General features: G+C 69.9%; 48 protein-coding genes and 4 pseudogenes (1 of these 52 running past the window's edge). 29 read left to right on the forward strand and 23 right to left on the reverse strand.

Annotation, left to right across the window (positions count from 1 at the left end; all coding sequences use genetic code 11):
* Positions 1–64: 64 nt before the first annotated feature.
* Positions 65–1,234 carry an anhydro-N-acetylmuramic acid kinase gene (locus SNA_RS18440; protein ID WP_030063673.1) on the reverse strand — a complete coding sequence of 390 codons (1,170 nt, stop codon included), beginning with the start codon at positions 1,232–1,234 and terminating at the stop codon, positions 65–67.
* A 659-nt stretch (positions 1,235–1,893) separates the two neighbouring features.
* Here SNA_RS18440 and SNA_RS18445 point away from each other — a divergent pair.
* The 5 genes from SNA_RS18445 to SNA_RS18465 all read left to right on the forward strand — a co-directional run bounded on the left by SNA_RS18445 (position 1,894) and on the right by SNA_RS18465 (position 7,954).
* Positions 1,894–3,060 (forward strand): methyltransferase domain-containing protein, encoded by a 1,167-nt coding sequence (locus SNA_RS18445; protein WP_241779720.1) that lies wholly within the window; start codon positions 1,894–1,896, stop codon positions 3,058–3,060.
* A gap of 315 nt (positions 3,061–3,375) precedes the next feature.
* Positions 3,376–4,731: a phage tail sheath family protein gene (locus SNA_RS18450; protein ID WP_051877105.1), complete on the forward strand. Its 1,356-nt coding sequence runs from the start codon at positions 3,376–3,378 to the stop codon at positions 4,729–4,731.
* A 719-nt stretch (positions 4,732–5,450) separates the two neighbouring features.
* Complete coding sequence (locus tag SNA_RS18455; RefSeq protein ID WP_044365912.1) at positions 5,451–6,818, forward strand: MBL fold metallo-hydrolase; 1,368 nt, start codon at positions 5,451–5,453, stop codon at positions 6,816–6,818.
* Between the two features lie 30 nt (positions 6,819–6,848).
* Entirely contained in the window at positions 6,849–7,208 is a 360-nt protein-coding gene (locus SNA_RS18460; RefSeq protein WP_030063669.1) for a rhodanese-like domain-containing protein, read from the forward strand.
* A complete protein-coding gene (locus SNA_RS18465) occupies positions 7,205–7,954 on the forward strand; it encodes a sulfite exporter TauE/SafE family protein (protein WP_030063668.1) in 750 nt (249 codons plus the stop codon). Before SNA_RS18460 ends, SNA_RS18465 begins: the two co-directional genes overlap by 4 nt.
* 8 nt (positions 7,955–7,962) lie before the next feature.
* Here SNA_RS18465 and SNA_RS18470 read toward each other — a convergent pair whose 3' ends face one another.
* The gene (locus tag SNA_RS18470; protein ID WP_030063667.1) at positions 7,963–8,241 is read right to left on the reverse strand and encodes a metal-sensitive transcriptional regulator; all 279 of its coding nucleotides are present in this window, start codon (positions 8,239–8,241) and stop codon (positions 7,963–7,965) included.
* Positions 8,242–8,325: 84 nt separating this feature from the next.
* Between SNA_RS18470 and SNA_RS18475 the strand changes: the two genes are divergently transcribed.
* Entirely contained in the window at positions 8,326–8,892 is a 567-nt protein-coding gene (locus SNA_RS18475; protein WP_030063665.1) for a rhodanese-like domain-containing protein, read from the forward strand.
* Positions 8,893–9,446: 554 nt separating this feature from the next.
* Entirely contained in the window at positions 9,447–10,037 is a 591-nt protein-coding gene (locus SNA_RS18480) for a snapalysin family zinc-dependent metalloprotease (protein WP_030063664.1), read from the forward strand.
* Positions 10,038–10,383: 346 nt separating this feature from the next.
* On the opposite strand, the gene SNA_RS18485 is transcribed toward SNA_RS18480, so the two are convergent.
* The 4 genes from SNA_RS18485 to SNA_RS18500 all read right to left on the reverse strand — a co-directional run bounded on the left by SNA_RS18485 (position 10,384) and on the right by SNA_RS18500 (position 14,024).
* A complete protein-coding gene (locus SNA_RS18485) occupies positions 10,384–10,875 on the reverse strand; it encodes a peptidylprolyl isomerase (RefSeq protein ID WP_030063662.1) in 492 nt (163 codons plus the stop codon).
* 177 nt (positions 10,876–11,052) lie between these two features.
* Positions 11,053–11,727: a response regulator transcription factor gene (locus tag SNA_RS18490; RefSeq protein WP_241779721.1), complete on the reverse strand. Its 675-nt coding sequence runs from the start codon at positions 11,725–11,727 to the stop codon at positions 11,053–11,055.
* Positions 11,724–12,890, reverse strand: a complete 1,167-nt coding sequence (locus SNA_RS18495) for a sensor histidine kinase (protein ID WP_044365959.1) — start codon at positions 12,888–12,890, stop codon at positions 11,724–11,726. The genes SNA_RS18490 and SNA_RS18495 overlap by 4 nt, the downstream gene beginning before the upstream one ends.
* A gap of 558 nt (positions 12,891–13,448) precedes the next feature.
* The gene (locus tag SNA_RS18500; protein WP_030063658.1) at positions 13,449–14,024 is read right to left on the reverse strand and encodes a TetR/AcrR family transcriptional regulator; all 576 of its coding nucleotides are present in this window, start codon (positions 14,022–14,024) and stop codon (positions 13,449–13,451) included.
* A 217-nt stretch (positions 14,025–14,241) separates the two neighbouring features.
* Between SNA_RS18500 and SNA_RS18505 the strand changes: the two genes are divergently transcribed.
* Positions 14,242–15,411 carry an FAD-dependent oxidoreductase gene (locus SNA_RS18505; protein WP_030063657.1) on the forward strand — a complete coding sequence of 390 codons (1,170 nt, stop codon included), beginning with the start codon at positions 14,242–14,244 and terminating at the stop codon, positions 15,409–15,411.
* A gap of 117 nt (positions 15,412–15,528) precedes the next feature.
* Here SNA_RS18505 and SNA_RS39785 read toward each other — a convergent pair.
* Positions 15,529–15,693 (reverse strand): annotated as a pseudogene (locus tag SNA_RS39785) (SDR family oxidoreductase); the annotation flags it as partial.
* Between the two features lie 5 nt (positions 15,694–15,698).
* Here SNA_RS39785 and SNA_RS18510 point away from each other — a divergent pair.
* The 3 genes from SNA_RS18510 (at position 15,699) to SNA_RS18520 (ending at position 21,967) form a co-directional block, all read left to right on the forward strand.
* On the forward strand, positions 15,699–16,550 hold the full coding sequence (locus SNA_RS18510) for a helix-turn-helix transcriptional regulator (protein ID WP_044365913.1): 852 nt from the start codon (positions 15,699–15,701) through the stop codon (positions 16,548–16,550).
* 237 nt (positions 16,551–16,787) lie between these two features.
* The gene (locus SNA_RS18515; RefSeq protein WP_030063655.1) at positions 16,788–17,474 is read left to right on the forward strand and encodes a M24 family metallopeptidase; all 687 of its coding nucleotides are present in this window, start codon (positions 16,788–16,790) and stop codon (positions 17,472–17,474) included.
* 224 nt (positions 17,475–17,698) lie between these two features.
* Positions 17,699–21,967: a bifunctional nitrate reductase/sulfite reductase flavoprotein subunit alpha gene (locus tag SNA_RS18520; protein WP_044365914.1), complete on the forward strand. Its 4,269-nt coding sequence runs from the start codon at positions 17,699–17,701 to the stop codon at positions 21,965–21,967.
* Between the two features lie 314 nt (positions 21,968–22,281).
* On the opposite strand, the gene SNA_RS18525 is transcribed toward SNA_RS18520, so the two are convergent.
* The 7 genes from SNA_RS18525 to SNA_RS18555 form a co-directional block, all read right to left on the reverse strand.
* The gene (locus SNA_RS18525) at positions 22,282–26,082 is read right to left on the reverse strand and encodes an amino acid adenylation domain-containing protein (RefSeq protein ID WP_044365915.1); all 3,801 of its coding nucleotides are present in this window, start codon (positions 26,080–26,082) and stop codon (positions 22,282–22,284) included.
* Positions 26,083–26,117: 35 nt separating this feature from the next.
* Positions 26,118–27,053, reverse strand: a complete 936-nt coding sequence (locus SNA_RS18530; RefSeq protein ID WP_044365916.1) for an EamA family transporter — start codon at positions 27,051–27,053, stop codon at positions 26,118–26,120.
* A 349-nt stretch (positions 27,054–27,402) separates the two neighbouring features.
* Positions 27,403–27,966: a hypothetical protein gene (locus SNA_RS18535; protein ID WP_030072825.1), complete on the reverse strand. Its 564-nt coding sequence runs from the start codon at positions 27,964–27,966 to the stop codon at positions 27,403–27,405.
* A 208-nt stretch (positions 27,967–28,174) separates the two neighbouring features.
* A complete protein-coding gene (locus tag SNA_RS18540; protein ID WP_030072827.1) occupies positions 28,175–29,242 on the reverse strand; it encodes a hypothetical protein in 1,068 nt (355 codons plus the stop codon).
* Between the two features lie 112 nt (positions 29,243–29,354).
* Positions 29,355–29,885: a GNAT family N-acetyltransferase gene (locus SNA_RS18545; protein ID WP_030072829.1), complete on the reverse strand. Its 531-nt coding sequence runs from the start codon at positions 29,883–29,885 to the stop codon at positions 29,355–29,357.
* A gap of 78 nt (positions 29,886–29,963) precedes the next feature.
* Positions 29,964–30,611: a hypothetical protein gene (locus tag SNA_RS18550; RefSeq protein ID WP_157879976.1), complete on the reverse strand. Its 648-nt coding sequence runs from the start codon at positions 30,609–30,611 to the stop codon at positions 29,964–29,966.
* A 101-nt stretch (positions 30,612–30,712) separates the two neighbouring features.
* The gene (locus SNA_RS18555) at positions 30,713–31,378 is read right to left on the reverse strand and encodes a TetR/AcrR family transcriptional regulator (RefSeq protein ID WP_030072833.1); all 666 of its coding nucleotides are present in this window, start codon (positions 31,376–31,378) and stop codon (positions 30,713–30,715) included.
* A 192-nt stretch (positions 31,379–31,570) separates the two neighbouring features.
* Here SNA_RS18555 and SNA_RS45020 point away from each other — a divergent pair, with 192 nt between their 5' ends.
* From SNA_RS45020 to SNA_RS42465, 6 genes are all read left to right on the forward strand, one after another.
* Complete coding sequence (locus SNA_RS45020) at positions 31,571–32,005, forward strand: 4Fe-4S domain-containing protein (RefSeq protein WP_078969987.1); 435 nt, start codon at positions 31,571–31,573, stop codon at positions 32,003–32,005.
* Positions 32,002–33,468 carry an NAD(P)/FAD-dependent oxidoreductase gene (locus tag SNA_RS18565; protein ID WP_241779722.1) on the forward strand — a complete coding sequence of 489 codons (1,467 nt, stop codon included), beginning with the start codon at positions 32,002–32,004 and terminating at the stop codon, positions 33,466–33,468. The genes SNA_RS45020 and SNA_RS18565 overlap by 4 nt, the downstream gene beginning before the upstream one ends.
* Before the next feature lie 25 nt (positions 33,469–33,493).
* On the forward strand, positions 33,494–34,717 hold the full coding sequence (locus SNA_RS18570; RefSeq protein ID WP_078969988.1) for a cytochrome P450: 1,224 nt from the start codon (positions 33,494–33,496) through the stop codon (positions 34,715–34,717).
* A 318-nt stretch (positions 34,718–35,035) separates the two neighbouring features.
* Positions 35,036–35,692, forward strand: a complete 657-nt coding sequence (locus SNA_RS18575) for a GOLPH3/VPS74 family protein (RefSeq protein ID WP_030063215.1) — start codon at positions 35,036–35,038, stop codon at positions 35,690–35,692.
* Between the two features lie 77 nt (positions 35,693–35,769).
* The gene (locus SNA_RS18580; protein ID WP_030063214.1) at positions 35,770–36,147 is read left to right on the forward strand and encodes a hypothetical protein; all 378 of its coding nucleotides are present in this window, start codon (positions 35,770–35,772) and stop codon (positions 36,145–36,147) included.
* Between the two features lie 260 nt (positions 36,148–36,407).
* Positions 36,408–36,572 (forward strand): hypothetical protein, encoded by a 165-nt coding sequence (locus SNA_RS42465; protein ID WP_157879977.1) that lies wholly within the window; start codon positions 36,408–36,410, stop codon positions 36,570–36,572.
* A 356-nt stretch (positions 36,573–36,928) separates the two neighbouring features.
* Here the strand turns inward: SNA_RS42465 and SNA_RS18585 are convergent, their stop codons facing one another.
* The 5 genes and pseudogenes from SNA_RS18585 to eno form a co-directional block, all read right to left on the reverse strand.
* Positions 36,929–37,561: a 2'-5' RNA ligase family protein gene (locus SNA_RS18585; protein ID WP_044365917.1), complete on the reverse strand. Its 633-nt coding sequence runs from the start codon at positions 37,559–37,561 to the stop codon at positions 36,929–36,931.
* A gap of 76 nt (positions 37,562–37,637) precedes the next feature.
* Positions 37,638–38,261, reverse strand: a complete 624-nt coding sequence (locus tag SNA_RS18590) for a HutD/Ves family protein (protein ID WP_037788442.1) — start codon at positions 38,259–38,261, stop codon at positions 37,638–37,640.
* Positions 38,262–38,294: 33 nt separating this feature from the next.
* Positions 38,295–38,405, reverse strand: coding sequence for a hypothetical protein (locus SNA_RS45220; RefSeq protein WP_420823493.1), 111 nt, complete (start codon positions 38,403–38,405; stop codon positions 38,295–38,297).
* A gap of 55 nt (positions 38,406–38,460) precedes the next feature.
* Positions 38,461–38,624, reverse strand: a pseudogene (locus tag SNA_RS43920) (imidazolonepropionase); the annotation flags it as partial.
* A 240-nt stretch (positions 38,625–38,864) separates the two neighbouring features.
* Positions 38,865–40,075: pseudogene (eno, locus tag SNA_RS18600) on the reverse strand (phosphopyruvate hydratase); the annotation flags it as partial.
* A 163-nt stretch (positions 40,076–40,238) separates the two neighbouring features.
* Between eno and SNA_RS18605 the strand changes: the two are divergent.
* From SNA_RS18605 to SNA_RS45225, 4 genes and pseudogenes are all read left to right on the forward strand, one after another.
* Complete coding sequence (locus tag SNA_RS18605) at positions 40,239–40,622, forward strand: BlaI/MecI/CopY family transcriptional regulator (protein WP_030063209.1); 384 nt, start codon at positions 40,239–40,241, stop codon at positions 40,620–40,622.
* Between the two features lie 451 nt (positions 40,623–41,073).
* The gene (locus SNA_RS18610) at positions 41,074–42,027 is read left to right on the forward strand and encodes a hypothetical protein (RefSeq protein ID WP_157879978.1); all 954 of its coding nucleotides are present in this window, start codon (positions 41,074–41,076) and stop codon (positions 42,025–42,027) included.
* A 514-nt stretch (positions 42,028–42,541) separates the two neighbouring features.
* Positions 42,542–43,849, forward strand: a complete 1,308-nt coding sequence (locus tag SNA_RS18615) for an MFS transporter (RefSeq protein ID WP_044365963.1) — start codon at positions 42,542–42,544, stop codon at positions 43,847–43,849.
* Positions 43,828–44,330 (forward strand): annotated as a pseudogene (locus SNA_RS45225) (protein kinase family protein); the annotation flags it as partial. The gene SNA_RS18615 and the pseudogene SNA_RS45225, both read left to right, overlap by 22 nt.
* Before the next feature lie 214 nt (positions 44,331–44,544).
* Here SNA_RS45225 and SNA_RS18625 read toward each other — a convergent pair.
* Positions 44,545–45,519 carry an amidohydrolase family protein gene (locus SNA_RS18625; protein WP_030063206.1) on the reverse strand — a complete coding sequence of 325 codons (975 nt, stop codon included), beginning with the start codon at positions 45,517–45,519 and terminating at the stop codon, positions 44,545–44,547.
* Between the two features lie 185 nt (positions 45,520–45,704).
* Positions 45,705–46,421, reverse strand: coding sequence for an SDR family NAD(P)-dependent oxidoreductase (locus SNA_RS18630; RefSeq protein WP_030063205.1), 717 nt, complete (start codon positions 46,419–46,421; stop codon positions 45,705–45,707).
* A 242-nt stretch (positions 46,422–46,663) separates the two neighbouring features.
* On the opposite strand from SNA_RS18630, the gene SNA_RS18635 reads away from it, so the two are divergent.
* The 6 genes from SNA_RS18635 (at position 46,664) to SNA_RS18655 (ending at position 52,307) form a co-directional block, all read left to right on the forward strand.
* Positions 46,664–47,716 (forward strand): Lrp/AsnC family transcriptional regulator, encoded by a 1,053-nt coding sequence (locus SNA_RS18635; protein ID WP_030063204.1) that lies wholly within the window; start codon positions 46,664–46,666, stop codon positions 47,714–47,716.
* 456 nt (positions 47,717–48,172) lie between these two features.
* Complete coding sequence (locus SNA_RS18640) at positions 48,173–48,982, forward strand: SDR family NAD(P)-dependent oxidoreductase (RefSeq protein ID WP_044365918.1); 810 nt, start codon at positions 48,173–48,175, stop codon at positions 48,980–48,982.
* 83 nt (positions 48,983–49,065) lie between these two features.
* The gene (locus tag SNA_RS45430; RefSeq protein ID WP_476718248.1) at positions 49,066–49,173 is read left to right on the forward strand and encodes a hypothetical protein; all 108 of its coding nucleotides are present in this window, start codon (positions 49,066–49,068) and stop codon (positions 49,171–49,173) included.
* Positions 49,174–49,238: 65 nt separating this feature from the next.
* Entirely contained in the window at positions 49,239–50,018 is a 780-nt protein-coding gene (locus SNA_RS18645) for a GNAT family N-acetyltransferase (protein ID WP_030063202.1), read from the forward strand.
* Between the two features lie 26 nt (positions 50,019–50,044).
* A complete protein-coding gene (locus SNA_RS18650; RefSeq protein ID WP_030063201.1) occupies positions 50,045–50,428 on the forward strand; it encodes a hypothetical protein in 384 nt (127 codons plus the stop codon).
* Between the two features lie 310 nt (positions 50,429–50,738).
* A complete protein-coding gene (locus tag SNA_RS18655; protein WP_030063200.1) occupies positions 50,739–52,307 on the forward strand; it encodes a Na+/H+ antiporter in 1,569 nt (522 codons plus the stop codon).
* A 40-nt stretch (positions 52,308–52,347) separates the two neighbouring features.
* Here the strand turns inward: SNA_RS18655 and SNA_RS39800 are convergent, their stop codons facing one another.
* Both SNA_RS39800 and SNA_RS18660 read right to left on the reverse strand, forming a co-directional pair.
* Positions 52,348–52,437 (reverse strand): hypothetical protein, encoded by a 90-nt coding sequence (locus SNA_RS39800; protein WP_037788435.1) that lies wholly within the window; start codon positions 52,435–52,437, stop codon positions 52,348–52,350.
* A gap of 122 nt (positions 52,438–52,559) precedes the next feature.
* Entirely contained in the window at positions 52,560–55,160 is a 2,601-nt protein-coding gene (locus SNA_RS18660; protein ID WP_044365965.1) for an ATP-binding protein, read from the reverse strand.
* A gap of 434 nt (positions 55,161–55,594) precedes the next feature.
* Between SNA_RS18660 and SNA_RS18665 the strand changes: the two genes are divergently transcribed.
* Positions 55,595–56,125 carry a universal stress protein gene (locus tag SNA_RS18665; RefSeq protein WP_030063196.1) on the forward strand — a complete coding sequence of 177 codons (531 nt, stop codon included), beginning with the start codon at positions 55,595–55,597 and terminating at the stop codon, positions 56,123–56,125.
* Positions 56,126–56,420: 295 nt separating this feature from the next.
* Positions 56,421–57,671 carry the beginning of a sensor histidine kinase gene (locus SNA_RS18670; protein ID WP_030063195.1) on the forward strand. The gene runs 1,296 nt beyond the window's last position, so only the first 1,251 of its 2,547 coding nucleotides appear in the window; its start codon is at positions 56,421–56,423; its stop codon lies beyond the right edge, outside the window.

A 57,671-nucleotide genomic window follows, 5' to 3' on the forward strand; every position in this document is an offset into this window, starting at 1 on the left:
CAGCAGGCGCACTCAGGTCAGCCAGCACCAAAACAGACCGCGCCCACTGCCGCCGGCGGCATGCTCACACCACGATCCGCAGCCCCCGCGGGGGCCGAGGCGCTGGTTGCGGCAGCCGAAGCGGGAAGCGGCCCGGTGTAATACTCCCCAGGAGGGCGGCATGACGGGCACCCGTACCGGAGGGAAGAGCACCGGGAAGCCCATGGAACGTCAGAAACCCCAGGACGGTGAAGGCCAAGGCTTCCTTGGCCTCGGAGGGCAGCCCGAGATCGTCACTGGGACGCAGCGGCACATCAGGGAGTTCCTCGGTGATCATCTCCATGAGCGTGCGATTGCGTGTCCCGCCGCCGGAGACGACGAGCTCGGTGACGCGGTGGGCGCGGCAGGCGTCGGCGACGGTGACGGCGGTCAGGCGGGTCAGGGTGGCCAATACGTCATCGGTGTCGAGTCCCCGCGCCCTTACCAGCACATGCTGCAGGTAAGGGAGATGGAAGTGTTCCTTGCCGGTGCTCTTGGGGGCGGGCCTGCGGTAGTACGGGTCGGACAGGAGCAGGCGGAGCAGGCCGGCGTCGGGCCGCCCGGCGCCAGCCCGGCGTCCGTCCACGTCGTACTGTTCCGCACCGCCGGTGAAGTGCCGAACGGCGGTGTCCAAGAGGGCGTTGCCGGGGCCGATGTCGAAGGCCAGAGGTGCGGTGCCGGGAGCGACGACGGTGATGTTGGCGATGCCCCCGAGGTTGAGAGCAGCCGGCGTACCGGGAAGCACACCCAACAGCAGAGTATCCGTCATACTGACCAGCGGGGCACCCTGTCCGCCGGCGGCGACGTCTTTGCTGCGCAGATCGGAGATGACGGGGAGTCCGGTTCGCTGGGCGATCCAGGCGGGCTGGCCGAGTTGGAGTGTGCCCTGGACAGTGCCGTTCTCGACCCAGTGGTAGAGGGTCTGACCGTGTGAGACCACAAGGTCGGCGGCATCGGCGCACAGCTCGCTCAGGGCGCGTTCGGCTGCGGTGGCGAAGGTCTGTCCGATGCCCGTGTCCAGGGCGCACATGGTCCGCGCGGTCGTGGTGGCCGGGGGCAGGGCGGCGGCGATGAGGTTGCGCAGATCGTCCGGGTAGGGGACGGAGAGATGTCCAAGCGGCCGCAGACGCAGGGTGTCGCCGTCGAGGGTGAGGTCTGCGGCGGCGGCCTCGACCGCGTCGTAGGAGGTGCCGGACATCAGGCCGATCACGCGCAGGAAGCCATCCGGCACATCCGCTGCGCGGCCGGGGTGGGATGGAGGCATGTATCTCCTTCCTGAGACTGACTGCCGACACTGGAGCAGGCCAGCAAACTCTAATGTTTTCTTCGTGCTCCCCGGAGGACTGACGTGCCGGCCTACGAGGCAACGCCCCGCTTCAGCGCTTCATCGCCTCACCCCCGAACAGCACCGCTCCTTCCGCTGCGTCGTCATACGCACCTCGCACTCTGCGAACACGCTCCGGTTTTGCGGCAGGCAGGTGGATCACCGCGTTTCCTTCCGCCCTTCCGCCCTTCCGCCCTACCGGCCCGGCGGCCAGGGCCTGTCCGCAGAGCCCGGTGACCGTCCGTCCTGATGGCGGGCGTGAGAGGCGCACCATCAGGACGAGGTGGCGCGCCTCGGGCGGGGCCTGGCCGTGGGGGACGGAGGGGAGCGTCCCGCCCGAGGCGGCCACGAGCCGCTGCGGACGCCAGGACCGCGACCGGCCGCCAGCCCTCGCGCCACGCCTCCGTGCTCCGATAACGTCACTCACGCAGCCATGCCCAACTACCCGGAGTATGCATGGACATGAAACACCGCTCTCCGATCGGGGACGACGGACAACAGCCTGGCCGACCCATCCCGCCGCCCGAGCCGCAGCCGAAGCCCGACCAGAAGTGACCCTGGCGAGCAGCGCCCCGGAATCCGCCGGGACAGAACGGCTCCTGGCCGAGCTCACCACGCAGCTCGGCCGCCCCGTACCCGCAGAATGGGCCGCAGCCCTTCGCCATGTACCGCGGCACCGCTTCCTGCCCGACCGGATCTGGCTACGTGACGGCCACGGCGGATACGCCCCCTGCGACCGCAGCACCGACCCGGCCCAGTGGTGGGAAGCCGCGTACAGCGACGCCCCGCTCGTCACCCAACTCCACGTGGAGGACGACGGCTACCAGCAACCCACGTCGTCGGCTTCCGCGCCGAGCACCGTCGTCCGCATGCTCGAAGCAGCGCAGATCTCCGACGGCCACCACGTCCTCGAGATCGGCACCGGCACCGGCTACCACGCCGCGCTCCTCGCCCACCGCCTCGGCGATACCCGCGTCACGTCCATCGAGGTCGACGAGAGCATCGCGAACCGGGCACGCGCCAACCTCAGGGCCGGCGGACAGCAGCCGACCGTCATCACCGGCGACGGCGCCCACGGCCACCCGGCCGGCGCACCCTACGACCGCGCCATCGCCACCTGCTCCGTCCGAGCCATCCCGCCGGCCTGGATCCAGCAGACCCGGCCGGGGGCGCGCATCGTCACGCCCTGGAGCACCGCCTGGATCACCTACGGCACCCTCACTCTCGCCCGAGCCCGAGACGACACCGTGAGCGGCCGATTCGCCCCCTACGGCGCCTACATGGTCATGCACGGCCAACGCCCCGACGTCGAACTCGAACGTGATCTCCTGCACGACGGGCAGGTCCCCGACCGCTCGACCACACTCCTGTCGCCTTGGGACGTTGCCGGCCACAACCTCGACGCCCAGTTCGCCATCGGTATCCGCGTGCCCGACATCTGGCACTCCTGGGACGCCGACACAGCCGAGGCCCACACCCGGCTCTGGCTCGCCGATGACCGCGCCACGTCATGGGCCGCCGTCGACTATGACGGCAAGCAGACGGAACGGTTCCGGGTGTCCCAGCACGGGCCGCGAAATCTCTGGGACGAAGTCGAAACAGCCCACGCACAGTGGGACCAGGCCGGTCGACCCGCCATCGAGCGACACGGACTCACCGCCACCGTGCACGGGCACCAGCTCTGGACGGACCGGCCCGAGAACGCCATCACCACCTGAACACCGCTATCTCCAGTATCTCCAGATCCCGACACCCACATTACCTACGGTTATTAACTCGTCGCACTGGGTAGTGAGGTGCCGATCGTTCCGCCGCCGCGCCATCGGCACTGAACAGCAGTGGCATGAGCCCATCATGAGCCCATGGAGGAGAGGCTGACGGCCCGCCACGTCCACCCCGGCAACGTCCGCGGAGCCCGCCACGCAGGACTCCAGCCCGGGCGGCTTGCCCAGGACCGCGACGGAACGCACGAAGACCACCCACCAGCGACATCGCCGTCGAAAAGCGCCGGCCGACCGATAGGGGAAACACCGATGGACACGAGCCCTCCGGGCATCTACCTCAAGGAGATGCCCAGCGGCGTGCGCATGATCACGGGGGCGGGAACGTCGACCCCTGCCTTCCTCGGGTACACCGACGTTCCGGACAGCGCCACCAGCGCCACCAGCGCCACCGACGAACAGGCGACCCCGCCATTCGACGCGAGCGAGCGTGTCACTCCTCAGCTGGTCCGCAGCTGGCGGGAGTTCGCCGACCGCTACAGCATCATCGGGCTGAGCGAAGAACTGGACGCCTTGCTGAAGAAGCAGAAGGGCGACCAGGACGTGACCGCCGCGGAGCTCAAGCGGATCCAGGTACTCCAGCGGTGCTTGGTGCCGGCCGAGGCGGTGTACGGGTTCTTCGCCAACGGCGGCACATCCTGTTACATCGTCGGGTTCCTCGCCGCGGACCAGCCCGTGACCGAGACGGCGCTCGCCGGCGACGCCGAGAAGCGCACAGGGCTCGCCGGGCTGGAGTCGGTCCGTGAGGTGACCATGGTCGCCGTGCCCAGCCTCTGGGACATGTCCGTGGCCGCCACCGAGAACTCAACTCCGCCTCAGTCAGACCTGCCGACCGGCAAAGCGCTCATCGACAAGGTGCTCGCCCACTGCACCGAGCAGCGCAACAGGCTCGCCATCGCCGACGTGCCGCCCGACCAGTCCGTCGACTCACTCAAGAAGTTCGTCGACACGCTCGCCGCACCCGACACGGACGAAGCGGCGTTCACGACGCTCTACTACCCGTGGGTGAAGGTCCCAGGGGTGGACGGGGTGGCGCGGACGGTGCCGCCGTCGGGCCACCTGGCAGGGGTGTGGGCCCGCACGGATTCCGAGCGCGGCGTGTTCAAAGCGCCGGCCAACCAGAACCTGCGCGGCGTCCTCGAACTCACCACCCAGCTCAGCGACGACCAGAACGGCGACCTCAACGGCAAGGGCGTCAACTGCCTGCGTGCCTTCCCCGGCCGAGGTCTGCTGGTCTGGGGCGCGCGAACTCGGTCCGGCAGCTCTGACTGGCGGTATCTCAACGTCCGGCGTCTCGTCTCGTACCTCTCCGACTCCATCCACCAGTCCACCACCTGGGCGGTCTTCGAGCCGAACGACGAGAAGCTGTGGGCAACGCTGCGGCACTCGGTCACCAGCTTCCTGACCGACCAGTGGCGGCAGGGGGCATTGGTGGGGAGGAACCCCGAGGAGGCGTTTTACGTGATCTGCGACGCCACGAACAATACCCAGTCGACGATCGACGATGGTCGGGTGGTCTGCGACATCGGCGTCGCGCCCGTGCGGCCTGCTGAATTCGTGCACTTCACCATCACCCAGCTCGCCGGCCAGACCACCGGGAACGCCTGAGGTCACCAGTTGGCCTCCATCGCGGTGGAGTCGGTCCCTTTCTGGTTCGGCAGAACTAGGAAGGGACCCATGGGGTTTTGAGATGACACCCCGTCGAGCAAGACAAGGCACGAGGGTATGAGTCAGCTGCCGACGGACCTGGACCCCGAGGTCCCCTGCCCGGGGTCCCTCGGCCTACACCTGAACGGCCGGAGCCGCTCCGCGCCTCTTCGCTGACTGCGTATCAGCCACATGACCCATCGGACAGCCGCAAGGACAAGGGCGTCGGTCGACGAGCTCACGGACTTCCGCGTCCGGGCTCTGGCTCCGCTCGCCGCACAACACGAGGAGATCATCCGGCTCCGCGGCACCACCGGTGCCTCGAACCGGGTCGCGCGTCTTCCCGGTCCGCGCATGACCGTCATCGGGTCGGGCAGCTGTCTCATCACGGCGCCGTCGAAATGCAACACGGCCGTTGGGAAGCGTCGCCAACGCGGCTCCCACGGACCGCGCGGTCAATCACCACACGGATCAGCCGCACACGGCCTCTGCGGACACAAGACATTGCCTCGTGCTGGTGATACGGGATCGACGGGATCGACGACCCGATCATCAAGCGCAATCCCGTCGTCATCCGCACCGGCGTGCACGTTTCCCAGGAATACCCCCCGGGGTACCCCTGTTAGAGTGAGGACAGATACCCCCCGGGGTACATCGTTTCTTGTGAAGGAGCCGCAGCAGTGTTCTTCGTCGACACTCTGGAGTCCGAGGGCCTGGGCAATCGCAGCTATCTGGTCGGCGGCGCCCGTAGCGCGGTCGTCGTCGACCCGCCGCGCGACATCGACCAGGTGATCGCCACCGCGGCGCGGCGCGGGGTGCGCATCGGCTACGTGGCCGAGACCCACCTGCACAACGACTACGTCTCCGGCGGTCTGGAGCTGGCCCGTCTCACCGGCGCCGCCTACCTGGTGCCGGCCGCGGCCCACGTGTCCTTCGCCCGCACCGCCGTCGCCGACGGCGACACCGTCGGCGTGGAAGAGGGCCTGGTGCTGCGGGCGATAGCCACCCCGGGCCACACGCCGCACCACACCTCCTACGTCCTGGAAGCGGGCGGGCGCGGGGTGGCGGCGTTCACCGGCGGGTCGCTGCTGATCGGCTCGGTGGGCCGCCCGGACCTGGTGGAGCCACGGCTGACCGAGCAGCTGGCCCGCGCCCAGCACGCCTCCGCCCACCGCCTGGTGGCCGAGCTGGACGACGCCGTACCGGTGCTGCCCACGCACGGGTTCGGCAGCTTCTGCTCCTCCTCCCAGGCCGAGGGGGACGCGACCACGATCGGCCGGGAACGCGCCACCAACGACGCGCTCACCCTGGACGTGGACACCTTCGTCGCGCGGATGCTGGCCCACCTGGAGGACGTGCCCGCCTACTACGCGCACATGGGCCCGGTCAACGCCGCCGGCCCCGCGCCCATCGACCTGACCCCGCCGGAGCCGGCCGACGCCGAGCAGGTCGCCCAGCGGCTGGCGGCGGGCGAGTGGGTGGTGGACCTGCGCAACCGGGTCGCCTTCGCCGAAGGGCACGTGGCCGGGTCGTTCAACTTCGAGGGCGAGGGCAAGCTCGCCACCTATCTGGCCTGGCTGATCCCCTGGGGCAGGCCCGTCACCCTGCTCGCCGACACCCCTCAGCAGATCACCGAGGCGCAGCGCGAGCTGGCTCGGGTCGGCATCGACCGCCCGGCCGCCGCCGCCACCGGCGACCCGGTCGCCTGGGTCCGCGAGGGCGAGCAGCTCGCTTCCTTCCCCCGCGCCCGCTTCGCCGACCTCGCCGAGGCGCGCGAGCGCGGCGAGAAGGGGGTGGTGGTGCTGGACGTGCGCCGGGACTCCGAGCGTGCGAACGGCTTTGTCACGGGCTCGGTGCACATCCCGATCCACGAGTTGCACGGCCGGATCGGCGAGGTGCCGGGCGGCACCGTGTGGGTGCACTGCGCGGGCGGGATGCGCGCGGCGATCGCCGCCTCCCTGCTGGACGCCACCGGACGGGACGTGGTCGCCGTCGACGACGGCTTCGACGCCGCCACGGCTGCGGGCCTGGTCCTCACCCGCGCCTGATCCATCCGCTCATCCAAGCAAGGGCACCTCATGTTCCTTTTCCGACGCGGCGCGGGCCGTCCCACCCCCGAGCAGGCCCGCACCCGCACCAGTGACGTCACCGCGGTGCCGTGCGATGTCCGCGAGGTTCCGCGGTGGCGGGCCGGGCGCGCGCCCGGCGCCGTCTCTGTGCCGCTGATCCGGCTGCTGGACGGCGCGGCCCTGCCGACCGATGCGCAGGGACGGCCGGTGGTGGCGATCTGCCGCTTCGGGCACCGCTCGCAGCGGGCCGGCCGGCTTCTGGCCTCCCGCGGTAGCGACGACGTCGACGTCACCGGCGGCATGAGTGCCTGGGCGCAGGCCGGGCTGCCGGTCGTCGACGAGCGCGGGCAGAGCGGCTGGATAGCGTGAGCGCCCTGATTCTGGCCCTGATCGCGGGGGCCGTGGTCGGCCTGGCGCTCGGCGCGCTCGGCGGCGGTGGCAGCGTTCTGGCCGTCCCGGCGCTGATCTACCTGCTCGGTTTCACCCCCGCCGCGGCCACCACCGCCAGCCTGATCATCGTCACCGCGACCTCCCTGGCCGCTCTGTACGCACACGCCCGCGCCGGGCACGTGCGGTGGAAGGCCGGAGCGGCGTTCGCCGCCGCCGGACTCCTGCCGGCTGCCCTCGCCGGGGCCGCCGCCGCCCGCCTGCCCCAGGCCGTCCTCACCGTCGCCTTCGCCGCCATCGCCGCCCTCGCCGCGGTCAGGATGCTGCGGCCGGCCGACCCGGCCGGTGCCAGAAGCAGCACGGTACGGCCGGGCAAGGCGGCCGGGGCCGGCGCGGGACTGGGTGCACTGACCGGACTGCTGGGCGTGGGCGGCGGCTTCCTCGCCGTGCCGGCCCTGGTGACCGTGCTGGCCTTCGAGATGCAGGCCGCCGTCGGCACCAGCCTGCTGGTCATCACGGCCAACTCGCTGGCCTCGCTCGCCACCCGCTCCGGTGCAGCTGCCTCCCTTAACTGGGCGGTGATCGGGCCCTTCGTCGCCACCGCGGTCCTGGGAGCCTGGGACGGCAAACGCCTGGCCTCGAAGGTCTCCGGATCCCGCCTGCAGCGCATCTTTGCGATGGTCCTGCTGGCCGTGGCCACCTTCATGCTCATCGACGCCCTGACGTGATGCGCAGCTCAGGCCAGCGACAAAAACAGCTTCTCCAGGCGGGCACGCATCTGCTCCCGGTCACCAGGCGCCTGCCCGCCCTCGGCCACGCAGTGCTGCAACCCCGTCGCGATGATCGCGAACCCGGCCCGGTCCAGTGCCCGGGAGACCGCCGCGAGCTGTGTGATCACATCCTCGCAGTCCCGGCCCTCCTCGATCATCCTGATGATCCCCGCGATCTGCCCCTGCGCCCGTCGCAGCCGGTTGAGCACGCTCTTGAGCTCATCCGCCGCCATCTCCAGTTCCACACTTCCTCCTCCACAGATACCCCACAGGGTATTCTAGTTCGTTCGGGATGCCGGACGGAGAAACGAAAGGAAACCCCCACACACATGAACACCCCCGCCGCCATCCAGCCCGTCCAGGCCGCCGAGCACCTGAGCACCTACACCGTCATCGACGTGCGCACCCCCGGCGAATTCGCCGCCGGCCACCTGCCCGGCGCCCACAACATCCCCCTCGACCACCTCGGCGCCGCCCTGCCCGCCCTCAAGACGGCAGCCGCCCGCCGCGCACTGCTGATGGTGTGCGCCTCCGGCAACCGTTCCGCCACCGCCTGCGCACAGCTCGCCGACGCCGACGTCCCCGCCACCACCCTCACCGGCGGCACCGCCGCCTGGATCCAGCAGGGCCACCGGGTCGAGCGCGACAGCACCGCCACGGCCTCCTGGCCCATGGAACGCCAGGTCCGCCTCGCAGCCGGCTCCCTCGTCGTCGCCGGCCTCGCGCTCGGCACCCGTTACCGGCCCGCCCGCTGGCTGTCCGCCGCCATCGGAAGCGGCCTGGTCTTCTCCGCCGTCACCAACACCTGCGGCATGGCCGCCGTGCTGGCCAAACTCCCGTACAACCAGCCCCGCACCGCCGACCTCGATGCCACCCTGCGGACCCTTGGAGAGTGACCACGCCCGCCGTGGCCGCCCCCTTCGGCGCAGCTCCCACCGCCCTCGATGGCACGGACTGCGGCCGCCAAGAGGGCGGTACGGCCCACGCCCTCTGCCACCTCTTTGGAGTCAGTCCGCGCCGACAGACGATTCGAAATGTCCAAGGAAGCGGTCAGCGCGGCTCGGGCGCCAGGTCTGTGCTCGTAGTGCCCCGGCCCTGCGGTTGAACGTCTCGGCCACGACCGCCGCGCGGTCAGGCCGGCGGCTGCGTCAACTCCTCTATGCGATCACGCAGTTCAGGAGCCCGTTGCCGGGCAGGGCCATGGGAAGACGAGATCCTTGCCCCCCGGTCCGCCGTCCGCTCGACCACACGACCACACGACCGGCGAACGCCGTCTTTCACCTTTCTCCCGTCCGATCCGTATTCTCCCGTCCGATCCGCTGTCAATTCCTGTGCACTTTGAGCCAACTTGCAGCCGCTGAGCCCGATTACCGACTGAGAGGTTGTCGTGTTCGCGACGAACTCGTTTACTGCGGGCAGCAGCTGACACTCAAGGAGGCGCACAAGGCTCATGATCAAGCGAATAGTCGCCCTGACAGCACTTGTCCCCGCCATGCTGAGCACTCCGGTCGGCGTCGCCTCGGCGCACTCCGCGCCGCACGCGACCACGGCTGTGGTCACCCTGACCTACGACGCCGGCAAAGCCGGTAAGTGGGCGGGCCCGATCAAGCAGGCCGTGAAGAACTGGAACGACGCGGTGCACAACGTGCGCCTGGTGCCGACGAGCACCCCCGGCTCGGCCGACTACGTCTACGAGGCGACCAGCGGCTGGCCGCAGGCCACGTTGGGGCCGATCTTCCCCGGCGGCAACGGTGACGTGCAGCTGGGCCGGCAAGCGGTGGACCAGGGTTACGACGTGACCCGGATCGTGGCGCACGAAACCGGGCACATCCTCGGCCTGCCCGACCACTACAGCGGCCCGTGCTCGGAGCTCATGTCCGGCCACGGCCCCGGCACGTCCTGCACGAACGCCAAGCCGGACGCGGCCGAGGCGGCGCAGGTCGACAAGAACTACGCCGCCGGCACGCCGTCGATGCGCCCGCATCACCACCAGGTGGTGATCGACATCTGGTCCGGCCGGGTGCCCACTGCCTCGCGCTGACCGGCCGGCGACACGCCAGCAGCGGGGACCGGCTGCGGCAGAGGGCCAGATGGTCGACGGGCACCGTGGGACCGCGTGCAGGGCTACAGCTTCCGCGGCTCCACCCCGGCCTTCGGGACGCTTCGGCCTCTGCGCGACCCGGCCGGGGCCGACACGGAGGAGGACGAGCCCGCCGAGGGCCGACCCGGGCGCCGGCGGCCGGGCGGGCTCATGCTGGGGGTAGGGCCGGGCAAACCGTCAGGTGCTGCGATCGGAATCCGGGGCCAAGTCGCCCCCGCTCCGGCCGCATGGACGGGAAGTCCCTGAGCATTGCGGCGTGGCGCGGGGGCGGGGGTAGGGGCGGGCCTCAGGCGACGGTGCCGCTTTCCTTGATGACGACGTCGGAGCTCAGGGCGCCGGTGCGGGAGCCGAGGGCCTCGATCTGCTTGACGAGGTCCTCTCCCTCGACAACCTCGCCGAAGACGACGTGTTTGCCGTCGAGCCACGGGGTGACGACGGTCGTCACGAAGAACTGGGAGCCGTTGGTGTTCGGGCCGCGGTTGGCCATCGACAGCAGGAACGGCCGGTCGTGCTTGAGCGAGAGGTTCTCGTCGGCGAAGGTGGCGCCGAAGATGCTCTTGCCGCCGGTGCCGTTGCCGTCGGTGAAGTCGCCGCCCTGAAGCATGAACTCGGGGATGACGCGGTGGAAGGCCGAACCGGCGTAGCCGTAGCCGTTCTGGCCGGTGGCGAGCTCGCGGAAGTTGCGCGCGGTCTCCGGGACGACGTCGTCGAAGAGCCGGAAGACGATGCGGCCGGCGTCCTTGCCGTCAATGGTTATGTCGAAGTAAACGTTCTGCATGGGCCCCATTCTGACATCAGTTATCCATGGGGCCTGCGGAGCGTCCCACGATCGACCGGCTGAGCGCGGCAGGCAGCTCCCTGACGTACGAAATCAAGGAGATCGCCGAGTCACCGCAGGTACGGCCGGCCCGGTCTGCACCGCGGCGAGGCAGCGTGCGTCCCAGCGGCGGCCCCGTCACCCCGGCAGCACGAACCCGCATTCGTACGCCGCGATCACCGCCTGTGTCCGGTCCCGTACGCCCAGCTTGGCCAGTACACCCGCCACGTGGGTCTTGACCGTGGCCGGGCCCACGCCCAGCCGTGCGGCGATCTCGGCGTTGGTCAAACCCTCCGCCATAAGCCGCAGCACCGCCCCCTCCCGCTCCGAGAGCCGGGCCCGCAGCCTGCGCGCCGCATCGTGTGCCGCCCGTTCCCCCGCGTGCCGGGCGGCCAGCGCGCGCACCGCCGTCGGGAACAGCAGTGAATCGGAGCGCGCCACCAGACGCACGGCCTGCACCAGTTCCTCCGCCTTGGACCGCTTGAGCAGAAATCCGCTGGCTCCGGCCCGCAGCGCGTCATAGACATACGCGTCGTTCTCGAACGTCGTCACCACGATGATGCGCGGTGGTTCGGGCATCTGGGCCAGGATCTGCTCGGTCGCCCGGATGCCGTCGATCTGAGGCATCCGCACATCCATCAGGACAATGTCCGGCCGCAGCTGACGGACCAGCGGGATCGCCTCCGCCCCCGTGGTGGCCTCCCCGACCACCTCCATACCCGGCTCGGAATCGAGGATGGCGCGCAGCGCGGTGCGCACCAGCCGCTCATCGTCGGCCAGCACGATGCGCAGGGGCACTGGATGCTCGCTCACCGGCCCGCCTTCGCGATCGGGAGGCCGGCCGTCAGCCGCCACACGCCGTCATGTGCCCCGGCCTCCGCCTCGCCGCCCAGCAGCCGGGCGCGCTCGCCGATGCCACGCAGCCCCAGCCCGCCGCCCGTCCGGTCCGCCGGTCCCGATTCCGTCACAGGGTTCTCCATCACGAGTGTCAACTCATCGTCTGTTATGTGCAGTTGTAGCCGTACGGTGACCTGTCCGGCGTGCCGCAGCGCGTTGCTCAGCCCCTCCTGCACGATCCGGTACGCCTCGCGGGAGACCACCGGCGGCAGCGCAGCGCCTCCGCCCTCGATCGTGGCTTTGACGGTCAGCCCCGCCGCGCGGGTGCGGTCCAGGAGGGCGTCCAGGGTGTCGAGGGTGGGCACCGGGGCGGTGCAGGCGGTGTCGTCCTCGCGCAGCAGGCCCAGGACGGTGTCCAGTTCGGCGACGGCGTCGCGGGTGGTCTCCTCGATGGCGGTCAGGGCCTGGCGGGCGAACTCCGGGTCCGCGTCCAGGACCCGGCGGGCCGCGCTTGCCTGGAGGGTGACCGCGCTCAGCGCATGCCCCACCGAGTCGTGCAGTTCGCGGGCCAGCCGATTACGCAAGGCCAGGTCGGCGGCCCGGCGCTCGGCCGCGGCGAGCCGGTCAGCGGGCACAGGCCCCAGCAGGACCGGCGCCAGACGGGCCAGCAGTTGCCCGGCTCCCCAGGCCGTACCCGCCACCAGGAGCATCAACGCCAGCCCGGCCAGCGGCCCGAGCACGCCGGGGACGGCCCGGTGCCACGCCGGGAAACCGCGCTGCACCGGCGCCGCGAACGGCAACACCATCAGCACGACCGCGGCCGGCGGCGCGGCCAGCGACATCCCGCTCACGATCCCGCCGACCCCGTTGTGCGCCAGGAACCACAGCCCGGTACGCCACCGGGCCGCCCACCCATACCCCGGCCCGTCAGCCAGCAGCTCCCCCGGCACACCACAGATCGACCGCACGGCGCTGACCGCGAGGGACCGCGCCGGCGCGACGACCAACCCGACCAGCCCGGCGAGGGGAAGGGCAGCACCGAACGCGATGAACTGGGTCGCGATGTCGCGGTCCGGGTCGGCGCTGTCCATGATCATCGGCACAAGGACCGACGCCACCATGAAGGACGGCATCAGCATCGCGCCGCCGATCACCAGATGAGCCCAGCGCAGTGCGTGCAGCCGCAGTCCGGTCGGCCGCCGTTCGCTGAGCTGTCTTTGGTTGAGCTGCCGTTCGCTGAGCTGCCTTTGGTTCAGTCGCACCGCGCGGCCTCGGGCTCGGCTTGGCGCCCGGCCTGGCGCTCCGCGACGGCCCCCCATATCCCGGTGATCATCTGGACAGAGTAGGTCAGACTCACCACCGGCGTGGGCCACTTGGGGCCGACAAGTCCTACGCCTACTTCACCGACCCGGATCCGGCACCGTAACTTCCGGGCCGCCGACCCTGCCATAACCCATCGAACAGGCCCTGCCCCCCCGCCCGCCCACCACAGAACACCAGTGCCCCCCTGGCAATCGCAGCGGGACACCACCTCAACAACCAGAGCAACAGGGCCGGTTGAACCAACAAACTGTCGGCTCAACCAGCCGCATTGGGTCGGACCACCCCGCCCTCGGCGGTTCCTCCAGGCGGTGGACGACTTCTCGCCATTCCGTCGCCGGTCGCCGTCACCCGTCCCGACCGGTGTGGTCTCCCTGTCACGCCAGCGCGGTGGTTCCCCAGCCCTGTTCCATCAGGGCGAACAGGTCGCGCATGGCCCGGGCCGGGTCGTCGCTCGCATGGGCGAGGCTGCGGGCCTCCAGGACGAAGCGTGCCAGGCCGGTGACGGCGAGGTCGTCCGGGGACAGTCCGGTGGCCTCGGCGAGCGTGGCGGCCAGTGCCTTCTCGTGGCGCGACCACATGCGCCGGGCGTAATCCCGCAGCGCGGGGGTGGAGTCGACGAGGACGAAAAACGGGTCGTCGGCCCGTACGGCGGCATGGGTGTTCACCATGTGGTCGCACAGGGCGTGCAGCGCGGACTGGCCGGGGGCCCGGTCGCGCACGGCGGCGACCAGGGCGCTCTCGACGTCCGCGTCCAGGTCGAAGACGAGGGCTTCCTTGCTGGGGAAGTGCTTGAAGAGTGTGCTCAGCGAGACGTCGGCCGCCTCCGCCACCTCGCGCACACCGACGTTGTCGAAGCCGCGCTCGGTGAACAGCCGCAGTGCAGCATCCGCCAGGGCCTGCCTGGTCTGCGCCTTCTTGCGCTCGCGGCGCCCTGGTGTCGTCTCGGCCATGGCCCCACCCTACCCCGTACGGCGATTCGATCGTAAAGACGATCGACTCAAAAGTCGGAGCAATTGTACTTTTGGAGCTGCTGTGTTTTTGTGGATGTCGCGACGGGGAACCCACCGGCATCCCGCGGCCCGCCGGCATCGCATCCGGATGCGGGACCCGGAATCCGGGACGCGTCCCCCCCACCTGACCGACGTGTAGAAACGGAGCCTGACCCTCATGTCCACCACCCCTCGCATCGCCATCATCGGCGCCGGTCCCGGCGGCCTCGTCTGTGCGCGCGTCCTCCAGCGGCACGGCGTGCCCGTCACGGTCTTCGAGCGTGAGGCCGACCCCAACTCCCGTTCGCAGGGCGGCACCCTCGACATCCACGAAGACACCGGCCAGGTCGCCCTGCGCGCCGCCGGACTGTTCGAACAGTTCCTCGCCCTCTCCCGGCCCGAAAGCCAGGAGTGGCGCATGTACGACCGCCACGCGACCCTGATACGCCACGACCAGGCCGGCGAGGGCGATCTGAGCAGGCCCGAGATCGACCGCGGCCAGCTGCGCACCCTCCTGCTGGACTCCCTCACCCCCGGCACGGTCCGCTGGAGCCACGCCGTACAGGCCGTCACCCCACTCCCCCACGGCACCGTCCAGCTACACCACCACGACCGCGCCGTCGAGGAGTTCGACCTGGTCATCGGCGCCGACGGCGCCTGGTCCCGGGTACGCCCCGCGCTCTCCGACGCCCAACCCTCGTACGCCGGCGTCACGATGGTGGAAGCCCACTTCGACGACGTCGACCACCGCCACCCCGCCATCGCCCGGCTGGTCGGCGTCGGCTCCATGTCGGCCAAGACGGGCCGCCGCAGTCTGATGCTGCAGCGCAACAGCAACGCACACATACGCGCCTACATCACCTTCCGCGGCCCCCAGGACTGGCACGCCGGCCTCGACCTCGCCGACACCGAGGCCGTACGCGCCCGCCTCCTCACCCAGTACCAGGGCTGGGACGAAAGCCTGCTGGACATCCTGCGCGACAACGAGGGCGGATTCATGAATCGGCCCATGTTCGTCCTTCCCGTTCCCCACACATGGCAGCGCGTCCCCGGCATCACTCTCCTCGGCGACGCCGCCCACCTGATGCCGCCCAACGGAGTCGGCGCCAACCTCGCCCTGCTCGACGGCGCCGAACTCGCCCGGGCCGTCATCGACCACCCCACCATCGACGAGGCCCTCGACGCCTACGAAAGCGTCATGCTGCCCCGCGCCATCGACAACGCGAAGACCGCCCAGCACATGCTCGCCACCCTCATGCCTGACAACGACTCCGACGAGGCCCTCTTCCCCGACGCCGCCTGGACGGCCGGCACCCTCCCGGACTCGCCACCCGCCCATAGCAACTGAGGCCAGTCCACAGCTATATGACCTTCCGTCAGCGGCAGCTACGGCTTCACCGCTTCGACGTCCCCAGCCCGTCAGCGGCAGGCCGGCAACCTGCGTGCAGCGGCTCCGCCCTCCGGCTCACGCCCGCGCGCCGCCATCGACAGGGAGGACCGCGCCGGTCACGTAGGAGGCGCGGTCGCTGAGGAGCCAGGCGGCGGCCTGGGCGATTTCGTCGGGGTCGGCCATGCGGCCCAGTGGGGTCCGCGCCGTGATCCGTTCGAGAACACCGGGTGACTCCGCCTGGGCCCGTGGACAGACGAGAACTGGCGGCCTTCCTGCGCAGCAGGCGCGAGCGGATCAGCCCCGCCGATGTGGGACTGCCGAGCGGGCCGCGCCGTCGCACTCCGGGGCTGCGCCGCGAGGAGGCGGCGCAGCTGGCGTTCATCTCGACCGAGTACTACACGCGGCTGGAGCAGGCCCGCGCTCCACGCCCGTCGCGCGAGGTGCTGGCCGGGCCGGCCCGCGCCCTGCGCCTGTCGGACGCCGAACGCCATCTCCTCCACCACCTGGCCGGCGCACCACCGGGCCCACCGCCCGGCCCCTCCCGCGAGGTACGGCAGAGCATCCTCGACCTGCTCCAGCGCCTACCGAACGCAGCGGCAATCGTCACGTCCGCGACGTTCGACGTCATCGCCTGGAACGCCCTGGCAGCCGCCCTCATGGAGGACTTCTCCGCCCTGCCGCCGCGCGACCGCAACCTGGTGCGCCGGGTCTTCCTCGGGCCGCACCGGCAGGGGCAGCGGCTGTACGGAGTATCGGACGCGGAAGCATTCGCCCGCTCCTCGGCCCGGCAACTGCGGGCCACCGCCGCCCGCTACCCCGACGATCCCGACGTGGCTCAGCTGGTGGGCGAACTCCTCTCCGGAAGCGAGGAGTTCGCCCGGCTGTGGGCCTCCCACGACGTCTGCGCCGAACCCACCCTGTGCAAGACCTTTCAGCACCCGCTCGTCGGCCCGGTCACCGTCAACTGCGACGCCCTGGACATCACCGACCGCGATCAGCGCGTCATCATCTACACCGCCACACCCGGCTCACCGTCCGAGGAGGCACTGCGGCTGTTGTCGGTCGTCGGCACGCAGCGCATGGACGTGCCCGGCTGACGGCGCCTCAGGCGTACGGGGCGAGAACCGGCTCGTGCCTATGGGATTGCCGGAATCTCATTGCATATGTGGGCGTCTGGTGCGAATCTTCTTGCATTTGCAGATGTGGCGATACGGTGATCGACCGAGCGTGTACGAGATGCCCGGGCGTGCGCATCGGACACCTCGCTGCGCCGATCACAGCGGTACGCCCGCCACCACGGGAGGGAAGACCTCGTGACAGACGAGACACCGGAGATGACCGAAAGCCGGCGGGTCGAGGGGCTGGTTGCCGCTCAGGAGAAGGCCATCGCGCTGTTCGGCGAGGTGGAGAAGCGCGGGCTGGTGGCGCCCGGCCGGGGTGAGCGCGAGGTCAGCGACCTGGTGCGGGACCTGGCCAATGAGATGTTCGGCACCACCAAGCACTGGCACAAGCGGATCATCCGCTCCGGGCCCAACACCCTGCGGCCGTACCGCGACAATCCGCCGGACCGGGTCATCGGGCCCGATGACATCGCCTTCGCCGACTTCGGCCCGATCTTCGAGGAGTACGAGGCGGACTTCGGCCGCACGTATGTCTTCGGCGACGACCCGGACAAGCACCGTCTCCTTCAGGACCTGCCGCGCATCTTCGACGCCGGCCGTGCCTTCTTCGCCGGGCGCCCGGACATCACCGGCCGACAGCTGTACGCCGAGGTCGAGCGCCTCGCGGCGGCGGCCGGCTGGACCATCGGCATCTGGCACGCGGGCCACCTGGTCGGCGAGTTCCCGCATGAGACGAACGACGGCGCCAAGGCCGGTTCCTACATCACCCCGGAGAACGACACCCCGTTGCGCCGCACGGACCGCGCGGGGCGGGCCTGCCACTGGATTCTGGAGCTGCATCTGGTTGACCGGGAACGAGGCTTCGGCGGGTTCTACGAGCAGCTCCTCGACCTCGCCTGAGGTCCCGCTCCGTATGATGTCCGTCCGTACGGGCGGGGCCTCCGCGGTTCCCGCTGGGCTCACATCGCGGCGTGGTGGCGTGTGCGGCAGGCGTAACCCTGTGCGCTCCCGACGTGTGACGGGCCGGAAATTCGATCTTCCTACGGTGCTGGTCATGGGGTTTCCCGTCAGCGGCGGGACGCTCCGGGCTCGGGAAAGTGCACGCACGGCGGGGTGGGGTTTCGGTGGCAGCTGGCTCGAAGGACGGCAGTGTCCGTACGGTCTGCTCGTACTGCGGGGTCGGCTGCGGGATCGTGCTGGAGGTGGCGCGGGATCCTGCGGACGGGCGCCGCCGGGTGGCGAAGGCGTCCGGGGACAAGGCGCACCCCACCAATGCCGGACGCCTGTGCACGAAGGGTGCGACCAGCGCGGACATGATGGCCGCGCCCGGGCGTGCGGAGAAGGCGCTGGTGCGTGCCGAGCGGGGCGCCCGGACGGTCGAGACGGAGGTGGACGAGGCCATAGCCTCGGTCGCGGGGCGGCTGCGGGCGATCCTGGACGAGCACGGGCCGGACGCGTTGGCGTTCTATGTGTCCGGGCAGATGTCCCTGGAGGCTCAGTACCTGGCGAACAAGCTGGCCAAGGGCTTTGTCCGGACCCATCAGATCGAGTCGAACTCGCGGCTGTGCATGGCCTCGGCGGGGTCCGGTTACAAGCTGTCGCTGGGCGCGGACGGTCCGCCGGGTTCGTATCAGGACTTCGACAGCGCGGATGCGTTCTTCGTGATCGGCGCCAATATGGCCGACTGCCATCCGATCCTGTTCCTGCGGATGATGGACCGGGTGAAGTCGGCGGGCGCCAAGCTGATCGTCGTCGACCCGCGGCGCAACGCCACCGCCGACAAGGCCGACCTCTTCCTCCAGATCAGGCCCGGGACCGATCTCGCCCTGCTGAACGGGCTGCTGCACCTGCTGGTCGCGAACGGCCATACCGACGAGGAGTTCATCGCCGAGTTCACCGAGGGCTGGGAGGAGATGCCCGCCTTCCTCGCGGACTACCCGCCCGACCGGGTCGCGCAGATCACCGGCCTCCCCGAGAGCGACATCCGGCAGGCCGCGCAGTGGATCGGCGAGGCCGGTGCGTGGATGAGCTGCTGGACCATGGGCCTGAACCAGTCCACCCACGGCACCTGGAACACCAATGCCCTGGTCAACCTGCACCTCGCCACCGGCGCCATCTGCCGTCCGGGGGCCGGTCCGTTCTCGCTGACCGGTCAGCCCAACGCCATGGGCGGGCGCGAGATGGGCTATATGGGCCCCGGTCTGCCCGGGCAACGTTCCGTCCTGGCCGACGACGAGCGCGCATTCGTCGAGAGCCTGTGGAAGATACCCGAGGGCTCGCTGCGTACCGAGGCCGGGCGGGGCACGGTCGAGATGTTCGAGCGGATGGCGGCCGGCGACATCAAGGCGTGCTGGATCATCTGCACCAACCCGGTCGCCTCGGTCGCCAACCGCAAGACCGTGATCGCCGGTCTGGAAGCCGCCGAACTCGTCGTCACGCAGGACGTCTTCGCCGAGACCGAGACCAACGCGTACGCCGATGTGGTCCTGCCCGCGACGCTCTGGGCGGAGGCCGACGGCATCATGATCAACTCGGAGCGGAACCTGACCCTCGTGCAAGGGGTCGTCGACCCGCCCGGACAGGCGCTGCCGGACTGGCAGCTGATCGCCCGGGTGGCCTGTGAGATGGGCTTCGCGGAGGCGTTCACGTACACCTGCGCGGAGGAGGTGTATGAGGAGCTCAAGCAGGCGTGGAACCCCAAGACGGGCTGGGACCTGCGGGGTGTGACGTATGAGCGGCTGCGCACCACACCGGTGCAGTGGCCGGCGCCGGCCGCCGACGGCCCGGACCGCAACCCGATCCGCTATCTCAACGACGGTGTCAGCCAGACCCTCCTGGAACGTGCGGACGGCACCCGCCCCCGTCTTGCCTTCCCGACCGCGAGCGGACGCGCGCGGTTTTTCGCCCGCCCGCACCTGCCGGCCGCCGAACTCCCCGACGACGACTATCCGTTCGTCCTCAACACCGGCCGCCTTCAGCACCAGTGGCACACGATGACCAAAACCGGCAAGATCGCCAAGCTCAACAAGCTCAACCCCGGCCCGTTCGTGGAGGTGCATCCCGAGGACGCCGACGCTCTCGGGATCGCGGAGGGCGACCATCTGGAGGTCGCCTCCCGGCGCGGGTGCGCCGTACTGCCCGTCGTGGTCACCGACCGGGTCCGGCCCGGCACCTGCTTCGCGCCCTTCCACTGGAACGACCTGTTCGGCGAATACCTCAGCATCAACGCCGTCACCAGCGACACCGTCGACCCGATCTCCTTCCAGCCGGAGTTCAAGGTCTGCGCCGTCACCCTCGCCAAGACCGCCGCCCCCGTCCCGGCGGCACGCCCGAGCACGCAGCGGGAGACCACGCCTTTGCCCTCCTCACCCGCACCCATACCGGCCGCTCCGACAGCCGTCCCCGCGGACTCCCCCGTCCACGCGCTCGCCACCGTCTTCGGCATCCCCGACCTCTCCCCCGCGCCGCTGGCCGAGCCGGAGCGCCGCTACCTCGCGGGTTATCTCACCGGTCTGACCCTGGCTCCGCCCGACGGGCGCGTCCCGGTGCTGCCGCCCGATGCGCCGTTCGCCCCTGACTCCGCGCTGTGGGTCGACGGCGTCCTCGCCGGCATGTTCTCCCGCACCGCCGCGCCCGCTACCACCGCACCTGCACCCGCCGCATCTGCCCCCGGGCCCGCGCAGAGCACCGTACCGGCAGCCGATGCGGCCGTACCGACCCGTCGGCTGGTCATCCTGTGGGCCTCGCAGACCGGCAACGCCGAGGAGTTCGCCGCCACGGCCGCCGCACAGCTCACGGAGGCAGGCCGCACCCCCGAACTGCTGCCCATGGCGGACCTCGCTCCGGCACAACTCTCCGCAGATACCGACCTGTTGATCGTCACCAGCACCTTCGGCGACGGCGACGCCCCGGACAACGGCGCCGACTTCTGGCAGGCGCTGTCCGCGCCGGATGCCACACCGCTGGCGGGGATCCGGTACGCGGTGCTCGCCTTCGGCGACTCGAACTACGACGACTTCTGCGGTTACGGCCGTCGGCTCGACGAACGGTTCGACGCACTCGGGGCCACCCGGCTCCTCACCCGCACCGACTGTGAGCCGGACTTCGAAGAGGCCGCGGCGCAGTGGCTCGGCGAGGTGGCCACCGCCCTGGCCGACGTCGACGACCGGCAGCCGGTGGCCAGGGGCGGAGCCCAGACCGCTGCCCCGGAATCCACGGCCGCAGCCACCACACCGGCCGTCGCCACCCCGCCGCCCGCTCCCGCGCCTCCCGGCTACACCATGGCATCCCCGTTCGCCACCCTGCTCGTCGGCAACAGGCTGCTGAGCCTGCCCGGTTCCCAGAAGGAGGTACGGCAGTTCGCCTTCGACACCCGCGACGGCGAACTCGCCTACGAGGCCGGTGACGCCCTCGGTGTGTGGCCGGCCAACGGCGCCGGACTCGTCGCCGAATGGCTTGCCCTCACCGGTCTGGACTGCGACGAACCCGTCGACCTCGGCGACGGCGCGCCCCTCCCCCTCGAAGAAGCGCTGCGCACCCGCCTGGACATCACCCGCATCACCACCGATCTGCTCAAGTTCGTGGCCGACCGCACCGGCAGCCACGACCTGAAGCGACTGCTGCGTCCGGACAACAAGGACGCGCTCGCACAGTGGAGTTGGGGACGCCAGGCCGCCGACGTCGTCGCCGCATTCCCCGTCCGCGCGTCCGCCGCCGAATGGACCGCCGTACTCAAACGCCTCCAGCCCCGCCTGTACTCCATCTCCTCCAGCCCCCTCGCGCACCCCGGCGAGGTCCGTCTCACCGTCTCCGTCGTCCGCTACACCAACGACCTCGGCCGTGACCGCAAGGGCGTGTGCTCGACCTACCTCGCCGACCACTCCGACGACGGCCCGGTACAGGTCTTCGTCCAGCGCTCACCGCACTTCCGCCCGCCCGCCGAACCCGCCACTCCCATGATCATGGTCGGCCCCGGAACGGGCGTGGCCCCGTTCGTCGGCTTCCTCGAAGACCGCCGGGCCCGCGGCCACACCGGCCCCAACTGGCTCTTCTTCGGCGAACAGCGCCAGGCCACCGACTTCTATTACCGCCGGGACCTGGAGGCATACCGGGCATCCGGCCACCTCGACCGCCTCGACCTCGCCTTCTCCCGCGACCAGCGCAACAAGGTCTACGTCCAGGACCGGATGCGCGAGAACGGCGCCCGGCTGTGGCAGTGGCTCCAGGACGGCGCCCACTTCTCTGTCTGCGGCGACTCGGGACGCATGGCCAAGGACGTCGACCAGGCCCTCAAGGACATCGCCGCCACCCACGGCGGCATGCACGACGACGAAGCCGCCGCCTACGTCAGGCGCCTCTCGGCAGACAAACGCTACGTCCGTGACGTCTACTGACAGCGCCTGACCGCCATCTCGTGGATCCCGGTGTGCCGTCCCCGGACTTGGCCGGCGAGCGCGCGCTGTGGCGGAGCGACCTCGACACCGCCGCCGTCCGCCGTACCGGTGGAGTTCTCAACCGATGAGCGGTCCTCCCGCGTGCGCCGGCGCCCCCTTCGCACTGCTCAAGGGGGACCCGACGATGCCCTGACGACGGGACGACGAAGCAGGTGGTGTCCGAGCTCGAAGCCCCCCTCGAAGTAGCCCAACATCAGCAATTTCCATCTCAACGGCACTTTCTGGTCCGGGGGGGCTTGTACGGGGCGAGGTGATTACCTGTCGAGGCGGGTGCGGATTGCCGAGACCAGTTCGGCGATGCCCTGTTTCTTCAGCACGCTGTAGTGGTCGCCGTCCAGGTCGACCAGCCTTGGGGGAGCCGCGGAGTAGCCGGAGCTGCCCTCTATGAACGAGTAGTCGTCGCCTGCGGCCTTGAAGATCGTCACCGGCGCGTTCACGCGCCGTTCGGCCAGTTCGCGGAAGCTGTACTCGAACTCGTACGTCTGCGCCACGATCTGTGTGATTCGCCGGATCAGCTCTTGGTCCAGGTCGGGGAGCATGCGCTGGACGAACGCGATGAAGCTGTCCTCGTCTTGTGCTGCTTCGAGGCAACTGCCCAGCTCGGGCCCGGTGATGGAGCCGGCGAAGACGGAGAACAGGATCGTCACGTAGGCCGGATTGCGGTAGGCGGCTTCGCGCCCGTGGCGGTCCCCGTCGGTGCCGCGGACCGTTGGGTTGCCGGGGCAGATCAGAAGCAGGTTCTCCACCTGCGCGCCGGACTGCTCCAGCTGCCAGGCCGCTTCGAAGGCGACCCGGGCGCCGAAGGAGTAGCCCCAGAGTGTGTAGGGCCCCTCGGGCTGCGCGCGTCGGATCTCCGCCACGTCGGCGGCGGCCATTTCCCGGATGGTCGGGTAGGGGGCTTCTCCGGTGTTGATGCCGTATGCCTGTATTCCGTAGAACGGGCGGCCGAGGTCCGCTTCGTGTCCCAGGAGGCGCAGGTTCATCGGGTAGCCGCCCAGTCCCGGCCAGCAGAACACCGGGCTGCCCGTGCCCTTGGCATGCAGCGGCACCAACCGCGAAGTCGGCTCGGTGCGGTTGCTGCCGATCCGGGCGGCCAGGTCGGCCAGCTTGGGGCATTCGAAGACGACCTGGAACGGCAGCCGGGTACCGCACTCGCGGTTGATGGTGTTGACGAGGGCGACGGCGGTCAGTGAGTTCCCTCCGGCGGCGAAGAAGTCGTCCTCCACCGAGACGTTGTCGTATTTCAGCACCTTCCCCCAGGCTTCGGCGAGCCACCGTTCGTGGTGCGTCGCGGGAGCCACGTAGGGGGTTGCGGTGTCCGCGGACCGCAGGGCCTCGGAAGCGGCGAGTGCTTTCCCGTCGACCTTCCCGTTCGCGGTCAGCGGGAGCTCGCCCAGGACCAGCACCCGGTTCGGGATCATGTAGTCGGGCAGGAAGTGCGCCAGCTCATCCTTGATGATCTCCGCCGGGCCCTTCATGTGGACCGCGTCCTCGTACATGCCCTCGCTGCGGATCTGTTCCTCGCTTACCCGGCCGCCGAGGAAGAAATACGACGCGCCTGCGGTGATCCCGCAGGAGGCCAGGATGTCGTCGATGCGCCGCGCCGCGGGAAGCGGGTGGCCGGTCCTGGAGCTGTAGCCCGAGGACATGAATCCCAGTCCGAGGTCGTTGCGCTGGAGGTGGTGCAGCCTGGTCCCGAGGCTGATGTATTCCAGCCACTTCTGGTCCGCCCGGCTGACGGCGGTGATGCCGAAGGCGGCCCGCTCGTGGACCTGCTGGTTGATGGCGATCACGTGCTTGGGCAGCACCAGCTCGTCCGAGATCAGCCGCAGTTCCCCGTCCGCGTAGCGGTACTGGCCCGCCGGCAGGTCTGCCACCCGTCCGGGGTGCGTCTGCACATAGACCTCGGTCGGGTCGTGTCGTGGCGCGCTGTCGTGGGGGCGGATCTCGAATGTGCCCAGGTAGTAGTCCTCCTCGGCGACGTCCAGACGGTGCTTGACGGATGGCTGGTAGCCCAGGGGGCGGATGGTCAGCCCGTACTCGGGGAGCACTTCTTCGAAGACGCCGACCATGTGCCCGGTCTCGAACTCCAGCACTTCCTGGATGTTGTTCTTGTACACGGGCTCGACGGCGCGCTTCTTTCCGGCGAAGTGCACCGAGAGATACGCGCCGGATCGCTGCCCGGACTCTCCTATCCGCACCAGGGTGTGGTCCGCGGGGTGGTAGTAGTAGACGCCCTGTTCGAGGCCGGCTGTGCCTCCGGTCTCCAGGTACATCTGCGTCGCGTACAGCGCTCCGGGGGAAGCGTAGGCGTACTTCGGCAGCAGCCGCTCGTCGCTGTGGAACTGGCCGAACCACCGGAGAATCTCTCCGAGTTCGGCGAAGCTCACCTCGTCGAGGGTGCAGGCGCGGGCGCGGGAGACGCTGGGGGACGGCTGGCGGCCGAGAAGCTCCAGGAGATCGGCCCGGGTGACCTGGCCGCCGTCGTAGAAGCGGTACGTCTTGCGGGCGAAGACCTCTCGGCGCCGACGCCGAGAGGTCTGCCTGCCGGGCAGTTCCACCACCGGTCTGCCCGTCAGCTCCTCGGATTCCCTGAGGCCCGGGTCGGACAGCTGCGCCCTGACCTGAAGCCTGCTCGCCTTGGACTGGTGATGGGCGCCGTGGTTCCCCTGGTCCATCAACGCTGCTTCCTTCGGATTCAGCTCGATGCATGCCACCAGGTTCTGGAAGCCGGTCCTCGGGTCGTCGGTGACGACCGCCGCCGCCCGCCGTACCCAGGTGTGTTCCTCGATGGCCAGGGCGATCTCGTCCAGCTCGACCCGGTAGCCGCGCAGTTTGACCTGGTTGTCCGCCCGGCCTGCGAACTGGATGGTGCCGTCCGGGTTCCAGCAGGCCAGGTCCCCGGTCCTGTACAGCCGCTCGGTCGGGACGAACGGCGAGGGGATGAAGCGCTCCTGTGTCTGGTCAGGCCGGTGCAGGTAACCGCGGGCCAGCTGGACGCCGCCGATGTACAGCTCGCCCGTCTCGCCGATGTCCACCGGCGCCAGATTCGTATCGAGGATGAAGCACTGGGTGTTGTCGACGGGCACGCCGATCGGGACCGTGCCGGCGCCTTCCCCGAGGGTGTTCGGGTCGACCAGGCAGGCGGTGGCGTTGATGGTGCATTCGGTCGGTCCGTACAGGTTGACCAGCGACGCCCACGGAAGGTCGGTGCAGAAGGCCCGTGCGAGCTGCCGGGACAGTGCCTCGCCTCCGGAGAACACCCGCCTGAGCGTGGTGCACAGCGGGAACTCTTCGGTGTCCAGCAGCGCCTGCAGCAGAGTGGGAACGCACTGGAGTGTGGTCACGTCGTTCTTGACGATCGTGGTGATCAGCGCCTCCGGGTCCCGGTGGATTCCCAGCCCGCCCGTCACCACCCGGGCGCCCATCGCGGGGGCCAGGATCTCCCACTGTGCCGCGTCGAAACTCATCGGCGTCTTCTGCAGCACCGTGGTGCCCTTGCCCAGGTGTCCGCAGGCATGCATCCAGCGCATCTGGGACAGGACGCTGCGGTGCTCGATCATCACCCCCTTCGGCCTGCCCGTGCTCCCGGAGGTGTAGATGACGTACGCCAGGGTGGCCGCCCGGGGCGTTACGGGGTGGACCGCGGAGCACCCTGCCGCGTCGGCCACCGTGACGACCCGTGTCCCTCGCGGGGCGAGCTGCCTCAGGCGAGCAGCCAGGTGGTCCTGGGTGACGATCACCCCGGTGCGGCTGTCCTCGATCATGTAGCGCAGCCGGTCTTCGGGATACTCCGGGGACAGCGGCAGATAGGCGGCTCCGGAGAACAGGATGCCCCACACACCGGCCATCAGGTCCACCGAGGGTTCAGCGAACAGGCCCACGCAGTCATCGGCGCCGACACCCAGGCCCAGCAGGCAGGCCGCCAGCCCGCCGGCTGTCTGCTCGAGCTCCCGGAAAGTGAGGCGCCGGTCATCACCGACGACCGCGAGGGCTTCCGGCTGGGCCTCGGCCTGCTCCCTCAGCAGATCGGGCAGACAGCTGCCCAGGTGCATATCGGCTGTGCGTACAGTCAACAGTGGTGCGGTCGTCACAGCTTTCCCCTGGTGGCCGGTGCGTGCTCGGACGCATGGGAGACGGGTTCTTCGATCGCCGCGGGGACATCCCGCCGCCGCCCGGGCTGGGCCAGAACGACAGCCCCGATGACCGCCAGGGCGCCGGCCATCTGCAGGGGCGTCAGTGCCTGCCCCAGCACCAGGTACCCGAGAACCGTCGCGGTCAGAGGACTGGCGAATCCCAGCATCGACACCGCCAGCGCGGGCAGCCGTCCAATGCCGCGGAACCAGATCGCGTAGGCGAACAGCGCCCCGATCACGCTCAGATACGCAAACCCGGTGACGTTCGTACCGGTGATGTGGCTGGGGAGCCCTTCGGCGGCCAGCGTGACCGGTGCCAGCACGAGGCCGCCGACGGTCAACTGCCAGCCGGTGAACGTCAACACGCCCACCCCCTCGGGGCGGCCCCACCGTTTGGTGAGGACGATGCCGGATGCCATGCACACCGCCCCGCCGAGTCCGGCCAGGATCCCGACGGCGTCCAGGCCCGCCTGCGGTTGCAGGACCAGCAGCGCGACCCCCGCCACACCGAGCACGCACGCCGCCACCTGGAGCCGCTGAATCCTGTCCTTGAGCAGGAGTGCCGCCAACAGCAGCACCATCATCGGCTGCACCGCCACCACCAGCGCCGCCACGCCGCCGGGCAGGTGGTAGGCAGCCACGAACAGCAGGTAGAAGAAGGCGCCGATGTTCAGCACGCCCAGCACCAGGGCGCGCCACCACCACACCCCACGCGGCAGTACGCGGCCGAGTGCGAGCAGCGCCAGCCCGGCCGGCAGCGCCCGCACCGTGGAGGCCAGCAGCGGCCTGCCGGGCGGCAGCAACTCCGTCGTCACCAGGTACGTACTGCCCCATACCGCCGGGGCCAGTGCCGTCAGCGCGGACTCCAGCGCCAGCCGGTTGCCCTTCACCCGACCCCCTCAACACTGGCAGTGGCGGACTGTGCAGATATGGGCACGGCAAGGTCTCCGATTCGGGTAGGGCTCCGCGGTCAGGCCGTACGGTTCTGGGCCGCAGCCTTTCGGCCCACACGGCGTGGGCCCAGCCCGAGGAGAATAGATGAGGTTAGCCTCACCTAACAATCCCCTTAGTCGGTTTCCGCTTCAACACCCTCACGGGGCGGGCCGCCGTACCCAAGTCGTGGCCTATGAGCCCAAGTTGGACGGCCGTTCGACATACACACCCGAAACCCTTGCCAAAAAGGTAAGCCTTACCTAAGGTAGGCGCGGCGCAGGTTCCTGCCGCCGAAGGAGCCCGTGGCTAGGCGTCCTGACGGCCGTAGCGCGCCCTGCTCCAAGCCACCGCCTCGGCATTCATCGGGGAAGAGATGGCATACACGTCACCGACACGGTCCGTGCCGCGTCGCCGCTCCCCCTCCTCATGGGCCCGGAACACCATGACGGACACCTGGGAAGCGGGCTGCCAGTGCATGGTGAAGGCCGGAGCGTTCGCGTCGGGGACGTCCTCCAGGTGCACACCGCGCTTCGTCAGTAGCCGCGCCAGTTTGTCGAACCGGAGATGCCGGTCGAAGCGGCCGTATCGCTCGCGCATCGCCCCGTTGACGATGCTGCCGCCCCAGTACGAGAGCCGATGCACGTGCAGGGTGAAGTGGTGGCCCTCCCACGGGTGGTGCGGCGATTCCCGTACCCAGAAGAACTCGGCCATTCCGTAGTCGCGCCACATGTTGTGGACGTCGAGGGAGTTTTCGGCGAAGTCGGATCCCAGGATCGCGGTGACCTGGTCAGGACTGTCGGTCGGCTTGGCGCCGAGCACCGTCCCGGTGGTGACGACGTCCACGTAGAACGCGAGGGAATGCGGAGTCAACTGGTCTTTCCTTGAGGGGGATCGGGTGGCCAGTGGCCAGTGGCCAGTGGCCAGGTGGCAGTGGCCAGGTGGCAGCGGCCAGGAGTGGCCGCCTCAGCGTAGACGGCCCGGGGTGCCACGAAGATCCACCGGACAGGCGCCAGGGGCCGACCGCCACGGGCCCACTGCCCGGGGCCAGGAGCCCGGGGCAAGGCCAAGGGCCCACGGCCTACTGGATGCTCCAGCGGTGCGGATGCGAGGGGTCGACGGGGCAGGCGAAGACATTCAGCTGACCCCAGCGGCCCACGGTGACCTCGGTCGGCACGGCGCACCGGTGCGTGGGCAGGTCGCGTTCCTCAAGTGGTTTCCAGCTGCCGCTGCCGCCGTCCCATTCCCGGCTGTCGATCGTCAGCAGCAGGTCCATCGGTGCCGTGCAGGCACGGCAGTCCATGGGAGCGGGGTCGGTCAGGTGCCACGAGGCAAACCCTCCGACGCGCCAGCCGGGCGGAATGGACAGGTCGTACTGGTAGGCGGGTGGCTCAGGCGCGTCAGCATCCGTCGCGTCATCGGCCTCCTCCCCAAGGGCTTCTTCAAAGGCTTCTTCAAAGGCTTCCTCAAGGGCTTCCTCCCAGGCATCGATGCGGGCGCACAGGCCCTCGGGAAGCAGGCCGGCGAACGGGTACGTGGCCACCTGCTCCGGGTGCAGCACGCAAGGCTCCGGCACGTACCCCTTGAAGCCCACGACCTCCGGGCGGGGCGGTACGGCCAGAACCTCGGTGACCTCGGAGGACCGGCGCCAGCGGAGGTCCAGCGACATGCCGTACCCGGTCCTGCCGTGCCGGTCGAAAGGGCACCAGAACACCTGGAGCAGGTCGCAGCCGTCGGGGCCGGCCAGCAGGTCGGGGAGGTCGCGCCGGTAGAGCTGGGCGACGCCGATCATCGGCAGCGGGTCGGTGTCGGCCAACCTCGCGACGCGGTGCTCCCGCGACAGCTCCGCCAGAAGGGCCCGCTCCTGTTCCGTGGGGCCCGAGTCCGGGTCGCGGTCCCAGGCGTCTGCGAGGACCTGACGCTCCCGGTGGATGTCCGCGGGGCGCCGTCCGGTCCCCCGCGCGTGCGGTTCGGTGCACACCGGCCACGGTTCGTCCGACGGCCACAGCAGGGGCCCGCCCACGGAACTGGACGACACGGCCGGACTGCCCGGTCGCGGGTGCAGCCGGGTGGTCGTTCCGCGGTAGGCGGCCAACTCCGGGAAGAGCGCCTCAACATCGAGCGGGCGCGGCGGCGTGGTCCTCGTCATGGACGCGACCCTACGCATGAGCTGTCCTCGGCGGCCGGGCACCCCGTTGCCTCCTCCCTCAGGAGGCAGCCGGTGATCGGGCGCCGCGTCGGTGCGTCGATCTCCCGCGCCGTCAGCCCACCCGCCTGGCCAGTACCTGTCCCGGCCAGGCCCCGGACAGGAAGGGTTCGGTGCGGGTGAAACCGTTGCGCTCGTAGAACGCGACCAGTTCGCCGCCGCCACCCGCCCAGCAGTCGACTCGCAGCAGTTCCACACCGGCCCGCCGGGTCTCCTCGACGGCATGGGCCAGCAGCGCTGCCCCGATGCCCAGACCGGCGTACCGTCGGTCGGTGACCAGCAGCCGGACGTACCGCTCGGGTTCCGCGGCCGGCGCGATCGGCATCTGCGGGCTGGGCCCGGAGTCCAGCACCAGGGCTCCGGCAGGTCTTCCGTCCAACTCCGCGATGTACGGGGCATTCTCGGTCGTATAGCGCTCGACCCGGGCCACGCCACCGGGCTTTTGCGAATACGGTGTGGTGCCCCACTGCTCGGTGTTGCCGCGCTCGTTCATCCAGACCACCGCGGAGTCGAGCATGTCCAAAATGGCCGGTGCGTCGGTCAGGCTGCCCGGTCTGATCCGTATGCCATGTGTGGTGTCGTTCACGGCGGCAGCTTAGGCACTGTCGGGCGGATCATGCGCGGACCCAACGGTCACGCCCTCGCTCCGGTGCGCGCCGCGGGTTCACGTCGTGGCGCGGGCCGGGCCCTGCTCCGGGACGGCCGGGCCGGCCGCAGGGGCGATCAGCAGCCTGGTGTGGACTCCGGGGCCCAGCGCGGTCACGGTGACGGCGAGGGCGGCGGCGATCACCAACTGGGCGTTGGCCATGTAGGGGTTGAGCAGGAGCTGGGCCAGCAGCGCGGCGGTGATCAGGGCCAGCTTGGCGCCGATCACGCGGGGCGCCGACAGCGTGGGGCGGGCCGAGGGGTGGACGCCCCGGGCGCGTGACCGGCGGGCGGCGCGGATCTGGAGCGGGATGGTCAGCAGGACGAGCAGCACACGGAACGCGAGCGCGCGGAGCGCGTGGCCGGAGTGCGGGTCCAGCAGGTGCCCGAGGAGCGCGTTGGCGGCGAGGGCCGCCGTGACGATCAGGACCCGGACGGCGATCAGCCGCGCGAGCGCCCGGCCGGGGCGCGCGGCGGTGTGGAACGCGGCGGTGAGGCGGCGGTTGGCCGGCAGCAGGAGCGGCGGAAGGATCAGCAGGAGGACGACGGTGCGCAGCCCGTGGGCCCACGCGGGCTCGGCGGCCTCCCCCACCCACATGAAGGCGAGGACGACGCCGACCCCGGCGTAGACCCTGCGGATGCCTCCGGCAGGGGTGTGCTGTGACACGTGCGGGTTCATGAAGGCGGCTTCCGGCAGAAGGAACAGCGGGCGGAGGAACCGAGCGGGCAGAAGGAGGTGCGCGCGATCGAGGTTGCTGTCGTGGCGGGTCAGCTCTGGCCGGGACCGTCCGTGGGGGCGGCGCTGGCGCGGATGCCGGCGAACAGCCAGACCAGGGCCTGGCCGAAGAGTTCTTCGGGGACGCTGTCCGGGTCGACCCGTCGCAGGCGCACCAGCCCCTGGAACAGTGCGGCCACCACCGTGGCCACGGACTCGGCGGGGGCGTCGGCGGGCGCGCCCTGCTCGGCGAGCCAGGTGTCGATCAGCCCCTCCAGCGCCTGACGCGGTTCGCGGAGCGCGGCTGCCATGGTGTCGAGGACGTGCGGATTGCGCACCGCGTAGAGCCAGAACTCGGCCTGGAGCGGGGCGAAGTCGGTGTCCTTGTCTGCGACGTCCACCAGCAGACGCCCCAGTTCGGCGGCGGCCTCCCCGGTGCCGGCCTCGTGCCGGTCGAGGGTCTGGGCGGCCTCGGCGACGCGGCCCAGACCGCGTTCGGCCATCAGCTCCAGGAAGAGCGCCTCCTTGCCGCCGAAGTTCGAGTACAGCGCGCCGATGGAGAAGCCGGCGGACTCGGCGATCTCCTCCACCGAAGCCCCCGCGAACCCCTTCCGCGCGAAGACCCGGGCCGCCGCATCCAGCAGCAGCCGGCGGGTGCGGGCCTTGGCCTCGGCGCGGGTCAGTCGCTGGCGTACGGGTTCGTCTTGCTCGGCACTCATGTTGGTGAGGCTATTCGCATAGTGGGAACTATGTCAATGCACGGATAGCGTGTACAGTCCGAATAGTGGTGACTATCTGAATGGTGGTCGCGATCGGAAGTTGTGATCGGAAGCGAGAGGGCCGCGCCGAGGCCCCGGTCGATCACCGAAAGCGCCGCCGCACCCCCACCGACCTGGGAGGAGAGCGAAGACATGCTCACCGGATCCATTGATTCGGCTGGTTCCGCTGGTTCCGCTGATACCGCTGATACCGCTGATTCCGCTGCACCGGACGAATGGGCCGACGCGGACCTGACCGAACCCGACGGCCTCACGGCATCCGTCGATCCGACCCATTCCCCCGAACCCGCCGATTCCCCTCACCCCCCGCCCGGCGGGCTCCGGCTGGTCGTGGACCTCAACCGTTGCCAGAGCTACGGGCAGTGCGTCTACGCCGCACCGGCCGTCTTCCGGTTCCACGGCGAGGAGGCGCTGGAGTACGACTACGCGCCCGCCGCCGGCACCCGCCGCGAGGTCGAGCGGGCCGCCGCGGCCTGCCCCGTACAGGCCATCGCGCTGAGCAGGGCCACCGAGCCCGCTCCCTCGGTGACCGAGCCCGCTCCCCTGGTACCGGAGCGTGTCCGGTGACCGCGCCCGATGCGGTGACCGCCCCCGAGCGCATCGTCGTGATCGGCGCCTCCCTGGCCGGACTGCGTGCCGCCGAGGCACTGCGGGACGAGGGGTTCACCGGCGAGCTCACCCTCATCGGCGACGAGCCGTACGCGCCCTACGACCGCCCGCCGCTCTCCAAGGCGGTGCTGTCCGGCTGGCTGAGCACCGACCACACCGAGTTGCCGCGTCTGCGTGACATCGACGCCCGATGGCTGCTCGGCACCCCGGCCGGCAGCCTCGATACGGACACCCGCACGGTGACGCTGGCCGATGGGCGGCAGGTCGGCTACGACCGGCTGCTGATCGCCACCGGCACCCGGTCCCGGCCCTGGCCGGCGGAGCGGGGCGGCGCCCTGCACGGGGTGCACCTGCTGCGTTCCCGCGACGACGCCGACCGGCTGCGCACTGCGCTGGTCGCCGGTCCGGAACGGGTGCTGGTCATCGGCGCCGGGTTCACCGGCGGCGAGGTCGCCTCGGTCTGCCGCGACCTGGGCCTCGAGGTGACCGTGACCCAGCGCAGCGGCGCCCCTCTGGCGAGCGCGCTGGGCGGGGTGATCGGCGGCGCCGCGGCCCGCTGGTACCGCGACGCCGGGGTGGATCTGCGTCTCGGCACCACCGTCCACGCCCTGGAGGGCGACGCCGACGGCCGACTGCGGCGCGCGGTCCTCTCCGACGGCACGGTGGTGGCGGCCGAGGTGGCCGTCGTCGCCGCCGGCGCCCTGGCCAACACCGAGTGGCTGGCCGGCTCCGGGCTGGCCGCCGATGCCCGCGGCGTGGCCTGCGACGCGTACTGCCGGGCCCTCACCGACGACGGGACCCCGCTTGCGGACGTCTTCGTCGCCGGCGATATCGCCCGCTGGCCGCACCCGCTCTACCCCGGGCAGCTGCTGCGCCTGGACCACTGGGACAATGCCGTCGCCCAGTCCCGTACCGCCGCCCACAACATGACCCACCCGCCGCACGAACACCGCGGCCACCGGCCGCTGCCGGCGTTCTGGTCCAACCAGTTCGGGATGAACCTCAAGTGCCTGGGGCTGCCGGCCCTCGCCGACCAGGTCGTGGTCACCCAGGGCGCGCTCGACCAGCGGCAGTTCGTCGCCGCATACGGGCAGCGCGGGCGCCTGGTCGCCGTCGTCGCGGTGGACGCACCTCGCGTGCTGGACGGATACGGGGCCCTGATCGAGGCCCAAGGGCCCTTCCCGCCGGTGCTCAACGCCACCGACGGGCCGGACCGGCTCGAACCCCTCGACGCCGGTTTCCCCCGCACCGCCCCAGCCGCCGTCTCCCGGATCGCCGACCCGTCAGCGGGCCACCTGCCCGCCCCGTCCACGCCGCTGGACCCGCCCGCCCCGCCTATCCAGTCCACCCCGTCCGCCGAGTCCACTCCATCCACCGTATCCACGCCATCCGTCCCGTCCGTCCTGGCCGGACACGAGTGAGAGACACGAGCGAGGGAGCCACACCATGACCTCAACGATCCAGCAACAGCACTCCCCCACGGAGCTGTTCGCCCACGCCCTCCGCCACGAGAACCGCGCCAACCCCTACCCCGCCTACGAGCGGCTGCTCCAACAGCCGGTGGTACAGATGGCCGACGGATCCTGGCTGGCGACCGGACACCGCGAGATCAGCCTGCTGCTCCGTGACCCGCGGATCAGCGCCGACCGCCTCAACCCGCAACAGCAGCCGATCCGCAAGAGCCTGCTGCTGGAGGACCCGCCCCGCCACGACCAGCTGCGCCACGCGGTGACCCAGCAGTTCATCCCGCGCATCATGGGCATGCGCGACCACATCGACACACTCGTCACCGAGCTGCTCGACGCGCACACCAGCGAGCAGCCAGGAGAGCTGGACGTGGTCGCCGACCTCGCCTACCCGCTGCCGGTCACCGTCATCTGCGAACTGCTCGGCGTACCGCGCGAGGACGAGCGCCTCTTCGGCTCTCTCGCCCGCCGCCTGACCCGCGGCCTGGACCCCGTCGACACCCAGACCGAGGAGGAGATACACCAACTCCAGCAGGCACGCACCGAGTTGGTGGAGTACCTGGAGGGACTGATCGCACGGCACAACGCGGAGGGCGGCAGCGACCTGCTGGCCGGCCTGATGAACGACCAGAGCCCCGACGGACCCATGGACGCCATCGACCTTCGCGTCACCCTCGGGCTGCTGCTCATCGCCGGCCACGAGACCACCGTCAACCTCATCGCCAACGGGACCCTCGCCCTGCTGCGCCACCCCGGCCTCCTCGCCCGCCTGCGTACCGACCCCGACCTGGCCACGCCGCTGGTGGAGGAGGTGCTGCGGTACGACCCGCCGGTGCAGATGTCCGGACGCAGCGCCCTCGCCGACATCGATATCGCCGGGACCACCATCCCCAAGGGCGCACGCATCCGCCTGCTCCTGGCCGCCGGCAACCGCGACCCGCGGCGCTTCGCCGACCCCGACCAGTTCCTGCCCGACCGCGCCGACAACGCCCACCTCGGCTTCGGCGGCGGCATCCACTACTGCATCGGCGCCACCCTCGCCCGCGCCGAGGCCCAGATCGCCCTGACCGCGCTCGCCCGCCGCCTGGACTCTCCCCACCTGGCCGCCGACCCACCGCCCTACCGCGAAAACGCCATCCTGCGCGGCCCGGAACGGCTCCCGGTCACCTTCGAACGGCTGCTACCGGACCCACTCGGGAAGTGACCGCGCACTGCCGGACTGCCAGTCCGGCACCCCACGCCGCCCCCGCCCCCGCCCCGGACGGTCCAGCCGCCCGCGGCAGGGACCGGGCCCGCCCGGTCACAACATGGCCACACGACGCACACCGGCACTGCATACCGCACGGGCGGAGCGCAATCGAGCACCGGAACCGTTCACTTCCGACGGCCATAGGGCGTGGCCGATCGGTGAGGGTCATGGGGTGAGGTTGAGGAGTCGGGCGCCATGGCAACCGCCTGGCGAACCTGGGCGTCTATCCGGCTGACTGCAACGATCACGAGAAGTATCGGGGGACCGCGGACGATGTCGATCACGCTGGCCGAGGAAATCATGCTGCTCTCCCTGGACGAGGAGTCCGGGGCGCCGGAGCAGCGACAGGCGGCGGGCTGGGCCGTTGCGGGCGGGCTCCTGCTGGAGCTGGTCCTTGCCGGGAGGGCATCGGTTGAGGGCAAGTACCTCAAACTGACGGACAGGACGCCGACCGGTGAACCCTTGCTCGACGACCGCATGGCGCTGCTAGACGCCTGGCTGGGCGGCCGCGAAAAGCGCCGGGTGACGGAGTGGCTGACAAGGGACCGGCGCAAGGCCGGAAACGCGGCCGTGGAAAGCCTGTGTGCGCGCGGCGTGGTCGTCGAGCAGGAGCACCGGGCCCTCGGCCTGTTCCCGACGCGCCGCTACCCCGAGGCCGACGGTGCGCCTGAGAAGGAGCTGCGTCAGCGGCTCCAGGCCGTCGTCCTCGACGGCGCCGACCCGGACGAGCGCACGGCGGGCCTCATCGCCCTGATCCACGCTGCCAAGCTGCACCGCCTGGCATTCCCCGATGTCCCGCGTAAGCAGGTGGCCGACCGGATGGCGGAGGTCGCGTCCGGCCAGTGGGCAGCCGAGAGCGTTCGGGCCGCGATCCGTCACATGCAAGCGGCCGTAGCCGCTGTTGCCGCCAGTGCCGCGGCCGCAGGCTAGGCCGTCATCCGGCCCACCGGACCGCCCCCTGGCCAGGGCCTGCCCGACGGATCACCGACAAGTACGGCCAGAGGACCGTGAAAGCTCTGATCTTAGTGTTCGCCGCGTTTGTCGTTTTCGTCATGCCCACCTTCCTGGTGTGGCTGCTGGGGCGGCGAGCGAAGATCCCCCACTGGATGCTGATCGTGTTCTTGCTGGCCGGGTGGCTGACAGTGTTCGTCGGCCTGGCCCTCTCGCAGCGCGCGCAGCCGGGCCTGTTTCCCGATACGTCGCCCTGCTACGGCACGCGCAGCACTCCTGTCTCGCAGTATTTCCCGCCCGACTCGTTCTGCCGCCACGCAGACGGAGAGTTGCGGACGGTCAATGGGCCGAACGCCAGGCTCGTGTTCTGGACCGCCGCCAACACCACCTTGGCGATGGCGGTTGCCGCCGCCTTTGCACGGCGTCGTCAATGAGCTTGATCGCGCTCGCGTCAAAGGCGGCCCGGGCCTCGACCGCCCCGGTGGTCGGGTAGCCGGGTCACGCCGACGTGACCTTGCTGGGCGCAGCAGGACGGGAATCCGCTGAGGCGGATGCCCGCTCCCAGCCGCAGCCTGATCGCACTTCCGGGTCGCGGAGAGACTCAGCGCCGACGTCGCCCAGGGAAAAGTGCACTGAGGGTCCCGCACACCAGCGCCCCGAACAACATCCCGCCCCAAGGCATACCGCTCGGCCGATGCGCCGCCACCGAGTACGTGAAGGAGCCCAGCCCAGCAGCGAGAAGGAAGAGAACAAAGCCTCGCAGCAGCGCTCGAACCTCTGGAACGGCACCAACGTGATGCTGACCGATCTGGACCTGGCCCGCCGGCTCTACCTGATCAAGCCGCCGCCGAAGCACTGACGTACCGAACCCGGCCACCGGGACTGCCGCCGTGCTCCACCTCTTGCTGGAGGAGGCGCTGCTGCCGCTGCTACCGCTGCGCCAGTGTCCCGGCGCGTCGCCCCCGCTGTCCTCGGCGGCGACGATGAGCGGCACGACGTCCGCCTCGAAGCGGCACGCGGGCACCCCGTACGCGGAAACCCCGAACGCGAGCGATTCAAGAAGGACGCCCGTCCGGCCGGAGAAAGGCCCTGCCCCTGGCGTTCGCCCGGGGCAGGGGCGTAAGGCGAACGAATCGGCCCGAACGGCACCCGAGGGCGCTCCTGCCGTCGATCAGATCGCCGCCTACTTTGGCCGCACCATCTGAAACGGGTCCGTCAATCGGACGGTGGATCAGGGGCGGACAGGCCCTCGTACTCCGACGGTCGGCGGACCTCGCCCGCGCCCAGCGTGATCACGGCCCGGGGCCGCATGGGCCCCTCGCCGCGCCGGGAGAGCAGGACCACTTCCTCGACCACAGCCGACAGTGCGCCCAGCCGGACGGCGCACTCGACGGCCAGAGAGCGCGGATCCCGAGTGCGGCCCAGAGACAGATGCGGAGTAAAGCGATCGCCACGCCCGCGGCAGAGCGGGAACCGCATCTCCAGCGCCCGGTGCACACGGGCCCACGGCCCCAGACCGGCCGCGGCCGGATCGAGCCACACCGTCGCGTCATGCCGGTGCCGGAAGTACCGCACGCCGGCCAGACGCGCCGTGAACGCCGCGCTCTCCGCCGCCCCGGCGGACAGCAGCGGCAGAGCCCGCGCGAACTCCTCCTCCGGCACGAAGCCGAACAGCACATTCACATGCGGCGGCCACCGGCGCACCTGCGGATCATGCTCCCAGCGGATCTCCTGGATCGCCGACCAGAGCTCCTGCGGCGGCAGCCACGCCACCGCCGTCCGAGCCGTGGGCGCCACGTCGAGCGCGGACAGCGGCTCGGCCCCGCCGACATCCGGATTCCGGCCCACACTCCCATGGTCCGCGCCGCGCCCGCATCGCACGAGTCGGCGCCCCCATCACTTCATCACCACCAGCCCATGGGCGTCACAGGCCCCCATCGGAGACGGCGGTGATGGTGACGAGCGCAGCCACCCCGTCGGGGCGCACGGTGCCGGTGTCGGTGCCGGTGCCGGTGCCGGTGCCGGTGCCGGTGCCGGTGCCGGTGCCGGAGAACAGGACGGCGTCGTAGCGATGGAGCGTGACGGGGGTGGGCTGCTCGACAACCACTGTGCCCGTCAAGGCGATCACCAGTGCCAGCGTGCCGTGGGGCGGCCGGACGGCACACCGGTCGCGTACCACGCGGATCTGCGCTGTGGCCAGGCCGGGCCGCGTCATCACATTGAGATCGACCACGGGGCCGTCGAGGAGCCGGCAGTCGGTGACGGCATCCCCGGGGAAGGAGAAGGGGGCGTAGGGCTCGGGCATCGCATGCGGGGTTCCGTCGACGGTCAGCACCATGCCCGGCCCGTCCACCACCGTAATGGTCCTCTCCACCCCGGCGAAGGCGGAGAACGCACCATCGCGAGCAATCTCGGCGAGGCTCACCCGCCAGGCGAAGTCCTCCAGACCGGCTCCGGGCGGGCCGGCGGCGACCTCCCGGGTGACGCCGCCGCCGTTCTTCCAGGGCGTCGCCGCTCGTTCACCGGCCCTCAATACCCGCACTGCCATGTCGGCTCCCTTCTCATTCCTTTGCATTCCTTCTCATCCTGCAACCTCATTCCTTCCACCCCATTCCTTCCACCTCATTCTTTGGGCGCCGGCGAGCATCAGGCCGTAGCGGTGCGACTTATGGCAGTTGCGGCCCATGAGCACGATGTCGCCCGGGCGGACCAGGGCCTGGACGACGACCTTGTCGGCGGTGGAGGTCGGCGGCGACGGCAAGGGAACGGACCTCGTCGTCGAGGGTGAGGCCGTGGCCCGACTTGGTCTCCATGGTCGTGGTGCCCTGCCAGAGCGCTTCGTGGAGATGGCGGTGCACGCGGCGTGGAGTGCGGTGTCGGATGCGGCCCGGGTGGCGGCGACGGTGGTGCGGCCTGCGTGAGACCCGCAGGGTCACTGCCGCCCCGGCGTCCGCCCCGGTCCCCGCCAGGGGGGAGCGCCGAGGCAAGCCCCAAGCCGCCAGGAGTTGATCCCCCGGTGAGGCGGTTCCGTCCCTGGGGAAACCAGTGTCGTCCACCACCCGCCGACAGGACCAGCTGACAAAGCACAACTACCAGGAGCGCGGAGAACTGCGTGAGCGACCCGAGACGAATCCGCGCCCGTCGGAGTGCCTCACCCGTCGTGCACGGCGGCGCATCCATACACCGCGGACTGCCCCAACTGCTCCTCGATCCGGATGAGTTGGTTGTACTTGGCCGTGCGGTCCGACCGGGACAAAGACCCGGTCTTGATCTGCCCGCACCCCGTGGCGACGGCCAGATCCGCAATGGTCGTGTCCTCCGTCTCACCGGAACGGTGAGACATGACCGCCGCCCATCCGGCCCGCCGCGCAGCGCCCACCGTCCCGAGCGCCTCGGTCAGCGTCCCGATCTGGTTGACCTTGATCAGGACCGCGTTCCCCACCCCCGTACGAATGCCGTCCCGTACCAGCGCCTCGTTGGTGCAGAACACATCATCCCCGGTCAGCTGACAGCTCCCCCCGACACGCGCCGTCAGCTCTCGCCACCCGTCGAGGTCGTCCTCGGCCATCGGGTCCTCCACCGAGACTATCGGGTACGCGTCGATCAGCTTGGCGAGGTAGTCGACCTGTTCGGCGGACGTGCGCCGCACCCCCTCCCCCGCGTACGCGTACACGCCATCCCGGTAGAACTCCGACGACGCCGGGTCCATGACGAGGCCGATGTCCGCGCCGGGCCGGTACCCGGCCCGCTCGATCGCAGCCATGACGAAGTCGAGCGCCTCCTCGGCCATGCGCAGCGCGGGCGCGAAGCCGCCCTCGTCGCCGACGCCCGTGGAGTGGCCCGCGGCCAGCAGATCGCGGCGGAGCGTGTGGAAGACCTCGGAGCCCATCCGGACGGCCTCCGCGAAGGATCCCGCACCCACCGGCGCGATCATGAACTCCTGGAATCCAGCGGATTGTCGGCGTGGGCGCCGCCGTTGACGATGTTCATCATCGGCACCGGAAGCACGCGGGCGTCAGCCCCGCCGAGATAGTGGTACAGCGGCTGCCGGTGCGAAACCGCGGCGGCCTTCGCGGCGGCGAGGGAGACCCCGAGCAGGGCGTTGGCGCCGAGCCGCGCCTTGGCGGGCGTGCCGTCGAGCGCGACGAGCACGGCGTCGAGGCCGGCCTGGTCGTCGGCGTCACGCCCGGTGACGGCATCCGCGATCTCGCCCTTCACGTGGGCCACGGCCCGGTCGACGCCTTTGCCGTGCCAACGCTGAGCGTCGCCGTCGCGCAGCTCCACCGCTTCGCGGGCGCCGGTGGAGGCGCCGGTGGGGACGGCGGCGCGGCCCAGGGATCCGTCGGCGAGGACGACGTCGACACCTCGCGACGCCATGGGAGAGCAGGCGGCCGCCTCGGCACGCCGCTACCGCACGGACAGCGTCCAGCCGCGCCGGGAGGCATTGTTCGCTGCCCTGCACGCCTCATGACAGCGGCCGCTACGGTCCCTGACCACTGAACCCTACCGACTGTAAGGTGACGTCATGTCTGGAACAGGGCCCCGCAGCGCAGGGGAACGGCGCAGCGCCGGTGCGCTGGAAAGCGAGGTGCTGGCGGCTCTGTGGGCAACCGACCGGGCCCTGACCCCGTCCGACATCCAGGCCGACATCGGTGGCCTCGCGTACAACACCGTGCACACCATCCTCAAGCGGCTGTACGACAAGGGCCTCGTCATCCGTGACGCGGACGGACGGCGCGGTGCCTACCGCCCCACCAAGGACGCCGCCGAGCTGACGGCCGAGGTCATGCACCGGGCCCTCGACAAGGGTCCCGACCCCATCGCCGCGCTCCAGCAATTCGTCATCGGGCTCAGCCCCGAGGAGGAGAAGGCACTGCGCGACATGCTGGGCGGAGGGCAGAGCCCGTGAGGATCGACGTTGCTGAACCACACCACCAGGTGTTCGGCGTCCTCGGCCCCCGCCTCCAGAACACCGTCGGTGCGAGGAACTGCGCCGGGGTCAGCCCAGCCGGCAGGAAATTGTGGAGCGTTCTCTTTCGCCGTCTCCGCCTCTGACCGACGTACAGGAACCGCCGGAAGCTACCGATTAGTTCGGAGCAACCGGATGTCGAGGAATGCCATCTGTGTGGTTGAAAGGGCCCTACCGGGCTCGAACCACCGAAGCCGGCGGTAATTCACACCTTGAATTCCCAGGCGTTTGGTAGACGCGTCGTGTGTGATGCAGCGCTGTTCCTCGTTCTTCTCCGTCACAGTTCCGTCATGCGCGCCTTTACGAGTGGGGTAGGCGCGCGTGGCGGTCGAAGGGAATTCGCATGCCCGCATTCTCAGCTGTCGTACGACGGCAGCGCAGACACAGCCGCGTGACAGTCTCCGTCGCCACTGCTCTTCTCGCCGGTGCGTCGGTACTCGGTTCACAGGCGCCGGCTTTCGCTGCCGACGCACCCCCGGCGCCCGCGAACATCTATGAATCCGACGACCAAGTCATGGCAGACCTGGCCAAGTGGTCACCGCTTCAGGATTCCGAGAGCGTGATGGGCCTGCCCACCGGTCTCGATGACAAGCAGGTCAACCTCTCGGACGTGCAGGGAGGACAGGTCAACTACAGCCCCGATCAGGCCGTCAAGGATGCCCAGGCCGCGGCCAAGGCGTTCGCCGACGACCCCAACACCAAGGAGCCTGCCCGCGAAAGCGCCAAGAGGCTCTACCAGCCCATCTCAGGTCTCAAGGAGTCGCCCAACTACACCGCCCCTGTCTTCACCGGCAAAGCCGGCTACACGGACGAGTGGACCCATGAAAATCTCGACCAGCTCTGTAATCGACCGAACCACGACCCTGCGCGCGTCGGCCAGAAGCCGCCCTGCGCCTTCGTCGGCAAACTCACCGACAAGTATCCCGTCCGAGGCTCCGCCGGGGACGGCCTGGCCGGCGGCGGGAAGCTGACCTACAAGATCTCCAGCTCGGTGGCCGACGAGAAGAGCGAAACCGAGGGCTGGTCAGTAGGCGGAAAGATCACACCGAAGGTCAGCGACGGAAAGAACGAGCTTCCGGGAGAGGCGAGTTTCACCTACAGCTACTCGTCCACCTCCACCAAGAAGCTGCAAAGCACCCTGGAAACCGACGTCGAGATGACGGTGCCCGACGGGAAGAACAAGGGCTGGCTGGAACCCCGGGGCAACGGCGGGTATTACACCGGCTATATCGTCTACCGGCAGAACAACGACACCGAGCAGAGGATGGTAGCCGTCCCGGCCCGTGTCTATGTCCAAGCCCACGACACGACCAGCCCAATCACCTGGTTCAAGCGTGTGAGGTAGGGCCACACCGGCAGTCCGTACAACGGCGCGGCTCGCCCCGGGAAGTCGGCGGGGCGAGCCACGCAGGGGACTCCCGGCGGCCCCGGGGAACAGCCCTCCCCCCTCCTCCCCCTCTACACCGTTGTGCACCCGGCCGGTGCCGTCTCCATGGCATGCGCACTCATCACAGCGGCCCGCGCTTTCCCGTTGGGAACCCTTGGCGGGCGCTGCGCCACCGGGTGGCTGCCTTCCCACGGCGAAGGGGACGCTCGTCGAGAAGAACGGTGATTGCGACGGCCTCGGCGATGTAGCGGTAGGCGGTGGCGAGGAAGCGCAGGGCAGGGCAGGGCTGGGCTGGGCTGGGGCTGGACAGGTCCAGTCCGGACGGGTAGACGAAAACCTGAAGCCTCCGGTCGACATGGACCTTCTTGGTCGCATACCCATCTACCAGCGGCTTCAGGTGTCCGTCAGCTCAACTGCTCAACCCACACGACGGGTTGTGAGAGCTCACGGCATGATGCCTCGGGTGAACCCGATGAATGGCACATCTGACCGACCCCGAACACGCTGGGGAGTTTTCACCCAACGGGATTTCCGTCTGCTCTGGCTGGGCGAGACCGTGAGTGGGTTGGGAAACAGCATCACCGTGGTGGCCTTGCCGCTGATCGCGGTGGGGGTGTTGGGCGCCAACTCAACCGTTGTCGGCCTGATCTCCGCGGCGGTGTGGCTGCCTTGGCTGCTGGTCGGTCTGCCAGTGGGTGCATGGGTGGACCGGATACGCAAAAGGCCACTGATGATCGCGTGCGATCTGGTGTCCGCCGCGGCGCTGGTGAGCATTCCACTGGCGGCATGGTTCGACGCGCTCACCTTTGAGCACATGGCCGTCGTCGCGTTGATCTGCGGCACCGCGGCGGTGTGCTTCAACACTGCCTACCACTCGTACATCCGGATCGTGCTCGACGGCCGCGACCTCCTGGAGGGCAACGCCAAGCTGCAGGGCAGCGAGGCCGTCACCCAGGTCGCCGGGCCGGGCGTAGCGGGGCTGCTCGCCCAGGCGTTCGGCGCGGTCACCGCACTCGTGGCCGATGCGGTGACGTTCATGATCTCCGCGGTCTGCCTGAAACGGATCAGGGCGGTCGAGCCGGACCATGCTCCCGACGAGGAACACGCCTCCCTCCGACGGCAGATCATCGAAGGGCTCCGCTTCGTGAGCCGGGACCGCTACCTGCGGCCGATGGTCACCTGGGGCGCCGTGATCAACATGGCGCTGATGGGCTACCAAGCGGTCCAAGTCGTGTTCCTCGTCCGCACCGTCGGGCTGAACCCGGCCACGGTCGGGTTGCTGCTGGCCAGCGGCAGCACCGGTGGCATCGTGGGCGCACTGGTGGCCACCAGGGTCAGCCGGCGGTTCGGCACCGCGCGCGGTCTGCTTCTCCTGCAAGCCGCCACCTCGCCGTTCGCGTTGCTCATGCCGATGACCACGGCAGGGACGGGACTGCTGCTGTTCGCGATGGGAGCCTTGCTCGTCGGGATCGGCATCTCCGTGGCCAACATCGTGGTCGGCAGCTTTCGGCAGACCTACTGCCCGCCGCACATGCTCGGCCGGGTCGTGGCGACATCCATGATGATCAACCACAGCACCATCCCGATCGGTTCCCTGCTCGGCGGCGTGCTCGGCGACGCCGTCGGATACCGGTCGGCCATGTGGATCACGACGAGTATCGTCGCACCCTGCTGGCTCATCCTCGCCATGAGCCCGATGCGCCGCGAGCGCGACCTGCCACAGGTCTACGAGCCAGAGCAGGCGCACGCCAAGGACTCCAGCACGAGGGCTTCCCCCTGATGTACCACTGGCGGGTGCTGCCCGACTCGACGCCCTTGCCCGAGGAACTGGCCGACGTCGAACGGGCTGTTGCCTACTGGGGCGGCGGATCGCAGGTGCGCCGCCGGATCGAGGCTCTCCGGCAGTCCTCGGCGAGCGTCGCGCTGTTCCTGGAGTACATCCCGCAGAACCTGCACCAGTGGCTGGGCACTCAGATCGAAGCAGGCGACGAGGCTGCCGACCGGGCCTGCACCATGGTGGAGAAAAACCTGGAAGCCGGAATCTCGTTCATGAACGCTCGGGGGCTCCTGCACTTCGACGCGCATTTCGAGAACATCCTGACCGACGGTCGGCGCCTCTACTTCGCGGACTACGGCCTCGCGGTCTCCTCCCGCTTCGGCTGTCACGGGACGAGGCCGACTTCTTCGACCGGCATCAGACCTACGACCGCTCTTACATCACCACATATCTGATGAACTGGCTGGTCACGGCTCTTGGAGGAGATCCGCCGGCTCGGCGGGATGTACAGCTCCTCCGTTTCCTGACGGACGCCTGGAGGCCGGCACTCGACAGGGATCGGTCCCCCTCCGTCGGCCTCCAGCAGCACCCCTGGGCACGGCGCCGGTCCGACCACGCGGGCATTCGACATCAAACCCGCGCAACAGCTCGGACAATGAAACTACTCGAACCAGTCGTCTGGACCTACTCGTCCAGGTCTAGACGTGAATGTCAAACACCGATGCCGCATTGCGAAATGAGAACTGTTGGCGTTCCGCCTCGGAGGAGAAGTGCCCCATGAAGGAACGGATCTCCTCTTCGGCCGGTCGTTGGAAGGGGTAGTCGGTCGAGAAAATCAAACGGTCGACTGAGGTAACCGACAGGGCGTGCTGTAGGAGTGCTGGGTTGAGCATGCCGGAGTTGGTGATGTAGAAATTCGATCGGATGTAGTCGGATACGGAGCGCCGCAGGCCGGCGATCCGGGAGATGCTGTCGGCCCGATCCAGCCAGAACAGCAGCATCTCTCCCCAATGGCCGAGCACGACCTGAAGGTCGGGATGACGGTCGAAAGTACCTCGGAGGATCAGCCGCAGCGCCGCTGTTGCGGTATCCATGTGCCATCCCCAGCCGAAAGTGGCCAGGGCGAGTTCCGTCATGGGGTCGAATCCGCGATATGAGGCATCACGGACACCAGTTGACGGCAGTTGAGGGTGGATGAACACGGGCTGACGGAGTTCCGATGCCGCGCCGAAAAACTCGTCGTAGACGGGATCGTCGAGAAACAGGTTCCCTGATCGGCCGTAGACCATGGTTCCCACGTGCCCCATACCCGCGGCTCGTTCAAGCTCGGCCGCAACGTCCTTCGGTGAGGACATGGGCAGGGTGGACAGCGAACGAAAGCGGGCAGGGTTGCGGGCGACGGCCGCCGCGGCCACGTCGTTCGCAGAGCGACTCATCGCGAGGGCTTCCCTGGGTGGCAGCGACTGGGATCCGGGCGGGATCAGGGCGAGGATCGACAGGTCGATGCCCTGGGCGTCCATGGTTGCCGTGCGGCGCGCCTCCAGGTCCTCCAGGCGCTCCTGGTTGTCGTCCATTTCCCCGAGGACGAGGCTTTCATCCGGTTGCGGCAGGGCGTGGAGGGCGGCCGTCAGGTCCGGCTTACTCCAGTGTTCTTCGATGGCGATGAGAGGCACGATCTCCTCCTTGAGGCCGCTTCGGGGTCGGCGAAGTCGCGGCCGGTGGGTGCTGGGATGGGCGGCAGGGCCGGAAGGCTCGGTCGTTGCTCTGGCTACAGCAGGTTCACTGCCGTCCGTTGTGTCTGCATCACGCCGGGCTGCCGTGGGATCTGCGTCAGGTTGCGTTCAGCAGATGGCAGGGCTCACCAGGGGACGGTCTGGCCGAAGCGGTCCAGATACGCCAGACCGGGCGTGCCCAGTTTGGAGAGCAGGACGTCCACCAGCAAAGGGACGCTCTCCTCGATGGTGAACGGCGCGTCCGGACCACCCAGGGCGGTGCGGATCCAGCCCGGCGCCATGAGCACGAAGGTGCGCTGCGTCTCACCTTGTCGGGCCGCGAAGCTCTTCATGAACATGTTCAGGGCTGCTTTGCTCCCTCGGTAGACCTCGCGGCCTCCGGCCGTGTTGTTCGTGATGCTGCCCTGTCCGGAGGACATCGCCCCGATGAGTCCCGTCGGGGACACCAGGTCTTCGAGGGCTTCGATGACGCGCATGGGGCTGAGCGCGTTGGTGACCATCACGTCGATGAAGTCGGCTGCCGCGACCGCGCCGATCGGCCTCTGCTCATTGTTGGTGGTGCCCGCGTTGACGAAGAGCACGTCGAGTCGGCGTTGTGCCAGACGTTCGTACAGCGGGGGCAGATGACCGGGGTCGTTGATGTCGAGATGCTCGATGGTGACGCGCCCGTCGGCGTGGTCCGCGAGAGCGTGCAGCGGCGTTCGGGCAGTGGTGTCGCGGACGGTGCCGACGACGTTCCATCCCCTGTCGACGAACTCGGCCGCCATCGCGTGGCCGAGGCCGCGCGACGCCCCGATGATGAGAGCGGTCGGTTGGTGTGGGTCAGTCCCAGTCGATGACATCCAGCGTCATCTCCGTTCTTCGGGTCTTCGCGTCTTCGGGTCTTCGCGTCTTCGCGTCTTCGCGTCTTCGCGTCTTCGCGTCTTCGCGTCTTCGCGCGTTGTATTCCGTTCGGGCTTCGTCGAGGCCCCGGGTCGGCACAGGGTGAGCCCGGTGGTGTGGCCTCTCACCCCGTGCGCTTCAAGCGTTTCGCCCGCACTGCATCGCAGGCCAGTCACGAGCACCCCTTTGTACGATTGCCGGCATGGCAAGGGCTCTCATAACGGAATCCGCTTCGGTACAGCTCGACGACGTGCGAATCATTCGTGCGTTGCAGATCGCTCCGCGGGCTTCGTTCGCCTCGATCGCGGCCGCGCTCGGCCTGACCGAGGGCGCCGTCAACCGCCGGTATCGCCGCCTGCGCGCCGACGGCGTCATCCGCGTGGCCGGCGTGGTCAACCCAGGATCCCTGGGGCAGAGCAGGTGGCTGGTGCGACTGCGCTGCCGACCCGGCAGTGTCGCGGCGATCGCCGACGCGCTCGCCAAGCGTGACGACGTCAACTGGGTAGCCCTGAGCGCGGCGGGCTGCGAGGTCACCTGCGCAACGCAGTCCCGGACGCGGGAACAACGCGAGGACCTCCTGGGGCAGCGGCTTCCCCGCACTGCCGCGGTGATCGACATCAACGCCTTCGCCATGCTCCGCCAGTTCCTCGGAGGGCGCGGCCACTACTGGTCCGCTCTACAGGGCACACTGTCCCCGGAGGAGGAAGCCTCGCTGGGCAGCGGCGGGCCCCCTTTCACCGAGTCCCCGGTCGTCACTCGCGAGCCACTGCACCTCACCCCCGAGGACGAGAAGATGCTCGATGCGCTCGCTGCGGATGGCCGCGCGAGTCTCGTCGATCTCGCCACGGCCGCCGGCCTCACTCCCGGACGCGTCTCGCGACGCCTTGATGCTCTGCTCCAGCATCGCGTCGTCCACATCGATGTCGAGATCGCCGCAGCAGCCTTGGGCTATCACGCTCGCGCGAACCTCTGGCTTCGCGTGCACCCGTCGGCGGTGAAGAGCGCGGGCCGCGCACTCGCGCAGGAACCCGAGATCGCCTTCGCCGCAGCCATCTCCGGGCCCTGGAACCTCCACGCCGTGGCGCACTGCCGGGACCTCGACGAACTGTTCGAGTTCACGTCGGATCGCATCGGGTCCCTGGCCGGACTGCAGAGTATGGAGGTCTCACCCGTGCTGAAGCACGTCAAGCAGGCCGGCACTCGGCTCTCCGACGATCGCCTCGTCGAGCCATCCCACGCTCGGGCGCGACGCTGAGAGATCGGGTTCCCTCACGAAGTCCGGGCCTTACGGGACCACGTCGTTTCGTGATGAGCGTTCAGCAACTCGCCTCCCCACCACCTACTCCCCCATGCCCTTTGCCTCGCCCTTTGCCTCGCCCTTTGGTCCAAGCGGACGCCAACGCGGTCATGTCGACAGCGGCAGCTCATCAGAGGTACATCAAGAGGTGCGGGAGACTCTTGCGCCGGTGAGCCGCCGGGCATGTGATGGTGACGTGAACAGCGCCTGGCTTCTGCTCGACCGTCCGCCTCATCCGGCGGGTCCGTGTCGTGCGCCATGCTGCCTGGAGATTTCCGCCTTCCGCTGATACCTCTCCCGCACCCCTACTACGCGCCGTGACCTGATCCGGCGTCCCTTTTTGTATACCCGTACGCCGCCGCCCCCCGAGGGCCGATTCGGCGTACCACCCGTTTCTCCTACCCGGAAGAGATCATGTCCGTCTTCGACCTTTCCTCCCGTACCGTCCTGGTGACCGGCGCCACCTCCGGCATCGGCTACGAGACCGCCCGGCAGCTCGCCGAGCGCGGTGCCACCGTCCTCGTCCACGGCCGCACGGCCGAAGACGCACAGGCAGCCACGGACAAGCTCGTCGCCGTCGCAGGCATCGACGCGGCCCAACTCTGCGCATTCAGCGCGGACTTCACACGTCTGGAGGAGGTCGAGACCATGGCGCGGCGCGTCGTTGTCGAGCATCCGCACCTCGACGTCCTGGTCAACAACGCCGCCACCGCCGCCCCGGAACGCCACACCCTCACCGCCGACGGCAACGAAATCGCCTTGCAGGTCAACTTCCTCGCGCACTACCTGCTGACCTGCCTCCTGGAACCCGCACTCACCACCGACCCCGGCGGCCGGGTCGTCAACGTGTCCTCGTCGCTGCACCGCACCGCCTCCATCCAGTGGAGCGACCCGCACCGCGCCCGCCGCTACTCCCGGCTCGCCGCCTACGCACAGTCGCAGCTCGCGCTCACCGTCTTCGCCGCCGACCCGCGGGTCACGGCTGTCTCCGTGCACCCGGGCGTCTGCGAAACAGACCTGCTGCCGCTCTATGCGAACAGCGGTGAACCCGCGACGGAGGGCGCCGCCCATGTCGTACGCCTCTGCGACCCGGCCACGGAGATCGTCAACGGCACCTACTACGACCGCGACCAGCGCGTGGAGCCCGCCCCCGTCGCGACCGAGGACCGCACGCTCAAGCGCCTCACCAAACTCGCCGACCAGCTGGTCGGGCAGCACGCCTGAGGAACACCACCGTCTGCGGAACACCACCGTCAGAGATACACCAATTCGCCGAGGAACACCCTTGCCTGATGGGCCATCAGGCAATGTCCCCAGAACGAAAGGCCCCTGTGCCCATGTCCAAGCGCGCCCGTAAGAAGTCGGCCCGCCGCAAGAAGAAGGCCAACCACGGCAGTAGGGCCGGCCAGAGCTGAACGACCGGGCGGGGCGGCACCGTGCCGCCCCGCCCCTCCACCCGCGAGCGTCACAAGGAGCCACCGTGATCAAGCTCTCCCACGATCAAGCCGCCGCAGTCTCCCACTGGTTCGCCGCCGGGCCCCCTGGGGCAACGGCGCTGGCCGAACACGCGCTGGTCCCGGGAGCAGGTCACTGGTGGGCCGACCGTCCCGTCGACCCCCGAGCCATCGCCGTGGCCTGCGCCGACCACCTGCTGCTCCGCGGCGACCCCACCGCCCTGGCTCCGCTCGCACTCGCGCCGTTCGCCGCGCACCATGTCCAGGCCCCGGCCCGCTTCCTGCCCCTGCTGAGCCATGCGTTCGACGTCCTCGTGCCGTGGGAGCGCATGGGCTACGTCCGCCGCGTGCCCGTACCGCCGCCTTCGCACCCCTCTCGTGGGGTGACGGTGCGCCGACTGACGCCCGAGGACGCTCCAGCGGTTGCGGCGCTGGGGGCCGAGTCGGCCTGGATACATGCCAGTTGGGGAGGCCCGGCAGGTCTCGCCGCCTCGGGACACGGCTGGGCGGCCTTCGGGAGGGACCGTGTGCTGGCCCTGGCCTGCACATACTTCCGGGGCAGCACATACGAGGACGTCGCCTGCCTCACCGTTTCCGAACACTGCCGCCAGCGCCTCGCACTGGCCTGCGTCACCTCCCTGTGCCAGGACATCACCGCCCGCGGCCACACCCCCAGCTGGACGTGCTCGGGGGACAACCGCCCCAGCCGGCTCCTCGCCTGGACCGCCGGTTTCCGCCTGGAGCACGAGTACCTTCACCATCTCACCGGACAGCCCGCGCGCCGCGTCGCGGGTCTCGCCGCCTGAACAGCACCGATCACGAGGAGCCCCCCATGACGACGCGCCGCACTCCGCGCACCACCCTCGCCTCGGTGACGATCCTCAACGGCGGCCACGAGCTCTCCGTCCACGCCCTGAAACGGCGAGACGACTCCTTCTCCCTCCACTACACCGTCGCGCCGCCCCTGCCGGACGCGGCCGAGGCCACCCCCGTGCTGCTGGCCCTGGAGGCGATGGACGACATCGGCAACGAATACGTCGACCGGGGCGGCGCCTACGGAGCCGCGGACGACGGCACATGCACCCGTGGCAGCATCACCGCGCAGCCCGCCCTGGCGCCGCAGGCAGGTGAGATCCATGTACGGCTCACCTTCCTCCGCGACGGCGAGGAGCACCCCTGCCATCTGATGCTGCGCACCTCGGCCACCAAGCCCTGAGGCCGAGCCTCGACAGGACCGGCGAACCGCTCGCACCACGGCGGCGTGCGCCGGGCACCCGGACACCGGTTTCCCGCACGCGCGGCACACTGCGCCCTGGAACCCGAGGGCGTCTTCGCTCCCGTGAGCCTCAGCTGATCGACGGCAGCCGCACCTGGCCCATGGCGCGAAGTGTGTGCACCGCTGACGACCCGAAGTCAGTAAGACGGTGGCAGAAACCTGACAACACCCGGTACGTTTTCCTGTGGAGTGCCGGGAAGTCTGGTCGGCGACGGTTCAGCATGGGCCGAAGCCACCGAGAGACGAGTACGTGACCGACCTTACTGCCCTCCTCCTTCTCGTCGTGTTCGCCACTTCGGTGGCCACCGGCGCGCGACACTGGCGCATTCCCGCCCCTTCGCTGCTCGTCGTCGGTGGCCTGCTCATCGGGATGCTGCCGTGGATACCGGACGTTCAGGTGGCGCCCGAGGTGATCAGTGTGGTCGTGCTGCCGCCGTTGCTGTTCGCGTCCGCCGAGGAGATTCCGTGGCGTGAACTGCGGGTGGTGTGGCGGCCGGTGACCGTCCTGGCCTTCGGGCTGGTGCTGGCCACCGCGGCGGCCGTGGGGGCGGTGGCCTCCGTGGTCACCCCGCTCAACACCACCATGGCGTTCGTCCTGGGGTCGGTGCTGGCCAGCACCGACCCGGTCGCGGTGACGGCGCTGGGCCGCAAGATCGCGCTGCCGCCGCGCATCCAGGTACTGGTCCAGTCCGAAAGCCTCTTCAACGACGCCACCAGCCTGGTCCTCTTCAAGGTCGCAGTGGGCACCGCCATAGCCGCCCATGCGGTCACCCTTCCCGCGGCCGGCGGTCAGTTCGTGGTGCTCGGCGGTGGCGGGGCGCTGGTCGGTGGTGCCGTCGCGGGGGTGGTGGCGCTGATCCGGCGGCGGACCGAGGACCCGGTGCTGGAGACGGTGATCGCCCTGGTCACTCCGTACGCCGCCTACGTCCTCGCCGAGGACCTGCACACCTCGGGCGTGACCGCGGTCGTGGTGGCGGGGGTGGTGCTCGGCAGCACCGGGCACAAGCTCACCAACGCCACCATCCGGCTCCAGGTGCACGCCGTCTACGGCACGGTGGTCTTCCTGCTGGAGAGCGTGGTCTTCGCCCTCATCGGCCTGGAACTGCCGGCGCTGGTACGCCAACTGACCGCGGACGAGCGCGGCTGGCCGCTCGGTGTGCTCGCGGTCGCCGGCACCGTGATCGCCGTACGGCTTCTCGGGGTCGTTCCCCTCTCCGCCGTCATGCAGCGCCGCCGCGGCAACGGCACGGTCACCTGGCGGATCCCCGCGGTGGTTTCCTGGGCCGGCACCCGCGGCGTGATGCCGCTGGCCGCCGCCCTGTCCATCCCCTTGGCCGCCGACGACGGCAACCCCCTGCCGCACCGCCCGCTGATCCTGGTCCTGACCACTGGCGTCGTCGTCTTCACCCTCGTCCTCCAGGGCTTCACACTGGCACCGGTCGTCCGCTGGTCCAAGATCGCCCTGCAACCGGAGCACACCGCCCGGGAGGAGGCGCACGCCCGCGCCGGCCTGGCTCGGGCCGGGCTGGACCGCCTGGATGAGCTCGAAGCCGTCGAGGCCGCGCCCGCCCCGCTCATCGACCAGTTGCGCCGGGGCCTGCTCGCCCGCCTGGACCAGGCCGACGCCGACCGGTCCGACGACGTCACCTCGTCCTCATGGCTCTCCGCAGCCGGCTACCGGGAACTGCGCCGCACCGTGATAGCCGCCGAAACGGCACAGCTCCAACGTCTGTACGCGGACAACCACATCAGCGACCTCACCCGGCGGCGGCTGCAACGCCGACTGGATCTCGAAGACGCCGGGCTCGGCGACGAGTGAACGTCATGACTCCGGAGGCGCGGAGGTCAGCGGACGCGGCTCAGAACCGGTCCGGGAACTTGACGCCGAGCACCAGCAGCCCGACCAGCGCGGCCGCCACCAGCAGTCCCACCACTCGCTCCACGCTCACGACACCCCCACCGCCACCATCGAAACTCCGCGCATCAGGGACCTCCTCGATTCTCATCCCACGACCGACCGGTACCAGCGTGTCGGCGATGCGATGGGCAGACGAACAACGCGGCCGGTTCCCTAACAGGATCCGTACGAGGCAGGCGTGCCCCGTACGGCGAGCTCGTCCCGTACCGCCGGCACCGGCGCGGCGGGCAGGGAGACGACCATCGTCAGACCGCCGCCGGGAGTCTCCTCGGGTGTGAGGGTGCCGCCCATCGCCTCCGTGAGACCGCGGGAGAGAGCGAGGCCGAGCCCGAGGCCGGTGGTGTTGTCGGTGTCGCCGAGCCGCTGAAACGGCTCGAACGCCCGCTCCCGGTCGGGAAGTTGGATGCCCGGGCCGCGGTCGGTGATCCTCAGCTCCACCCGTCCGGCCAGCGCACTGGCGCCGATCGTCACCGGGCGCCCGGCGGGCGAATGACGTACCGCGTTGGACACCAAGTTGGCGAGGACGCGCTCCAGCAGCGGTGGGTCCGCGAGCACATCGGGGGCGGTCTCCAGCCCTTGGGTCAGCACATGGGCGAGCACCTGCGGGGGTGAGCCGGGCAGGGTGTCCAGCGCTGCCGGGAGCACTTCGGTGAGCGCGATCGGCTCCAGATGCAGGGTCAGCGCACCGGCCTGGAGCCTGCTCATGTCGAGGAGGTTGTCGACCAGACGGCTGAGTTTGGCCAGGCACTCCTCGGCGGTGGCCAGGAGTTCCTCGCGGTCCTCGGGGGAGAAGTCGACGTCGCGGCTGCGCAGCGAGCTGATGGCAGCCCAGCAGCCGGACAGCGGTGTCCGCAGGTCGTGGCCGACCGCGGCGAGGAGTGCGGTGCGCATGCGGTTGGCCGCCTTGACCGGTTCGACCTCGGCCGCGGCCTCGGCGAGCCGGGCGCGTTCGACGGCCGCGGTCAGATGCGCCGCGAAGGCCGTGAGGACACGGTGCTCGGCAGCGGGCAGCCGGCGTCCGCTCAGCACCAGGACGCTGTCGTCCCCGATCGCGACCCTGGTCTCGTGATCGTCCGCCGAGTCCGGCAACGGGCTGCTCATGGCACCGGGATCGGTGTCCCCGCCGCGCGGCCGCAGTGCGATGCCGTCCATGCCGAAGGTCTCGCGGGTCCGTTCCAGGAGGACCGGTACGGCCCGGTCCTCGCGCAGGATGCCGCCGGCCAGCGAGGTGAGGGTTTCCGCTTCCGCGGTCGCCCGTGCGGCCCGCCGGCTCAGCCGCAACGAGCGGTCGACGATGGCGGCGACGGTGACGGCGACCGTCGTCAGGGCGGCCTGGGCGACGACGATATTGGTTCCGGCGAAGCTGAAGTGGCCGATGGGCGGAATGAAGTAGTAGTTCAGCAGCAGCGAGGTCGTCACCGAGGCGAGCAGCGCGGAGACCACCCCGCCGATACAGGCCACTCCCAGCACGGTGAGCAGGAAGAGCAGTGCCTCGCTGGTGAGGTTGAGTGCCAGCGGGCCGGAGACGGTGCGCAGTAGCAGGGTGAGCAGCAGGGGGAGTACGAGGCCGGCCACCGGTCCGGCCACCCGCCGGAAGCGTGGCAGGCCGCTCCCCGGGGCGGCCCATCGCCGTCCCTGGCCGGCGTGTTCGTGCGTCACCGTGTGGACGTCGATGTCGCCGGAGAGCTGGACCACGGTCTCCCCGACTCCGCGGGGCATCAGCACGCGCCGCAGTCGGCCCCGGCGGCTGGCACCGATGACCAGTTGGGTGGCGTTCTGGGACCGGGCGAAGTCCAGCAGGGCGGCGGGCACGTCGTCGCCCACCACCGAGTGGTAGCTGCCCCCGAGGCTCTCGGTGAGCTGCCGCTGTCCGGCCAACGCGGCGGGCGAGGAGCCGGCCGGGTCATGGCTGCGGGTGATGTGGACGGCCAGCAGATCGCCGGACGAGCGGCTCACGATCCGGGCGGCCCGGCGGATCAGCGTCGCGCCCTCCGGCCCGCCGGTGAGCGCGACCACGACCCGTTCGCGGGTCTCCCACACCCGGCCGATGCGGTGCTCGTCCCGGTACTTGCGCAGCGCCTCGTCCACCCGGCCCGCCACCCACAGCAGCGCCAGCTCGCGCAGCGCGGTGAGGTTCCCGAGCCGGAAGTAGCGCGAGAGTGCCGCGTCGACCTTCTCCGGCGGGTAGATGTTGCCGTGCGCCATACGGCGCCGCAGCCCCTCGGCCGGCAGGTCGACCAGTTCGATCTGGTCGGCACGGCGGACGAATTCGTCGGGCACGGTCTCGTACTGCGGCACACCGGTGATCTTCTCGACCACATCGCTGAGCGAGTCCAGGTGCTGGATGTTGAGCGTGGCCGCGACGTCGATCCCGGCGGCGAGCAGTTCCTCGACGTCCCGCCACCGTTTGGTGTTCCGGCCGCCCGGGGCGTTGGTGTGCGCGAGTTCGTCGATGAGCACCACCTGCGGGCGCAGCTCCAGCGCCCGGTCCAGGTCGACCTCGGCGAAGTCCGCACCGCGATGGCTGCGCGTCACCTGAGGCAGGACGTCCAGCCCGTCGAGCATGGCCTCGGTGGACGTGCGGCCGTGACACTCCGCGAAGGCCACCACCACTCGCGTACCGCGGGCGGCCCGGCGCCGGCCTTCGTCCAGCATCCGGTAGGTCTTGCCCACCCCGGGAGCAGCCCCGAGAAAAACCTTGAGCCGGCCGGGGCGCGTCCCCGGTCCGTCGGCCGCATCGCCGCCCCGCCCCATCACGTACTCCTCCACGTACCCCTCTTCAAGAAAGCAGCACGCCGGGCGCCATGACGAAGCGTCGGCACGGCACGGCACCGGTCGGCGTGCGAGGTTCCTGGGAGCATCGTCACTGTGCGTCGGCACATACCGCGAGGGAGTTCGAAGACGTTGACGTAACTCTGACCCCTGCGCCGCTGCTCTGCCGCGCTCGGCCCGGGCTCCGGCTGATGAAGGGCACTCGGCCACGTGCCGCTCCCGCCCGTCCCGGCTGCCCCAGGTGCCCGGCTGTCGTCATGGCAGCGACAGGGTCTGCCGTGCCCGCGTAAAGGAAGTGCCAACAAACCTCGGCCGCTCCACCGGCGACGATCCGATGAATCGAGACTGAAACGCGAGCAGCAACGCGAGAAGGAGCCGCGGAACGGAAGCGCGGCGCGGCACAAGGAGTGTGGACCGTGGGCGGACACCTCGGTCGGCGCGTGGTGGTCGGTGTCAGCGGTTCGTTGGGGAGTCTGACGGCTCTGCACCGCGCCGCCGCCGAAGCCCGGGTGCGGGGTGCGGAGCTGTGGGCCGTTCTGGCCTGGGAGCCGCCCGGTGGCGACATCCCGCACCGCGGCGGGCCGTGCCCGCCGTCTCTGACCGCCGCCTGGCGCCGGATGGCGGGCGAGCGGCTCGATGAGGCGCTCGACACCGCGTTCGGCAGCGACGGACCGGGGATCCCGTTCCAGCGCCTGGTCGCACCGGGCAGGCCGGGCAAGGTACTGCTGGCGGCCGCCGACCGGAACGACGATCTTCTGGTGATCGGTGCCGGAGCGCGCGGCAGGCTGCGCCGTGCGGTGTGGCCCTCCGTGTCCCGGTACTGCGTGGCACGGGCCTCCTGCACGGTGCTGACCGTGCCGCCGTCCCCCCTGCACCAGGCACTGGCGGCCGTACACCGCCGGAACGTGTGGAAACTCCCGTTCAGCACAAGGGAATTGGCGGATTGACCGTCCCTCCTGGGACGCGCCGAGGCGCGTCAGCCGCACGGTGTCGCGCCGGGTCCCCGCAGGTTGCCTCGCGGTGTCAGGGATTCGTCAATTTTGCGCTCGCGACCGTAAGGACTGCGTCAAGGAGCGACGAAATCCAGCCACCGGCGCGATTCCCTCTCCTGGTCCGTTCCACCCAACCCGTCCTCGGCACATCCCGGGCGTTTCTTCACCTCGCCCGGTATGGGCCATCGCTTCGACCACTGACGACCCGGGCTTTCGCCCCTGGACACCACGACACGGAGGGCGGGGCCACGTGGCTCGCGGCAAGCTTCGGATATACCTCGGCGCGGCACCGGGCGTCGGCAAGACCTACGCCATGCTGTCCGAGGCACACCGCCGTATCGAACGCGGCACGGACTGTGTGGTCGCCTTCGTCGAGCACCACGGCAGGCCGCGCACCGAGGTGATGCTGCACGGCCTGGAGCAGATTCCGCGCCGGGAGCTGGCGTACCGCGACACGGTGTTCACCGAGATGGACGTGGACGCGATCCTGGCGCGCAGACCGGCCGTGGCGCTGGTCGACGAGATGGCGCACACCAACGTCCCCGGCTCGCGCAACACCAAGCGCTGGCAGGACATCGAGGAGCTGCTGGAAGCCGGGATCCATGTGGTCTCGACGGTGAACATCCAGCACCTGGAGTCCCTCGGTGACATCGTCGAGTCGATCACCGGGGTGCGGCAGAAGGAGACCGTCCCCGACGAGGTGGTACGCCGCGCCGACCAGATCGAGCTGGTCGACATGTCTCCCCACGCGCTGCGCCGCCGCATGGCGCACGGCAACATCTACAAGCCGAACAAGGTCGACGCGGCGCTGTCGAACTACTTCCGGCCCGGCAACCTCACCGCGCTGCGCGAACTGGCGCTGCTGTGGGTGGCCGACCGGGTCGACGAATACCTCCAGGAATACCGGAGCGAACACCGGGTCTCGAAGATCTGGGGCTCGCGCGAGCGCATAGTGGTCGGCCTGACGGGCGGCAGTGAGGGCCGTACGCTCATCCGGCGCGCCACCCGCCTCGCCGAGAAGGGTGCGGGTGGCGAGGTGCTCGCCGTCTACATAGCCCGCAGCGACGGCCTGGCCTCCGGTTCGCCCAAGGAACTCGCCGTCCAACGCACCCTCGTCGAGGACCTGGGCGGCACCTTCCACCATGTTCTGGGGGAGGACATCGCCTCCGCGCTGCTGGAATTCGCCCGGGGCGTGAACGCCACCCAGATCGTCCTGGGAACCTCGCGGCGCAGGGCATGGCAGTACGTCTTCGGTCCCGGCGTGGGCGCGACCGTCGCCCGCGACTCCGGACCCGACCTGGACGTCCACATCGTCACCCACGAGGAAGCCGCCAAGGGACGCGGGCTCCCCGTCACCCGCGGTGCGCGGCTGGGCCGCTCCCGGATCATCCGGGGCTGGCTGACCGGGGTGGTGGGGCCGGCGCTGCTCACGCTGCTGCTGTTGCAGGTCGGGACGGGCCTCGGTCTCGCCAACGACATGCTGCTGTTCCTGACGCTGACC

Source organism: Streptomyces natalensis ATCC 27448, from assembly GCF_000935125.1.
Lineage (GTDB): Bacteria > Actinomycetota > Actinomycetes > Streptomycetales > Streptomycetaceae > Streptomyces > Streptomyces natalensis.

Excerpts from the sequence above, each read along its gene's own strand:
- SNA_RS18450 (WP_051877105.1), top strand. The coding sequence starts at position 3,376 with ATGGACACGAGCCCTCCGGGCATCTACCTCAAGGAGATGCCCAGCGGC.
- SNA_RS18460 (WP_030063669.1), top strand. The coding sequence starts at position 6,849 with ATGTTCCTTTTCCGACGCGGCGCGGGCCGTCCCACCCCCGAGCAGGCC.
- SNA_RS18475 (WP_030063665.1), top strand. The coding sequence starts at position 8,326 with ATGAACACCCCCGCCGCCATCCAGCCCGTCCAGGCCGCCGAGCACCTG.
- SNA_RS18480 (WP_030063664.1), top strand. The coding sequence starts at position 9,447 with ATGATCAAGCGAATAGTCGCCCTGACAGCACTTGTCCCCGCCATGCTG.
- SNA_RS18485 (WP_030063662.1), bottom strand. The coding sequence starts at position 10,875 with ATGCAGAACGTTTACTTCGACATAACCATTGACGGCAAGGACGCCGGC.
- SNA_RS18495 (WP_044365959.1), bottom strand. The coding sequence starts at position 12,890 with ATGCTGATGCCGTCCTTCATGGTGGCGTCGGTCCTTGTGCCGATGATC.
- SNA_RS18500 (WP_030063658.1), bottom strand. The coding sequence starts at position 14,024 with ATGGCCGAGACGACACCAGGGCGCCGCGAGCGCAAGAAGGCGCAGACC.
- SNA_RS18505 (WP_030063657.1), top strand. The coding sequence starts at position 14,242 with ATGTCCACCACCCCTCGCATCGCCATCATCGGCGCCGGTCCCGGCGGC.
- SNA_RS18515 (WP_030063655.1), top strand. The coding sequence starts at position 16,788 with ATGACCGAAAGCCGGCGGGTCGAGGGGCTGGTTGCCGCTCAGGAGAAG.
- SNA_RS18525 (WP_044365915.1), bottom strand. The coding sequence starts at position 26,082 with ATGCACCTGGGCAGCTGTCTGCCCGATCTGCTGAGGGAGCAGGCCGAG.
- SNA_RS18540 (WP_030072827.1), bottom strand. The coding sequence starts at position 29,242 with ATGACGAGGACCACGCCGCCGCGCCCGCTCGATGTTGAGGCGCTCTTC.
- SNA_RS18555 (WP_030072833.1), bottom strand. The coding sequence starts at position 31,378 with ATGAGTGCCGAGCAAGACGAACCCGTACGCCAGCGACTGACCCGCGCC.
- SNA_RS45020 (WP_078969987.1), top strand. The coding sequence starts at position 31,571 with ATGCTCACCGGATCCATTGATTCGGCTGGTTCCGCTGGTTCCGCTGAT.
- SNA_RS18570 (WP_078969988.1), top strand. The coding sequence starts at position 33,494 with ATGACCTCAACGATCCAGCAACAGCACTCCCCCACGGAGCTGTTCGCC.
- SNA_RS18575 (WP_030063215.1), top strand. The coding sequence starts at position 35,036 with ATGTCGATCACGCTGGCCGAGGAAATCATGCTGCTCTCCCTGGACGAG.
- SNA_RS42465 (WP_157879977.1), top strand. The coding sequence starts at position 36,408 with ATGCGCCGCCACCGAGTACGTGAAGGAGCCCAGCCCAGCAGCGAGAAG.
- SNA_RS18590 (WP_037788442.1), bottom strand. The coding sequence starts at position 38,261 with ATGGCAGTGCGGGTATTGAGGGCCGGTGAACGAGCGGCGACGCCCTGG.
- SNA_RS18605 (WP_030063209.1), top strand. The coding sequence starts at position 40,239 with ATGTCTGGAACAGGGCCCCGCAGCGCAGGGGAACGGCGCAGCGCCGGT.
- SNA_RS18615 (WP_044365963.1), top strand. The coding sequence starts at position 42,542 with ATGAATGGCACATCTGACCGACCCCGAACACGCTGGGGAGTTTTCACC.
- SNA_RS18630 (WP_030063205.1), bottom strand. The coding sequence starts at position 46,421 with ATGTCATCGACTGGGACTGACCCACACCAACCGACCGCTCTCATCATC.
- SNA_RS18635 (WP_030063204.1), top strand. The coding sequence starts at position 46,664 with ATGGCAAGGGCTCTCATAACGGAATCCGCTTCGGTACAGCTCGACGAC.
- SNA_RS18640 (WP_044365918.1), top strand. The coding sequence starts at position 48,173 with ATGTCCGTCTTCGACCTTTCCTCCCGTACCGTCCTGGTGACCGGCGCC.
- SNA_RS45430 (WP_476718248.1), top strand. The coding sequence starts at position 49,066 with ATGTCCCCAGAACGAAAGGCCCCTGTGCCCATGTCCAAGCGCGCCCGT.
- SNA_RS18650 (WP_030063201.1), top strand. The coding sequence starts at position 50,045 with ATGACGACGCGCCGCACTCCGCGCACCACCCTCGCCTCGGTGACGATC.
- SNA_RS18660 (WP_044365965.1), bottom strand. The coding sequence starts at position 55,160 with ATGGGGCGGGGCGGCGATGCGGCCGACGGACCGGGGACGCGCCCCGGC.